Raw genomic sequence first — 45125 nt, 5'->3', positions numbered from 1 at the left:
GCTAGGTCTTCTACTTCTAACTTATAATGACCTTCATCACTTACAGTGGTCCCTGAGATACACTCTTTGAATTCACCATCATCTTTTGAAATTCGTCCTGTTCCTTCATTAAACGTCGGAGTAAATTGGCTATTTCGGATTTCTCCATCTATTACACCACTAATCTCCGGCGCTTGATTATCGACAGTAAACTGCACGCTCGTTTTGTTGCCTGCTGCATCAGTTACTTCTAGCGTATATTGACCGTTTTCTGTTATCTCGGTACCTGATATAAAATCAGTACCTGTTCCACCATCTTTCGTTAAGATAGCTGTTCCTTCATTAAATTCCGGGGCAACGCTTTGATAATGTTTACCTTCTTCTACATTTGTGATGATTGGCTCAGTTTTGTCGATTGTAAATTGGACTATTGTGACATTTCCTGCTTCGTCTGTCACTTCTAATGTATATTGACCTTCTTCATCAACAACTGCTCCTGATGCAAATGAAACGAATTCACCGCCGTTTTTAGAAATCCGACCTGTTCCTTCATTAAACGTCGGAGTAAATTGAGAATTTCGGACTTCACCATCTCCTACCCCACTAATCACAGGCGCAACTTGGTCAATAGTAAATTCGACAACTGTAGCATTCCCTGCTTTATCAACTACTTTTAACTCATAATGGCCATCCTCACGAATTTCTGTACCTGAGGTAAACGAATCAAATGGTCCACCATCTTTTGATAATGTTGCCTCTCCTTCATTGAACTCAGGACTTACTGGTTGTTTGTAGAACTCACCTTCAGAAACACCAGAAATAATAGGCGCTATTTTGTCTATGACAAATCGTATGATCGTTTTGTTACCTAAATAGTTATTTGTAAAAACATACTCCCCATCTTCTGTGATGGTATTTCCATTTGAAATTCGAATTTCAGGATCATTATCTTTCTTTAAGTAAGAGACTCCTACATTAACTAAAATTTTTATATCATGATTATAGTACTCACCATCTTTAATTCCTGAGATAACCAACGCGATTGGTGGTTCATAAGGCGTATCCTTACTACCTTCTGTATTAGGTTCCTTTATATTGGAGGCTTTCTCTGCTAGAATAATAAATTTAGCAAATTGACCTCTTGTCACAAATTGACTACCCCCAAAAGTCGTTTCGGAAGTTCCAGATGTGATGTGATTCTCGTATAATACTGCTACAACCTGTTGAAATTTTGGATCAATATCTTTAAATGGGAGGGTTTCGGTATTTTTGGAAGTTAATTGAAAAACGTTTGAAAGAAGAATTGCCATTTCATATCTCGTTATAGGTTTTTCTGGTAGAAATGTGCCATCACCATATCCAGATATGAGCTTGGCCTCAGCAAGTGCGGTAATTTCTTTATAAAAAATGTGGTTTTCAGAAACATCTTTAAAAATTGAGTGATGAACCGTAGACGTATCTAAGTCTAATAGTTTCGTAATAATTCTTACTGCCTCACCACGTGTAATTGGTTGATGCGGACGGAATGTACCATCAGGAAACCCGTGAATAATGTCCCGCGCAACTAACTCCGTTACATATTCACTAAAATAATCTGTGCTTTTCACATCACTAAAACCACTCGCAGCTACGATTGTTGGTAACAGTAATGCCGATGATACGAGTACGGTTGTCGCAAAGGTTCGATTAAAATGGATCTTTTTACGTTTTTTCTTCAAATGCATACCCCCTAATATAAATTAACAAAACAAGAATATAAAACTAGTACTTATTATTTATATAATCATTATTATTTTTTTATGCCTGTAAACATATTATTCTAGTCTTTTCTTAATTAATAAATATTATATTATGATAATCTACTTTAATAAAAAATAGATCCTGGAGAGCTTAACCGCTATCACAGGATCTTTTTCTAAATTGACGTCTACAGGCAATGGTAAGTCGTCAGAAATGTATAAATTTCTATTATTATTTCTTAATTTTGCTTTCCTTCCAAGGTCGTGTATCTGGAAAAGTAAGCAAACCACGCTTTTTCATTTCCCTTTCCATCTTCCCCGCAATACCACATTGAGTATGATTAGTCCATACTTTGGCTAATCGAGTTGATTCACTCTGGACATCATTCTCGTAATTCAATATTTGAAAAAAATTAGTGGGACGATTTTGTCCCCTTGTCCACAAACCTATAAAAAACAAATATAAACCATATGAAATCGGACCTTTCAGGAATAATATGGTACAATGTGGAATAAATGTGTGGTATCGAGATATTTGCGCCGAATCAAAACTCATTGAAAATTTGAATATAGCTTTTAAAAAGGCTGAAGTATCGTTTTATTTGTGGGTGTCATATGTATTAGTATTTCTAGCTGCTGTTGTAGTCTCCATTATCCATTGAGTAGAGAGTGCCTACCTCTTTTATATCGAGGTTTTCTTTTATACACTTGCTCAATTAAGTTAATTATCGAGGTAGAAGATTTAAAAGGATTAGTAGTTGCGGTACTGAAGATAAATATAGAGTTCTAAGAGGTATGATGGAAGTGTTAAACTAGGGGCTGATAATATTGAAGTTAACAATTGAAATAGAAGATAGTGTGATAGAATTTATGAAGAAAAAAGGTCATACTATTACGTTAGCAAGCTTAATTTTAAGGGGATGTGCTGTTTTAGAAGAAATTGAAGTTACATACAAAGAACCAAAAGATAAGACTCAATATCATTTAGTCGAACAGGATGGATTATTCATCTATGTTCAAAAGATTTTGCAATTTAAAAACGATCATGTCAGCTTAGCCATAGCGGGCATTGGACCTTTTAAAACACTGATTGCAGAAGGTTTAAAGAGATAAAAGGTTTACAATAACTATGAAAATAGAAAACAACATATTTGAATTTAGAATTTTTCAAAATGAGCCGCAAAAGGGTGGTTCAACTTTAGATGCATAGGGACACAGGGACAGGGACACTGTCCTATGATCTTTAAGATGTGAGACGGGGTGTGGATGTGACCCCCTGTCTATTTATTGACGCTTTCGTAATAAAAGTTTAATTTATAATAAAATAATAGAAAATTTGTATTGATTGTATTGCATAGGATGAGGGGGAATATCTTGTTTGGATATGGAATTTACAAAAAAAGTGAAATAAATTTGATAAATGAATTATATAATGCTAATGAATCTACTATCTATAAGTTACAAAAAGAATTATTAAATTTGGAGGATTCGGTTGAACTATTATCTTTTTTATACACAATTAAAGATGAAGTTATTATAAATATAGTTTCTAATAAACAACAGGAAAAATTTCTAGTATTAAAAAAATTTTATGGAAATTCAATGCTAATAAGTCTTAAAAACCAATTTACCTCTTTTAATAATTTTCCGAATGTTTATGTCACATTGCATAGAGAAACAAAGTTGGAAGATCAGGGAATCATTTGGTATTACAATAAAAGTATATTTATTGAGGATATACATGCAATTCATAAAAGAGCTGGCAACGGAAGAATATTAATAAATGAAATTATTTCCTTTGCTAAAGAACATGGTTTCAAAATGATTGATGGAGAATTAACAGAAAATGATAAATTAAAAACGCCAGGATTGCCGGATTTTTACAAAAAAATGGGCTTTAATGTAAATAAAGAAGAAACATATTTTTATATGGAACTGTAATTTATTGACCTGTTCAAAAAAACTACTCATTAGTATTATCCTCTAAAAATTGTTGGGTTATTTTAACTTTACCCTCATTAAAAAACCCTCTCCCTCGTTGGGTGAAATGGTGGAGTCGTTTCAACATTTAATACATACTTGATGATCTATTTGATTCGCACTTCATGTTTTTATATTAGATTCACCACTTGCTTTGTAGTCATCAATTAATTCAATTGTTGCCATTCGTTTTTCTGGGACGTTAAAAATAAAACCTATAAACATCTGATGTTATTGAGATTGTCGCAGAGCATCTGTGATGTTAGATGGTGTGAGTTATTTGATGCTTACAAACTGCATAAAAACAACAACAGACACTTTGCTCCGAAATCCACTAAACATTCGGACAAAGTGCCTGTTTCTATACTTCTACTATGTAATCTCAAAGTTGCATGGATACTCCCTTCTGTTTAACCTATCTCAGCCACGATTGTAAGATTTTATTTCACTTTTTTTCTATGTATTAGAGATTGAATAACCTATCCCCTGTTCATGAACGATCTGGTTCTGAGGTGTTTGTATCTGCATCTGTCTCCATCCTCCAAGAAAACCAATTCGCCTCTCTGCATAGTTCACATTACTTGTCACTTCATACAAAAGATGAATAGCACGGTTACGATAGGTATTGATGGATTCGCGAGAAAGTGGGATCTCGATTTCGAAACCGTTGTCAAAAATCAATTTACAATTCTTTTTTTCTCTATTTTCTTCAATTTTGTAATTTAAGTCAAAGATCCAAACATACTCATTTTTCAGCATACTTGGAAGCTGAAATGCGACCATATATAATGCATCTGAAATGATAATAGGTGGGTTCTTTCGCAATTTATATTGCAACCTCGAAGCTTTCTTACGCCCCTCTAAATCTGACCCAAAATATAAACAAATCTGATTCATGGCTTCACTAACCGTCTTCACTAAATTTAGGCTTCCCTGGTGTGTATTGACAATGGATGAATGAACACCGTTATAGTGAGGCGCTACACATGAGATGCCATATTCATGTAACAACTTCAATAAACAAATATCCATAACTAAACCTCCAAAGTAATATTTTCATATGGTTAACAAAAACGATTTAGCACATAAAACCACATTATCTACAGCTGTTCATAGACTCCATTTCCACCTCCCCAAAACTTTATAAATATAATGCAAATATGTGTTTTTATGTAACTATATTATAATATGAAATTATCACTATTTCCCAACTAATTGTTAAAAAATTATGAATATTCACCTAACATTATAGATGTATTTCTAACAATTTCTTAGAACATACAACTATGTTCATACTCCTTCCCCAAAAATACTTACTATTTACCAAATTCCCCATACAAATCACCCAAATTGCTCTAAAGAATTTGTCAAATTTCCTAGAGAAATCTAACGAATACCCCATTAGATTCTATCCAAAATGTCCCTTACGATAAAAGCACCTAGGAATACAGATCAAGCGCTTCGATCGTTAGGAAAAGAAACGTGGAAGAATTTGAAGAAGTAGTAGAACAATATGACCCAATGATTACCAGCCTTTTAAAACGAGCAAACATCTACAAAAATCATGATCAGTTCAGACAAAGTGCGAGAATCGCCCTTTGGAATGCATGGCAAAAATACGATCCTGCTCGTGGCCCTTTTGCTCCTTTTGCATACCGGAGCATAAAAACAAGCATTTTTTCAGAAATGACAAATGATAACCGCTTTTCTGAACGCCAGATTGCCTATGAAAAAGAAACGTTAACAGCCATTGCACAAATCATCGAACAAAAAAACAACCATCACGAACATTCAGACATTCTATTCATTCTACAAGATTTGCTCACTGAAAAAGAATACCAGCTCATCATCGACATCTACTTTAACGGCTACAACTGTAAAGAATTAACCAAAAAATACGGTACCTCAGCTGCTGCTTTGAGAAAACGAAAAGATAGGGCCTTAAAAAAAGTTCGCGAAAAACTCATGAATTCAGTCGAGACAGATTCACTGTCCACACCAAAAAAATAAAACTATCAAAATTAGTGGGACGAGGGTTCTCCCCCTTGTCCCCAACCTAAAAAGGAGACAAACCAATGACCGCACTACTAATACCAGAATCGCCACTTCAACTACTACCGACACTTGCAACAAAAATCGGATTAAACGAAGCGATAGTTCTTCAACAAATCCATTACTGGCTAACAAAATCAAAAAACGTTCGAGATGGACGAGTATGGGTATACAAATCCGTTAACGATTGGCAAAAAGAATTCCCCTTCTGGTCCAAAAACACCATCGACCGAACACTAAAAAAACTGGAAAAACAACAACTCATCTTCGTCGGGAATTACAATAAACGAAAATACGACCGGACGAAATGGTACAGCATTCAATATAAAACAATTGCTGAAATTGTATGAAATCCACATGCATTTTGGCATGGTGGTAGGTACAAAACGTCGGCAAAATGTCGTGCATCTACTGTACTACTGTCGTGAACTATTTCATCAACCTACTGAAATTCAATTCACCAGATTGCGGTAACCATTACCAGAGACTTCTCAGAAATTACTTAAAAAAAGAAATATAAAAATATATATATTGTCAACTTCCGTTGACGTTGCAGCTTATTTTCAAAAAGATTTATAAAAAATGTCTCATTTAACTGCAAAACTCACTATCTAATAGACAGGAAGGTCTGATTCATCACTAAACAAGAACAATAGGAGGATACCTAATGAACACTGCTACAACAAACCCTGAATTACTAGATGGCCACGAAGTTAATGATACTAATGATCTATTATACCAGCACACATTCTTACAACTCTCTATTGAATTAGCTTTTAAACTAGGATTGAATGAATCCATCGTCATTCTTAAACTACTCACACTCATTGAAGAAAGTTCAATTCTTCTAGATGGCCACTACTGGGTTCACAAAACATACGATGAATGGCAAGAACAATATTTTCCTTTCTGGTCCAAAAAGACTGTTTCAAGGATCTTTTTAAAATTAGAACAAGAAGAAATCGTCATAGCAGAACTTCGAAGACTTCATCCTTACGACAAAACGAAGTACTATCGCATCAACTATGAAATGCTAAACCGTTACCTGAAGCACAAGGAGTAACTACTAACTGAAAATAAAAAGGAGTGCCGAGACTAAAATCCCGCCACTCCTAAAAAAAGTGTCCATTCCTTTTCAGATCATTTAACAAATATTTCAAAAATCAAAATCCAAATTCTCCTCCAAATCTATTACAATATAGGCAATACAATATTTCTCATATTTTATTTAATGGAGGAAATAGTAGATGGGAAACTTAAGCGAATTAGCAAATGTAAGTTTAATAAATCTATTATCAAACTATCTCAATGAACGCCTTGGCCTAACAATTAAAATAGAATGGAATGAAAAGCTCCAAGGCAGAGTTCATGAACTCTATTATGTAGAATTTAACAAATACATAACAACACCTGAACAACTGCAACAATTGATCCAAGTCTGGAAACCAATTTACGAGCAGCTATCTTTGTTTAATGATTATCTTGCACTACGATTACAAATGACAACAAACAATTCGTATAACGTAGTGGAGCAATTAGAGGAACTGATGAAAGATGTGCACACCCCACGATTAGAACTTTGGATGGACGCCAAATCTCGGGCGGAACTCATTAACCAACTAGACGACTCCGCCTTCGTAAAAAATATTATTTCAAAAAAACAGTTGCACTACCTTGCCGTCAACACAAGCTCAGTACAAGAACTCTATGAACTCATCCAACATAAAATCACTCCCTTTAAATTTGTGAAAAACACCACCTCAGAAAAACTACAATTACAACTAAAAGAAAGTTTTCAAACATTACATAGGGCACTTCAACATATGAAGAAAAACAGGAAGTTGAGGTTTTGTATTGTTTAGTGGATAAGCTGGAGGATTTTTATGCGTGGTTGAAGGGGTTAATAACGGCGATAAAAAAACAATTACAAGTTAGATAGAGTTTAATCAAAAAAATTTATTCAAACATACATTTATATTTCAAGTTAAACACAAAATAGCAGATATACTCTAATACTAAATGTAGAAATATGAAATTACAAAGAGTTCTTATATGTTGATTTTTGAATTATGGAGATTTTCAATTATTGAAAGTTTTTTAAAAATCAATATTTAACTTTACTGAATTTTAAATACATAGAGTTCAAAGTTAATTATCAAAATTGATCAAATTTAAAAGCCCGCTTAAAAACAAAAATAGCGGGCAATTCTATCAAAAATTAATATAAACGTTATAATTAACTATATTCTATATAATTCTTTTCAAACCTCCATGCATCACGGCACATAGTGATTAAATCACGTTTCGCTTTCCAGCCCAGTTCACGTTCCGCTTTTAAAGCATCAGCATAGAACGAAGCTATATCACCAGATCGTCTAGCAACTATTTCATATGGTACTTGAATATCATTAGCTTCTTCAAAAGCCTTCACTAACTCTAATACACTTGTACCTCTACCGGTTCCTAAATTATAAATATGTACACCCTCAGTTAATTTTTCCAATGCGGCAACATGGCCCTCAGCAAGATCAACGACATGAATATAATCACGTACTCCTGTACCATCTACTGTTGGATAGTCATTACCAAATACATGTAGTTTCTCACGTTTTCCTTTAGCAACTTGTGTCACAAATGGCATGAGGTTATTTGGTACCCCAGTCGGTGCTTCACCAATTAAGCCGCTTTCATGTGCTCCAACGGGATTAAAATAACGTAAAATAGAAACTGAAAAAGTAGGATTTGCATTCGTGATATCCATTAAAATCCGTTCACTCATGGTTTTTGTTTCTCCATATGGACTAGTTGTTGGCAAGAGATCCATTGTTTCAACAAAAGGTACCTGGTTGTCTCCGTATACAGTTGCTGAGGAACTAAAAACAAATCGATTGACACCATATTGTAAACAAGCTTTAGCTAGTACCATCGTGCTAACCAGATTATTGTAATAATACTTTAGAGGCTTTTCAACGGACTCACCTACTGCTTTAAGACCTGCGAAATGAATCACACCATAAATATCATGATTAGAAAATATATTATCTATTGCTTTTTCATCTGTAACATCAATCTGGTAGAATATTAAATCTTTATTTGTTATTAGCTTTACATTATCTAGGGATTCTACTTTACTATTACTTAGATTATCCGCAACGATTACCTCATGACCTGCTTCTAATAAAGCAACACATGTATGCGAGCCAATAAAGCCTGCCCCTCCTGTTACTAAAATATTCATTTATTATCCCTCCAATGCTAATATAATTGGATTTTTTATTAATTATAAATAACCGTCATCACTTCTTCTGCTTCACGTCTTGGTGAGGCAGCTACCTTAAGTCTTTCCGGTAAATTTCCTACAGCAATCATCATCAATAACACTTCAGATTCACCAATCCTTGCAACCCTTTTAAGAGCTTGTTCAGTTTCATTTGTGACTGATAAATTTAATGCACATGTTCCTACTCCTAATGAATGCAATGCGTAGATTAATGACATGGAATACATACCACCATCAATATAACTCTGATTTCTTTCAATAACTCCTCTGAAATCCTTTAATTCGCATGTAACAATTAATATTTTACTAGCTCTATCTCCAAAACCAGCATTACCATTTTGATACTTCAAAACTTCCTTTTTTATCACTTCGTCACTATATACATAAACCTTTGATGATTGTCTATTGCATACGGATGGTGTTTTTTGCGCAATTTGAACTGATTCTTTTATTAACTCTAAATTTACATCACCTGGAGCAAAATCACGAATACTATATCTGGAGTAAGCAAAATCTTTAAAGTTTATACCACTTTTATCGATCTGTTCTTTTTTTAGTTCAATAATTCCACCAGTACTCAAGGTGTTTTCTTTAGGTAATGTCCTACTTAATTTTTCAATACGATTAAATAAGTCATCTAAAATCAAATTATTATCTTTATTAAAATCATAATATGCATATAATGTATTCAAAGTTATGATTGAAGTATCATCCCAATGATATTTATCTACATAATTCTCTAATTTAGACAATAAGTATTCTACATTTTCCTCACCAAATCCAACTCTTGGATTTGGTAGTGATAAACCCTTCTCAATTTTATGATAGAAAAATATCAAATCCGCTTCATGATGTCTTTTCTCTTTTGTAAAACCAAATTCAAAAGAGTATTTTTTAAATTTTTCCATATCAAGTTTATAATTTTTTTCTAAATTTATAATTTGTAATTGTTTAAGTAGTTTCTTTTTTATTGGTTTTGGGATAATTTTTTTTATAAAATTTATCATTATTTCACCCTTCAATTTCATATTCATTTGGCAATGCATACGTCTAGATTTAATATTATGTTTTTTTCTTGTTCTTTAATAAGCTCTTTCTAATCTTATTAAATCTATTATACAGTTTAAACTTTGCCAAAAAATACGTAACTTTGTCCAAATTACTAATAGCATATTTATGTGATAAAATTTTATATTCTGTTTTAATTATTAATTGATCTTCTAATTGAATTGCTAAATAAAATCTATTTCTTGTATATTTTTCTGCGATTATATTTTTATATTTTTGTTTCTCAATTTTATCCATTTGAATTGTATTAATTGTATTAATTAAAATATCTTCATGATCATTACAACGTTTCAATTGGTCTCTTAACTTCTTTATGCTGTGCGAATGACTATCATCTCTGATAACATAGGTATAAAGTGGTTCATCAATAAATCCACATTTATACTTGAACATTATCGGTAATAAAATCTGCCAATTTTGTCCAGCCCTAGTCGGGTATATTGTTCTCTTTGGATTCACTTCCAAGAATGCACTTTTTCTTATCATAAAACAACCAGGAGCAAACCAAACTTTATCTTCAATTAAATAATCATAAAACAATTCTTCTTTATATTTATTCGGATTATCTTTTGCAAAATAACCCACAACCTTTGATAAGTCATGTTCACTCACCTTAAAGGCATCACTTCTTACAATACCGTATTTTTTGTTATTTTCTAGATATGTCACTTTTTTTTCAATACTATCAATAGATAAAAAGTCATCTGAATCTGGCCAAGTTATATATTCACCAGTGAACCTTTTCAACCCTTGATTCAAAGCAGCTGCTTGCCCTGCATTTTCCTGATAGATATAAATAAAATCTATTCCCTTTTCTTCAAACTTTGGTTTATAGGACAGAACAATATCTTCTGTTTTATCAATTGATCCATCATTTACAAAAATAAATTCTAAATTTGTATAGGTTTGATTAATGACTGAATCAAGATATCTACTTACATATTTTTCACCATTATAACATGGTGTGATGATGCTAACTTTTGTCTCCATTATTTTTACTACCTCCCTTCATAAAAATTGATTGTAAAATACCAATTAATCCTCTAAACTCTTCAGTTCTATAAAAAAATAACATTATTAGTGCATTTGGAATAATTGCACAAACAACTAATCTAATAATATAGTTCTCTATTGTAAAATCTGCAAAATACGACTCTAATAACCAAAATGTTAAATTTCCGATGATTGTTAATATTACTAAGTATTTCAGATAGGATTTAAAATATAGTATTGAACTAGTTTTAAATACATATTTGTATACGAGATATGGTTTTTGCCAAGTAGGCAATACTAGACTTGAAATGATTGTTCCAATAAAAACACCTATAAGACCCACTTCTTGAACTAAAATGATTGAAAAGACTAAATTGACAGCTGATTGGATTAAGGGTGAAAACTTATCTACATCATATAGACCAGCCGCTGATTTTACAGTTTCAATAGACATTCTCATTCCTGTTAAATAGAAATTGATTAGAACTAACAAAATAATTTCTATCGATAACAAATACTCTTTCCCTAACCATAATTCTATTGTAGGATTTAATAAATTTAAAAATGATATTGATGCAAAGCTATAAATCCAAAAAGCTATAAAATTTGTAACTTTAAAAACTTCTAATTTCCTATGGTTAGATTCGGTAGCTATTAAATTACCCATACTTGCAGCAATACTATTAAAAAAAAGTGTGATAAATGAATTAATTGCATTTATGATCATAGTATAATTTGAATAAAACCCAACAACTTTTACACTAATAAAAGCCGAAATAAGAATATTATCCGTACTATGAATACTAAAGCTACCTATTTTATGTAAAACCATTGCTTTTATATTTTTATTTATTTTCTTTAGCTCATCTATTGGTAGCTTTTCAGTTACTCTGACGTTCAAGATCGGGTACATACGAGTTACTATGAAATTTATATAAACTGTTTGAATAAATAAAATGATGATATTAGAGATTAAATATAAAATAAAATTATGAGTTATTATTAATACCAATATTTGAGACACTGATGTTAAAATTGTGAAAAATAAATTGATTACTCCGAGTTGATACTCTTTTTGATCGGCTTTTAATAAGGTGACTTTATAATTTATAAAATAGGGAAAGCTAGTTTGAATAACATATAAAAACATAATAAACCATAAATCCCCAATATCTCCAGGATCTTTTACGATAATATCAATAAATATTAAAAGAATCATACCTGCTAGAAAAATTGCAATACCTATAATTGTATAAGCCTTTTTATAGAAATTCATTAATAATGAAATTTTATAAGTATCTTTTGTTGCCAATGGTTTATATAAACTAAAAGTTATGGCAGTTCCAATCCCTAGCTCTGCAATAGAGAGCATTGACATTACATTAATCATTAAACCATTAACACCTAAATAAGAGACTCCTAAGGTATTAATAAATATTGTTCTTGATACAAAACTTAATATTAACGTAATTAATTGAATTGCAATTCCAGTTGAGTAATTCAATAATGAATTCTTAATTCTCATTTAAATAATCTCCCAAAAAAAGCTATGATAGATTTAAGATTGACAATCTATTAGAAAGTAAATTTAGTATTATTAAAAATTAATATCCACATATCCCCAACTATACTATGTAATCTAAATTTCAAAAAAATTCCATTTTTTTATGAACCAAAGAATATATTGTTAATTTATATCTGAACTATATTATACATTGTTTAAACACCCCAAAAGATGAATAGAACAAGTATTTTCTATTGTCAAATTTAGAACATAGCTTTTAGCTTATATTAATCATTCCATAAAAAATTAAATCCTTATTTAATAGATTCTTCAATTTTACTTGAGTATAAATGGAAAAAATATATAATGATAAAAAATTCTTTCACTTATTTTTCATCTTAAATCTATTTATTTCATTTATAAGTGTGCCAATATTTCTATATTTACTATTGATTAACTGGAGTAATTAATATTATCTATTTAATAAAAGAAAGAATTCTTGAATATTGACAAAGATTTTTCTCTTTCTTCTAATAAAACTTCTCTAGTTTCACTAAAATCCAAATACATCCATTCTGTTGGTTTTTTTATCAAATAATTAATTTGTCTATTTTCCAATTTAAAGGTTTGCAGAAGTGTTTCTATTCTCGAATACATTGAAGGTCCATTTTCGTGTCTTTTAAAAACAATAAAAGGTGTTTCTAAAAGGATTGAAAATACAACACCATGAAATGAATCTGTAAGGAATATAGATGCAGAGTTAATAAAATCTACAAAATGACTAGGACTCGCATTATAAAGCTCTGTATATTTATAATTTTCTAGTTGAATAATCTCTAAATTATTTTCAATAGAAATCTTTTCTATAAAATTGACCGTTTCAGGTGACATTTCTCCTAAAAAATATGTCAGTAAAAACTTCTTTTTGGGCTTATTTTTATTTTCTTCAGCTATTGAAAGCCATTTTTCTTTTGTTAATAGCATTGTTGGGTCTAAAACCAATTGTGCATCTTTTCCAGTTAATTTTTTTACAATCTCTACACCAGCCTGTTCTCTAACTAAAATACTTTTCATTCCACTTAATCCATTCTTCACTCTATCTATATAGTTTTCAGGAATCTCATTAATTCCAAAACTAGCTGCATATGATAGACGTTTTTCTTTTGGCGCAAATGTTAAATATTCAATCGCAGGTACTATTTTTTCATGCTGATGATAAAAAGGATTCCAAATTTGATCACTACCAACTACAAAAAAATCATACTGACTATCTAAAAAATCAAGGCTAGTATCACTAGTTATGGAATATGAAGTTTCATTTATATACTTTTCTGTGAATTGCTTGAACGCCATGATACGATTATTATTGGCATTCTTTCTTTTTGATGCTGTTAATTTAATCGAAATCATCTTTTTAAAATTTGTTGGATTAATATTTCTAACAATTCGTTTTACAATTCTAGTCATTTTATTTTCGTTAGAGCTTAAATGTAATTCATGATGAAGTATTGTTTCTACATCATAATCAAGTTTCTTTATAACTTCTTGCAAAGCGTAATTTTGTAATCTATTTCCATAATTAAAATAGCCATTTAGAGTTATTATTGCAACGTTTTTCAATTTTAAATTCCCCTAACTATATAATCATTATTTATTAAATCAAATTTCATCTGAAAAAAATAATAGGAAAAAATATATTTAACCTACTTAATCAACAGTCATAAGTCAATCCAAACTTTCATATTCTTAAGGCAAGGTTAGGGCTAAAATGTTAAATATATCTATTAATAATTACATATAAAATAATTAGAGATTGATAAAATGTTACTGTGTTACAGTTTTTATACATTTTAGGTACCATTTAAAAAGAACTTTGATAAACCCAGAAAATGGAACAGATACCACTTTACTACTAATTCTTTTGAAAATGCAGTTCAGTGTACTTATCCTAAACTTCTGAGTAAGAAAAAGAGCACCTAAAATAAGAATTTCTAATTGATAAATAACTATCAATGGTATTTATTTAGTAATAAATAGGAACACTTCAAAATTCTATTCATGTATAATTTCTTTTATGAGATTTAATTATTTTAACTAGAGTCTTCATTTGCAAATAGATAAAACCATAAATAAAAAGTAGTCTCTTACATTTTTTTGTTATTAGAAATATAAAAAATTTATGATTTAGTCGGAATTGATTTTTATCGATATTTTTTAATGCTTCCAGTAGAAACGGGTGATTTATATAACGTACTATATTTCCCATTTTTTCTGAATTTGACAATTTGTTTTCTGTTGAAAACTCCATTATTATGCAATTAATAGTCTGTAAGCACAATCTTTCAGATGAACCCTCTAGTGAAACTCCCCACTTTTCAGCATATTTTTTCGACATTTCATACATCCATAATGCAATCATATCGAAAGAATTAGCTCTAAATTTTTTTGTTAGACTATCATTATCTCTATGATTATAATGATATAAGTTTTTATCAATATAAAGCATTGAATCTATAGTATCAAATAGATCTAACATATATTTCCAATCTTCTCCATAGTCTAACTTTTCGTCCATTAACCCTACTTTTTCAACCACATGACGTTTAAGCAATTTATTACATGGACTACTATAAAGACCATTTTTCAATAAATTGGGATAAACAACATTCTTTATATAGCTATTATCTAATAAGACACCCGAAGGTAAGTTATAAGATGTCAGAATGGTTATTCCTGTATCAATGTAATCATTAGATATTCCACAGAAAACAAGATCCGGATTCTTTTCCATCATCACTTTGTACATTTCATCTAACATATAAGATTCAATCCAATCATCACTGTCTATAAAAAGTAAAAAATCACCAGTAGCAGAATTCACACCTAAATTTCTCGCAGCACTTGGTCCCTTATTTTCTTGATGTAAAACTCTTACTCTATTATCAATTTGTTTATACTTATCTAAAATACAAGATGTTGAATCAATTGATCCATCATTAATAAAAATGGCTTCAAAATCCTTAAAAGTTTGACTTAATATTGAGTCAACACATTTTCTTATATACAACTCTGAATTATAAACGGGAATGATTATACTAATTTTCGGCAATTTCCATCATCTCCCAATTTTTTATATTTTATAATAACCAAAATAAAAAATTAATCATTCATATTGCTTTAATTCTTTCTAGAATTTAAAAATTTAAATCTACAAATTTGCAAAAATGTAGCTAATCCTAATAGATTAAGATTATATAAAATAGCAAATAATAATGAAAAGTATTTCCAATCTTTTCGTGGAATTTCTGTAAAATATTTTCCTACTGCTAATTTTTTTAAGCCTGTATTTATTATTTTAGACTTTTTAAATAAAGATATTTCTCTTTTCATTTCGCTAAATTTTTTATTCGAATGGTGAAAACAATTAAGACAACAATTATCAATTGCAGTGAAAGAATTAAAAGAAATTAAATCATAATTTTCCTCAAGCTTGTTTATAGATTTTGCATATTTATATAAACTGGTTACTAGTTTAATATAATTAATTACTAAATCTTTTTTGGGGTTACTAGTTACAGAATTAAGATTTTGAAAATAATAATAAGTGGTTTCATTTATTAACTCTACCGTAGGATAATTTAAATATAACTTAATATTAAATAGTAAATCTTCCCCATAGTAAATTTCACTTTCAAACTTTATTCCTTTCGATTTTACAAAATCTAGTCTATAAAATTTATTACCTGCACTTGCACCAAAACTTTTTCCAAAAAACACTCTAAACTTCTGCTTAGTTTTCATCAATTCTTCTGGTTCAATCTTTAAGTTATCAAATGAAATTATCGAAGAAATAAAACCATTCTCATCAACATAATTTAATTTACCAATAATAATATCTGCTTGTGTTTCTTTTGCTCGTTGGTGAAATATTTGAATTGAATCAATAGGGATATAATCATCCGAGTCTAACAAATAAAAGTAATCACCAGTCGCTAAATCTATACCTGTATTTCTTGCTTCGGAGACGCCTTCATTTCTTTTTTTGTTAATTAACTTAATTCTATTGTCTTTTAATGCATATTGATTACAAATATCTCCACTTTTATCAATTGAACCATCATTAATTAGAATAATTTCCAAATTTTTATAGGATTGATTAATAACACTATCCAGGCATTTTTTTAGAAACCTTTCAGAGTTATAAATTGGAATTATTATACTTATTTTCATATTAACCTCACTAGCAAATTTAGTTTAATTTAATGATTTTTGTTATCGGTTAGCTCAGCATTTGTAAGCTGTGGCTTTGATGTAATTTGCCTAATAATCCAAAACAGAAACCATATTAATGTAATTATAAATATTGCACCTTTAATGAGTTGATTTGGGGAGTATAAATACCATCTAGGTACTGTAAATACTACAGAAAGTATCAATATTTTTTGATAATCACTACCATTAAATTTAAGTTTATTAAGTAACATCACTACAATAAAGGATATTAATATTACACCTAACCAACCAAACCAAAAATAAAAATGAGTAGGTAATAAACCACCTCCCATATTATAAAAGAATTCTGTAGCAACAAACGTTGTTACATCTGATTCTATTGAGTCTGAAAGAAAAAAAATAGATTTAAAAAACTCTAAGAACGAATTAATTCTTTGACTAATATTAGCCACATCTGTGGCTGCAACATGTGTGGCTGAGGCATAGTAAGCAAATGTTGCGGTATCAAATACAAAATAACTTTCTTTTAAATTATTATATAATCCTATTAGGTTAACGTTTGCAAAAGAATAATTTATTCTATATGCTGCTACAAAACTATTTAAAAAAACTCCAATTATTGTTATTGTAATAATATTCTTTATTGTTAATTTTCTTATCAACATTGTGATAAAAAATAATATTATTAATTGTACTGATGTTATCCTTCCACCATAATAAACATCTTGGAAAATAAATAGTCCTATTAATAAAGTAAAAATGATTTTTCTCGTACGAGAATTTCCTGAAAAGTAATATGCGAAAAGAAAAAGTATTTTTGAGTATTCAAATATGGGTGAAATCCTAACCTCGTAGTAATTATAATCACCTCTATCTACACCTATTACAAGAGAAACTAATAACATAAAAATAGTGACATAGAATGCAATGAAATTATCTTTGGGTTTTAATTTTATAGTTTCTAGCTCATTATTTTTACCATCATAAAACAAGTTTACAATAAACATAAAAAGTAAGATGACCCTAATCGTAATACCATAGATTTCTTGTGTTTTTACTTCAAAAAACGGCACACTTAAATCTCCAATAATTAAATATTCACCTATAACAATACTATAATTTACATAGCAAATAAAAATGAACATTAAAAAAAATGCAAGATTATTTCTGCTTCTATAGACTAGTAACAAAGATAATATTAATACAACTAAAGCATCTATAATATTTGTGTAAGAGCTTATTGGGATCAAACTTACATATGTAAATATTATCGATATAATAGATAACTTAATTATGGTGAAGGTTTGTATTTTCATTTTTAACTTAACTCCTATGATGAAAACCAGTTAGTAGTATAATTTATTATAAATATCAATATATTCATTATATCTATCTTTATCATAATAAAGCTTTTCAGCTCGTAAAATAGAATTTTTTGAATAATCTAAGATTCTATTACCTATACTTAATTTTCTAATACTAGATAATACATCATCAATATCACCTTTCTTCACTACAAAACCACAGCTATCATCCACGCTTTCTATGCTTCCACCAGTTTCAAAAGTTACTACTGGTGTTCCACAAGCTAGTGCTTCTAAATTTGTAGTTGGGAAATTATCTTCTAAAGTTGGGTTTATGAAAATATTTGCTGTAGAGTAAATTTCTACCAACTCATTGACGTTATTAGTTTTAGTAATACCTACTATATTCTTAGGTAGTAGACTTTTTTGTTTTTCAGTTAAGCCTACTAAAACGATAATTTCATTTGTATTAATTCTTTCGGAAAGATCTATAAAGTATTTTAATCCTTTTCTTCTATCCCAAATATTCGCAACTCCTAATATAACAAATTTATTCTCCAGTCCGTACCTCTCTCTAAAATTGCTTTCAGTTGGTTTAAAAATACGTAAATCAATTCCATTATTAATTACTTTTACGGGATATTCGTTTAAGTAGGATTTTTTAACTAAATTCGCCAACCATCTTGATGGTGTTACAATCGTTAAATCCTTTACACCCGTAAAAATATCATTTTTTCTCATGAAGTTATTTTTAGAATTATCTATCAATAAGCTTCCTGGGTATGTACTCTTTTCCGGACAATTACTGCATAGAGTTTGCCATTTTTCACACCCTATATAATCAAAATATGCACAATGACCAGTAAACGCCCAACAGTCATGTAAGGTCCATACTACTGGCTTTTCTACTTTTTTTAGATAGTTAAATAACAATTCAACATTTAAATAATATCCATGAATATTATGAAGATGAATTATATCAGGATTAATATCTTCAATTTTATTAATAAATTCCCTAGTTGCTTTATTTGATCCAAATCCATGTTTATCAAATATCCTAGTTAAAGCAAGGTGAGAATAATTATCCAAATTTGTACCAATTCGGATAGCCCCATTAGAATTTTTAGGTAAACCCCTTCCGTAAGCAATAATACTATCGTGTCCTTGTTCAAGTAGTAAATTGTGAATATCCGTTACAATTCTCCCAGTACTACCAACTCCACAAACTGAGTTTATTTGTAATACTTTCATTAATTTTTACCCCAATTAACTCTATTAACATAATCAATGTAAGCTAATATTATTCTAAGAACTTTGTCAGAAACATTGGGCATTGTATAATCTTCAACAGTTCTTAATGTACTCTTATTTTGTGTTTCCAATATTTCCAACCCTTGCAGTATTCTTTCTAATTTTAATCCTACCAACATTACAGTGGCTTCTTCCATTGCTTCTGGTCTTTCATGAGCCTGTCTTAAATTAAGTGCTCTAAATCCAAGTATTGAAGATTCTTCACTGATTGTTCCACTATCACTAAGCACCGCTTTTGCTTTGATTTGGAGCTTATTATAATCGCTAAATCCAAGTGGTTTCATTGTTTTTACAAGAGAGTTAAATACTATACCCTTTGCTTCAATCATATTTTTAGTTCTTGGATGTGTACTTATAATTACAGGCATATTATATTTTTCAGCAATAGCATTTAAACTATTTACCAAACTAAAAAAATTAGTTTCTGAATTGATATTTTCTTCTCGATGGGCAGAGACAACGAAGTATTTACCTTCCTCCAAGTTAAGTTGTTCTAAAATATTTGATTTATCGATATCTGCTTTTTTAGAGTGTAACACCTCGAACATTGGGCTACCTGTCTTAATAACACGATCAGCTGGTAATCCTTCTCTTAGTAGATAATCTCTAGCAATATCGCTATACGTTAAATTAATATCAGAAATATGGTCAACAATTTTTCTATTTGTTTCTTCTGGTACTCTTTGATCAAAACATCTATTACCAGCCTCCATATGAAAAATTGGAATGTGTCTTTTTTTTGCTGCAATTGCACATAAACAACTATTTGTATCGCCTAAAACTAAAAATGCATCAGGTTTTACTTCTTCTAAAATTGGATCTATTTTAATCAGAATATTACCTATAGTCTCAATTGCAGTTCCTGTAGCTGCATTTAAAAAATAATCTGGTTTCTTCAACTTAAAATCTTTAAAGAATACCTCATTTAATTCATAATCATAGTTTTGACCAGTATGAACTAATGTATGGTCAATTGCTTCTGATTCTTCTAATTTATTTATTACTGCTGATAATCGAATAATTTCAGGTCTTGTCCCTACTACGGTCATTACTTTTAATTTTTTCACTTATTAAACCTCCACAAAGTAAGTATCTGGTTTTTCTGGATCAAAACATTCGTTTGCCCACATTACTGTTACTAAATCATTTTTTCCTATGTTGACAATTGAATGCGTATAACCTGTCGGAATATCTACTACCTCTAGTATTTCTCCACTTACTTTATATTCAATTATCTCATCAGTATCTATTTTTCTAAATCGAATTAGACCTTCTCCACTAACAACTAAAAACTTTTCATTCTTTGTATGATGCCAATGGTTCCCCTTTGTTATTCCTGGTTTTGAGACATTTATTGAGACTTGTCCACGCTCAGGAGTTCGAATAAATTCTGTGAATGATCCTCTATAATCTACATTCATTTTGAGATTATAGGAAAATTCGTCCTTAGGCAAAAAGCTTAAATATGTGCTATACAGCTTTTTAGTAAGAGAATCATCCATGTCTGGTATACTTAAGTTAAGTCTACTATCCTTAAAACTTCTGATAAGATTTGCCAATACACCAAGTTTAATATTATGTGTAATTGGAATTACACAATGTTCACCCTGTATTGTAGGCTTTCCTTCTAATGCTCTTAAGAATTCAATAAGAACATCATCGATATAAGCTAAATTGAGATCCACTTCGGGATCATTTATTTGTATACCTAAACCTCTAGATATGTTATGGCAAAAAGTTGCCACTACTGTATTGTAATTTGGTTTACTCCATTTTCCGAATAAGTTAGGTAATCTGTATACATATACAGGGATATTATTTTCTTTTCCATAGTTGAATAATAAATCTTCTCCTGCTTTCTTACTTTTACCATAAGGATTATCATTTTCTGCTTGAATAGAAGATGTAATCAGTACAGGTGCATTATTTCCATGTTTTTTCAATAAGCTTAGTAACTGAGAAGTAAATTCATAATTACCTTCCATAAATTCGTTTTTATGTTGGGGTCTGTTTACCCCAGCCAAGTTGAAAACGAAATCACATTCCAGTGTATATTTATCAAGTAATGATTCATCAGTTTCTCTTGTAAATTCAAATATATTTTCATAGCCTTTATTATGAAGTTCTGCTACAAGGTTTTTTCCAACAAATCCTTTAGCACCAGTTACAAGAATATTCATAATTCAACTCTCCCTTAATTAAATACGTAAGCTTTTTTATGCCATTCCTCAAGTTCATTTCTTACATAATCTAATTCAAGTAATTTTTCTTTAATTTCTTCTACTGATAAAATGTGTGTATTGTCAGAGTTGTATTCTGCAATTGAAGTTAGTTTTTCATTACCTTCATCAAAATACTTATCATAATTAAGATCCCTATTATCTGCTGGTACTCTGAAGAACCCACCTAAATCTTCCGCAACAACATATTCCTCTTTTGTTAGTAATGTTTCATAGCGTTTTTCACCATGTCGAGTACCAATTATTTTAATTTCATTATCAACAGCAAATAATTCTTTTACGGCTTGAGCTAAGTCACCAATAGTACTTGCAGGGGATTTTTGAACCATGATATCCCCAGCTTCAGCATTTTGAAATGCAAATACAACTAACTCAACAGCCTCCTCTAAACTCATTAAGAACCTAGTCATATTTGGATCAGTAACAGTTAGAGGTTGTCCATTTTTAATTTGATCTATAAATAAAGGGATAACTGATCCACGAGAAGCCATTACATTACCATATCTAGTACCGCAAATAAGTGTTCTTTCTGGATCTACTGTTTTTGACTTAGCAACATACACTTTTTCCATCATTGCTTTAGAAATTCCCATTGCGTTTATTGGGTAAGCTGCTTTGTCTGTTGAAAGACAGATTACCTTTTTAACACCATATTCAATAGCGGCTGTTAATACATTGTCAGTACCTAAAATATTTGTTTTTACCGCTTCTAATGGGAAAAATTCACACGATGGTACTTGCTTTAAAGCTGCAGCGTGGAAAATATAATCTACTCCATGCATTGCATTTTTTACACTAGCAAGATCTCTAACATCACCTAAATAAAATTTTAATTTATCATTTTTATACTGTTTTCTCATATCATCTTGTTTTTTTTCATCTCGAGAAAAAATACGGACTTCTTTAATATCGCTATTTAGAAATCTTTCCATTACAGCATTTCCAAAAGAACCAGTTCCACCAGTTATCAGTAAGGTTTTTCCATTAAACATTTATTAATCCCCCAATATTCTCTGCATCATTCTAACATATTGATGAGTGCATTTTTCTTCAGTATATTTATTTAAGAAAATCTCCCTACAATTTTTACCCATATTTTTAAGTTTTTCGCTATCACTTCTTAGTTCTTCTATAGCACTTACCATTTTTAAACTCTCTCTTCCTTGCACAGAGTACCCTGCCTCATTTTCTATCAAGTCTTTAGCTATATCAGATTCCTCACCCATAATTGCGATAATGGGTTTACCTGCCATCATGTAACTATAAGTCTTACTAGGAACAGCTAGGCCAGTTAAACCTTCTGCCAAACTTACTATAAAACAGTCGCTAATACTAAGTGCATCTTGAAAATCTTGTCCGTGAAGGAAATCGAAAACAGTAACATTTTTGAGATTCTCTTGTTCTATGGTGGTTTTTAATATTCCCATTTTATTTCCATGTCCAGCAAATAGAAAATGAACGTTAGAATCATTTCTTAAAATTCTAATAGCTTCTATTATAGTTTCAATGTCTTGTGCAATACCCATGTTTCCAAAATAGGATACTACTAAATTAGAATTAGATTTAATTGAACGTAAGAGTGAATTATTTATCTCAGATTCATTATCAGCTATTCCTGTATCCTTATACCAATTTGGAATAACTTCAATTTGCTCAGGTGCCAAAGAAGCTCTATGTTCAAGTAGATATGATTTCATTTCATTTGATAAAGCAACAACAGTATTTATTCTTTTAAATACACTCTTGTTAATAAAATTCATAATTTTGCTCAATATACTATGCTTTGTAATAGTATTTGTCATATATGCAATTTCCGGATATATATCATAGCTAACAAATATTACTTTTGTTCCAAATATTTTATTTGCAACCGTTGCTATAAAAGGTAATACAGGTGGGTTTGAATAAACAATAATTGTTCTGTAATTTTTTAAATTAATAAATCGAAAAGCAACAGAAATTGTAAAAGAAAAGTAATTTATTAATCTTCCTATAAAATTACTTCGCTTTAACTGAATATACTTTAATCTTTTTATATTAATACCTTTATGTGTTTCTTTTAATGGTACTATTTCTTTTAGGTTGTATTCTCTCGGGTATCCGCAAATAGCATCAACGGAAAATCCCGCTTCTTTAAGTGAGAGAGCAGTATCAAATGGAAGAGTTGCAGATGATACATATTCCGGATAAAAATACTGACACAAGAATAGAACATCTTTCTTTTTTTTCATCAGATATCTTCTTTCTTTATTTAATTTCAGTGAACTTAATAGAATCTTCAAAAGAAACTTGTTCAATTTTTCTAGAATCCGATAGATTCTTTTCGTAAACTAAGTCACCAAAGACTTTATTTATAGTATCGTTTTTCTTGAAAAATAAAATTAAAGGGTTAAACAATTTAGTAAGCCTAACCTTATTTCCATTAACTTTTGCAATTAATACTACCATTTCTGAGGTTTTTACATACTCAACATTTTGTGGGTAAAATAAGCCACTCTTTAGATTATCAATAATATCTTTTACAAAAAAAGATAAATTTTCAATATATATCATACTTCGTTTATTTTCAATATCTGGGAAGAAAGGTACCTTTAGAGCAAGGTTAGCCAATCTTAGGTAGTTTCCTTTACAACCTTTACCGTAAATCATGGGTGGGCGTAATATTACAACTTTAAAAGACTCATTCTCTAGAGTTGATATTAAATTTTCAGCTTGAAGTTTCGACTTTCCATAGCTATTTTTTGGCTTAAGAGGGGAGTAATTATCAATAACTCCGTTATCAATACCATAAACACTCATTGAACTAATAAATATAAATTGCTTAACACCATTAGATTTTGCTTTCTTAGCTACCTCATAAGCTAGATCACGATTTACTTTATAATATAAATCTTGATTTTCCTTAGTTTCCTTAATATGTGCAATTCCTACTGCATGATAGACAACATCATATTTAGAAAAGTCCTTCTCTTTCCACAATTCATCTCTCAAACCTAATGTCTCTATTGAATATTGATCAGGATAATTACTTAAAAGGTTTTTTAAACTAGTACCTACAAAACTAGTACTACCTGTTATCAGTACTTTCTTCATTTTGGGATTTTCTCCTTAGAAGTTTTTATACCAGTGGCACCTTCGACTACCCCATCACGTTTAGTAACGCTAACAATCGTTCCGAAAAAACACTTAAAATCTATCCAAAAACCAATTTTTTCAATATATTCCCCATCTAATTTAGCTTTAACCTCTATAGGTAGCTCGTCTCGACCGTTAATTTGAGCCCATCCTGTTAATCCGGGTCTAATATCATTTGCTCCATATTTATCACGTTCACTTAGTAAATCATACTGATTCCATAGGGCAGGGCGTGGTCCAATAATACTCATTTGACCAACAAAGATATTCCAGATTTGAGGTAACTCGTCGAGAGATGTTTTTCTTAGAAATTTACCCATTCTAGTTATATATTGTTCTGGATTTTGAAGTAGGTGGGTAGGTGTATCTTTAGGTGTGTCAATTTTCATCGTTCGGAACTTTAATATATAAAAATGTTCTTTATTAATCCCAACTCGTTTTTGTTTAAATAAAACTGGACCTTTTGAGTCTAACTTTATAGAAATTATAAGTATTAAAAATATTGGTGATAATACAATTAATCCAATTACAGATAAAATTATGTCTAGTAATCTTTTGATTTTTAAATATAACACCTATGCCACACTCCATGTTTCAATTATTCCTACATTGGTCTTAACGCTAATTTTTTCGATTCATTCAACAACTGTCCAATATGACATTTATAAGCTTCCACCCCAGGCTGATCAAACGGATTCACTTTCATTAAATAAGCACTCATAGCACAAGATATCATAAAAAATTGAATCAAATAACCAATATGATATGCATTAAGTTTTTTTAATTCTAATTGAATTACCTGAATTCCACCCTCAGCATGCGCAATTGCCGTACCCTGTTTCGAAATTGCATTAATCTCATTAAAACTACGATTATCTAAGTAGTTTAATTGATCTTCATCTCGCAAATGATAAGGCACATTGTAATCGTCAGTTACTTCTCTAAAATGTAGTAAGGTTTCAAAAAGCATCGGACTTCCCTCTTGTATAAACTGCCCAATCGAATGCAAATCTGTCGAAAAATTTGAAGTTACAGGTAAGATACCTTTTTTATCTTTCCCCTCACTTTCACCAAACAACTGCTTCCACCACTCATGGAATTTCGCAAGTCCTGGTTCAAATGATGCAAGCATTTCCACTTTGTAACCTTGGTTATATAACTCATGACGAATTGTTGCATAACGATACGCTTCATTCATTTCAAGCGATTCTTCATTAAGTTCAATAGCAGCCTGTTTAGCCCCAGTAAGTAATTCTTCAATATCAACACCTGCAACGGCTATAGGTAGCAATCCTACAGGAGTTAAAACAGAATAACGCCCTCCTATATTTTGCGGAATATTAAACGTACGATAATTATGTTTCTCTGCCATGTCATTTAATAGTCCCTTTTCAGGATCAGTAGTCACGATAATCCGTTGAACAGCTTCATCTCCATATCGTTCTTCCAAATATTGACGAAACACGCGAAAAGCAAGAGCTGGTTCCATCGTAGAACCAGACTTTGAGATTACATTCACATATATTTCTTTGTTAGCTAAACTTTTAATCAATTGGTTTATATATGCCCCACTTAAGTTTTGACCAGCATAAACGACTTCTATACCATTTTCATGTGATCCGAAGTATGGTGTTAAAGCATCTTGAATAGCTTTGGCACCAAGATAGGAACCACCAATACCAACTACTACCAACACGTCAGCCTTTAACTTAATTTCACTCGCAACTTCTAAGATGGATTGAACTATTTGGGTGTTGTCTTCTAAAGGTGCATGGACCCAACCAGTTGGCTCATCTTTTGTCGTGTGTAGATGTTGGTGGATTTCTGCCACTTTTGAAGAGTATTTTGATATATCAACGTTTAGTAATTCTTCATTTAATATTTTTGTATGAAGATATTGCTTTGACACCTATCTCCCTCTTTTCAATTTATCGTTATCGGAATGGTAGGTATTCTTAAACCACAGAAACTTTTAACTGTTCCTTGTCCATAATTACTTCCCATTTCCCATTCGCCACCGCAACCACTTCATCCTTAATCTCGTCTATTTCTAGAGTCTGCAATTTAATAAGTAGTTCATTAAGCGCATTATAATTTAATGGGTTTGCTTTACCCACGTGGATTTTTGGATAAATATGTTCTTCCTGAATTTCTTCCGCATTTAACAGTTCTTCATACATTTTTTCACCAGGACGAATGCCTGAGAATTCGATTTTGATATCATTTTCAGAGAATCCTGATAGACGTATTAAGTTACGCGCTAAATCTACAATCTTCACTGGCTCACCCATATCAAGTACAAATACTTCTCCACCTTTAGCAAGCGATCCTGCTTGTAGTACAAGTCGTGATGCTTCTGGAATTGTCATGAAGTATCGAGTCATATCAGGATGTGTAACAGTAACTGGACCACCAGCCGAGATTTGTTGTTTAAAACGCGGAACAACACTTCCCCGCGATCCAAGTACATTTCCAAATCGAACTGCTGCATAGTTTGTCTTGCTTCTTGTCGCTAAATTTTGAACAATCATTTCTGCAATACGCTTAGTTGATCCCATTACGTTCGGTGGGTTAACTGCTTTATCCGTAGATATAAGTACAAAGTTTGATACACCAAATTCATTTGCAGCGTCTGCAACATTTTTCGTTCCAAAAACGTTATTTTTTACAGCTTCTTTTGGATTGTACTCCATTAGCGGTACGTGTTTATGTGCTGCTGCATGGTAAATTACATCTGGACGATACTGAGCAACGACATCAAATATACGTTCACGGTCTTGTACATCCGCTATAATTGGAACTATTTCTATTTTTTCATTTCTGTATTTTTCATTTAACTCCATTAGTATAGTGTAAATAGAGTTTTCACCATGTCCTAATAGTAGAAGCATTCTTGGTTTAAATTTCATTACTTGACGGCAAATTTCCGATCCAATGGATCCACCAGCACCAGTTACAAGAATAACTTTTCCAGAAAGCTTTTTAGAAATGGCGTTCATATCAAGTTTCACTTCATCGCGTCCAAGTAAATCTTCAATTTTTACATCCTGCATATCTTTGACAGATACTTTTCCAGTCATGACGTCTTCAATCTTTGGCATGATTTTTACTGGAACATTTGACTGTTTACATACTTCATAGATTTCTTTCATACCCATTTTCCCAAGAGATGGGATGGCAATAATCATTTCTTCAATGTTCTTTTCACTTACGATTTTCGGTATATCTTTCACTTTTCCCAAAACTCTCACGTCATTAATACTTAGTTTATGTTTTGATGGGTCATCATCTATAAATCCAACAGGATTGTATTCTGGGTTTTGGTTACGTTTAATGTTACGTACTAACATCGTCCCAGCTCGTCCAGCCCCAACGATTAATACTCGCTTTAAATTCCCCTTAGGTGAGATTAAGCTACGATCGTGATAGATTCGTAGTAAAAATCTAGAACCGCCTATAAGGATTATGTGCAGGAACCATGCGACCATCATCACTCTGAAGTAAACATCACCAATCATTATTAACTGGAATAAGCTTGCTACCCCAATGGAAATTGTTACCGCGTAAATAATGATGACAAGCTCCTTTACAGAGGCTACACTCCACAATCGATTATATAAATGGTAAAAATATGCGACGATATGATGACTAATTAATATCGTTGCAGAGCTCAGTGCAATCAGTGGGTTTGAGAATAAGGTAAGATCTGGGTGGATTATCCAATAGCCGAAATAAATCGAATAGATCACAATCAATGAGTCTAATAAGAAAAACACAAGATAACGAAACTTATAATTCATGAATTATACCTCTTTCAATAATTGGCTTTTTATGGAACCGTTGGGATATCCATCCGTTTTTATATGTATTTTTTACCCCAATACAATAGTTCTATTGTCCATTAGTAAGTTTATACCAATAAAAGGGAAATATCAATATGTTGCTAAAAGAATAGACTTTTTATTTAGTACTATAGTAGTCATCTTAGAGAAAAATAAACTTAATGTCTATAACCTTGTCATTTTCATAGTAAATTTATGAGCAAAAGAGTACTATTTAAAAGGATTCCACCATCTTTTATTAATAACCGTAGTAGGTTCTAATATATCCAAAGGCTTATTTTCAAGTAGGTATATATTATTATTTAAAAATATATCTACATAATCTGACAATTTCTGCTTTGCTAAATAGGATAATCCTTTATCAAACAGGAACGGTCTAGTGCTAATGTTATGTGCATCTGACCCGTACAAATGAACTAGATTTGCTCGCACTAAATCCAATGAAAGTTTTTGGATGGATCGGCCAAAGTGCCCTGAAAGACTTCCAGAAGTAATTTGCGCCACAGCACCATCTCGAATGAGTCGTTCTAAACGTTCAGGTTTTTCTGCAATCCCTTTATTTCTTTCTGGATGTGCGATTACTGGTGTGATCCCTTCTGCTACAAGTGCACGAACTATATTTTTTGTGTAATGTGGAACACTATTAGATGGTAATTCTAATAGTAAATAGTTGGAGTTTGCTAATGTATGAACATATTTATTGAGATATAAATCGACTAATTTATCGTTTAATCGCACTTCATGTCCAGTATGAAGTTTTAGTGGAATTTGACGACGTTCAAGTTCGTCTTGTAATTGTTTCACTTGTTCAATGACAACATGATAAGGAACATCGTATTGCGGATGATAAGAATGGGATGTTGAAATTATTTCTGTAATACCTTCATCGGCTGCTTTTTGTAACATCTCGATTGACTGCTCTAGTGAGCTGGGTCCATCGTCAACGTTATATAAAATATGGCTATGTATATCTATCATTCTTCTCTTTCTCCCTTCTTCGGAAAAAAAAGTAATAGGCACAATGCACCTATTACCCCTCATTTCCATAATATTGATAATAGTAATGATCCTTTTGTAGCGCAAAATTATTCATCACTACTCCAATAACATTTGCTTTTGATTTATCAAGAATATCTTTAGCTTTTGCTACTTCTTCTTTTCCTGTTGCCCCAGAGTTAACAACTAAGATTGTAGCATCACTTTTGTGAGAGATAATTTGAGCATCCGTCACTGATAGTATAGGTGGTGCATCGAGGATGATTAAATCAAAGTCTTGTTTCAACTGTTCTAAAACGAACTCCATCTGATTTGATGCCAATAGTTCTGCAGGATTTGGTGGAATCACACCACTTGGCAATACCCACAATCCTTCAACGTTTGTTTGTTGTATCGCTTCATGAATTTCACATTGCTTCGTAAGTAAGTTTGATAGTCCGTGTGAATTTCTAAGTTTAAAAGTATAATGCGCCGTTGGTTTACGCATATCCGCGTCTATCAATAGTACACGTTTGCCTTCTTGTGAGAAAACTCCTGCAATGTTAGCTGAAGTTGTTGATTTCCCTTCACTTGGGCCAGATGATGTAACTAGTAATGTTTTTAAATCTTGATCTGGCATGGAAAACTTAATATTTGTTCGGATGGAACGATATTGTTCTGATATATATGATTTTGGAGCTGCTTGAACAATTAGCTTTCTAGCCATAGCATTTCCAATTTTATTTTTCTTTTTAAACATGTATACCCTTACCTTCCTCTTGCCCCTCTGTCACCTTACTTTTTCGGTTTTTACTTGAGGGATCGGTAGTTGTATAATCCTCAGGAATCGGACTGACTAATCCTAAGATTGGTAAACCTAAAATGTCTTCAACGTCTTGCTCTGTTTTCATTGTAGTGTCTAAGTATTCAAGTAAGAATGCTAGTCCTACACCAATCATTAAACCAATTACCATAGCAATGGCAATGTTCATCATTTTGTTTGGTTTTACTGGGCTAGGATTTTCGCTTAAGACTGCTGGAGATAATATATTTACATTATCAGCATTCATTAGTACCGGAATTTCTTCTTTAAATACTGTCGCTACAGTGTTTGCAATGTCAACAGCGAATGCTGGGTTTTCATCTTGTACAGTAATGTTGACAACTTGTGAATTATTTGCATTTGTAACTGAAATTTTATTAGTTAATGCTGTTGGTGTTGTATCTAAATCAAGGTTTTCAATAACTTTCGCCAAAATGGCTGGACTTTTAATAATAACGTTATAAGTATTAATCAGCTGTAAGTTTGTTTGAATATCTGACTGTTGAATCGTTTGCTGATCTTGTTTTTGTTGGTTTACAAGAATTTGTGTCGAACCTTGGTAAATCGGTGTTAAGAAAAAGAAACTAATAATTCCTGCAATTAGCATAGCACCTACTATAATGCTTAAAATTAGTAAAATTCTTTTCTTAAGGACTTTAAATATATCTTGTAAGCTAATTGTTTCTTCGTGCACAGGTGTTCATCTCCCCCTATATAGCTGTAACAATTATAACTGATAGTAATAGGTTTGTCTTCGCTTTATATGAATTTCATAAATTTTACATACAATTTTAATAGAGTTTATGATAATTATCGACAAGTTAACAGAGATGTATCATGATGTCGATTTTATAGCATTTCAAGGGCTTTGTTATATAAATTACTTCTACGAGCTTCTTTTGTAGCTTCGTATTCAGTTCTTAAACTATTTACGTGGTCTTTACTAAAACCATTATTCACTAGTTCGTTTTCAACAACACTAATAATACTATTAAATGCAGCATCAGTACTTTGTTCTAATGCATCTGCTGCTCCTAAGTATTTATTGTAAAAATAACCGAAACTGATGCTTTCACCGTTCGATTTCTTTGCTACGTATTCGTTTTTCGCCTGTTGAACTAGCCCATTAATTTTTGTATTTGCTTGTGATTCTAATGCTTGGATTGCAGGCATGTACTTTTGTTTAATGGATGCAACAGTTGGTTTTTCTGGTTTTGGTTTGCTTGTTGCTGGGGTACCAGAGTTGTTATTGTTGTTTGTTGCTTGGTCACGGCCAGTTGAAGATTCAGTATCTGTTTCTGTTTGAGTACTTGTTTCTGTATCAGATTCTTCTGCTACTGTTTCAGTAGTACCTTTTTCTTCAACAATATTACCTTCCTTGTCAATGATCATTTTGTTCCCATCAGGAAGATCAATTACATAGTTTTCTTCAATGATTTCGTCTACTACTGGGTCGGCAACATCATATTGTTTAATTTTAAATTCGTACAAGACGTAACCAGCAAACCCTAAAATAATTACCAATAACCCGCTTAGTATGTATAGCCATATTCTCTTTTTCTTCTTTTTTGGTTTCGTTTGTTGGTCCATATATGAAGCTCCTTTTCCTGCATTACTAGAACTTACCAAATTCCCCTTAACACTCAAATTCCCCAGAACACCCGTGTTCTGGGGAAAGGATTGAGCTAACTATTAATATACATCAATTATTTTTCATTAACAATTTTGAATTTGTAAGTAAGTGATGAATATGATTTGAAGTTAAATGTAATTTGTGTTTCTTTACCAACTAACTGAAGGATAGTAGTAGCACCATCTCTATTATCAGCTACGAAATCTTCTAATGCTTCTACCATAACAGCTTTTTTAGTTGGATCTGATTCAGCTTCTATGATTTCAGCAACAGTATACTCTACGCCGTCAAAAGAAATAGATTTTAAATTATCATATACTGCACCAATACCAGTAAGTTTGTCATTTGTAAGAATAGTAGTTAATTTATTTGATTGATCATCAATTGCTTCTAATTTAGTTCTTACATCACTAATAGCAATATCAGTAATTACTTCAAATTTAATAGTGTCATCTCCAGGAGTGTATGTTGTTTCAACAACTCCTTCAAGATGTGTTTTATATTCATCTAAACCAACTGAAATAAGTTGATCAACAGTTGATTTAATTGAAGCTGGTGGTGGTGTAGATGGTCCAGGAGTTGGTGTTGGATTTTCTGGTTTTACTTCTTCACCTTTATCATTTTCTACAGGAATGTTTTTAATAGCTTCTTTTACTTCTTCATAGTTAGAAATAACGTCTTCTACTTTTTGACCTGCAGGAATTACGATTTTGTCAATTTTAGTAGTTGCGTCTAATTTTAAATTAGTTTTGCCAACTAAAGCGATTTCTTTCGCAGTTACGCCTGTTAATTCAACAGTTAAACCTGCAGCAACTGAAATTTTGTCAGCTACTACGTTTTTCACTACTACGTTTGAACCGTTAACTTTTACGTTTGGAATTGCATAGCCTTTGGCATCAAATGCAGCACCACTAGCAACGATTGTTAAAGCAGCAACTTTTACTTTTTCAGTAGCAGCAACTGTGTTTGCAGAAGCAAATGCAGTTCCAACAGCTTCTAATTTAACTTTCGCACCTTTTAATGCTGCAGCGTTGTCAGCGTTAAATACTTTTGCTAAGTCTGCATCGATATCGTAAGTGCCTTTAGTTGTTACTAATTTACCGTCTTTAATGTCAACTACGATTTCACCAGTTACAGCTCCACCTTTAACAGTGAATGTAGCAAGTTGACCACGTTTAACTGGATCATTTACACCGTATTTCGTAGCAGAAACACCAACAGTTACTCCGTTTTTATAAAGTGTTGAGATGAATTTCTCATAGAAATTACCTTTTGTATCTGTAAATGGTAAGTTTTCAGCTTGTCCTTCTAATTCGAAAGCTTTTTGAAGGATTACGGCCATTTCACCTCTTTTTAAAGTGTCTTTTACGCCGTATGTACCATTGCCATAACCAGAGATAATTTTGTTGTTAGCTAGAGCAGCTACAGCACCATAGTAGTAGTCACTTTTTTCAACGTCTTTGAATCCAGGATCAGTTACATTTTTAGTATCTAAACCTAAAACGTTAGCGATGAAGATCGCAGCATCAGCACGAGTTACAGAGTTTTCTGCTTTAAATGTGCCATCTGGGAATCCATTAAGTACACCACGGTCTACTAAACTCATAATATCGTTATAGTGAACGTAGTCAGTTTTTAAATCTTTGAAAGCTGGAGTTGCTGCTTGTGCTTCAGCTGGAGCTAAAGCTACAACAGAACTTGCTACTACTGCGCCTGCAATAGCAACGTTGAATAAATTCTTCTTTGTTTGCTTTTTCATAATTTACAATTCCTCCTAGTATCATAATTGCATAATTGTAAAATTATCCCTAACGTACTTTATCTTAGCATAATAGCTCTTGGAAAACTATCTTTTTATTAATTTCAAAGAATTTTGCTAAAAATGCTAAAAAAACAACATCTGCAATGTTTTACTTCATCGATTATCTCATTTTTTATCATTTTGTGAAACTACTAGTTTGTTAAGATTTACTTCGATTTGTGTCTAATCTTCTACAAAAGGAAAACCCTTTCCAGTTTTTACACTGAAAAGGGTGTTAGGATTTATTTTCTATTTTGCATATTCAACTGCACGTGTTTCACGAATGACTGTCACTTTGATGTGACCTGGGTAATCCAGTTCTTCTTCAATACGTTTACGAATGTCACGTGCTAGGCGATGTGATGCGAGATCGTCAATTTTTTCTGGTTGTACGATAATTCGTATTTCGCGGCCCGCTTGAATCGCGTAAGATTTTTCCACGCCTTCATAGGACTCTGAAATTTCTTCAAGTTTTTGCAGTCGGCGAATGTAGTTTTCAAGTGTTTCACTACGTGCACCTGGTCTTGCGGCTGATAATGCGTCAGCTGCTGCAACGATGACAGAGATAACAGATGTTGGTTCTGTGTCACCATGGTGAGATGCGATACTGTTAATGACAACTGGGTGCTCTTTGTACTTCGTAGCAAGTTCGACACCAATTTCTACGTGGCTTCCTTCTACTTCGTGGTCAATCGCTTTCCCAATATCGTGTAGTAATCCTGCGCGTTTTGCTAAGGTTACATCTTCACCTAATTCTGCTGCAAGAAGTCCTGCCAAGTGTGCCACTTCAATCGAGTGTTTTAACACGTTTTGGCCATAGCTTGTACGATATTTCATACGACCTAAGATCTTCATTAAATCTGGATGTAAGTTGTGAATGCCTACTTCGAATGTTGTTTGTTCACCTGTTTCACGGATTTGTTCATCCATTTCACGACGAGATTTTTCCACCATTTCCTCGATACGAGCTGGGTGGATACGACCATCTTGTACTAGTTTTTCAAGAGCAAGACGTGCTGTTTCACGGCGGATTGGGTCAAATCCTGAAAGTATTACTGCTTCTGGTGTGTCATCGATGATAAGGTCGATACCAGTCAGTGTTTCAAGTGTACGAATGTTACGACCTTCACGACCAATGATACGGCCTTTCATCTCGTCATTCGGTAGGTTTACAACAGATACCGTTGTTTCAGCAACGTGATCGGCTGCAAATCGTTGTAGGGCAAGTGATAAAATTTCTCGTGCTTTTTTGTCAGAATCTTCTTTGGCACGTGTTTCTGCTTCTTTTGTCATCACGGCGATATCTGTTGAAAGTTCTTTTTCAACTTCTTTAATGATGAGGTCTTTTGCTTCATCACGTGTTAAAGCTGCAATGCGCTCAAGCTCAGTCTTCTGCGCGCTCACGAGCTCCTCCACTTTACTTTCCATCTGTTCAATATGCTGTTGTCTTTCGGCTAGAGTTTCCTCTTTCCGCTCTAAGCTCGATTCTCTCTTATTCAGAGCATCATCCTTGCGATCAAGATTTTCTTCTCTTTGCAATAACCGGTTTTCTTGTTTCTGAAGCTCGTTCCGGCGTTCACGGATGTCCTTTTCTGCTTCAGTACGAAGTCTGTGAGTTTCATCTTTTGCTTCTAGTAGTGCTTCTTTTTTCAGCGTTTCCGCATCTCGCTTAGCTTCATCCACGATGAGGCTAGCTGTGTGTTTCGCACCATTCACTTTTGATTCATTCACTTTTTTCATATACAAATAGATAACAGCGGCACCGACGATGAATCCAAGCAAAGCGGAGATAATTTGTTCAACCATTTGAACACCTCCATTTGCTATTTTCATTTCATTTTCAGTCGGCTATATGTGATATTACGATACGTTGGGATCTTTCCGGTCATTGTGCTGTTTTGGCTTGCGGCTGGTTGAGCCGGGGTGGCCAAAACGGGCTGGGCCGGAGCGATTTAGTTTTGGATCGAATTTGATTTTTGTGAATCAGATCTCCTCTTGGTGTATCGCCAATCGGAGTGAGACAATCCTCTCGAATGCAAATCAACATACTGCCTATTTCATTTCAAAATTTAGAAATTATACAACTTTAATTGTAAAGCTCCACTTTTGGTCTGTCAAGGATTGCTACAGCTAGCGTTTCCTACTATTTTTGTAATTTGGGACGCTCGCAACACCCCTTGCAAAAAATTATTGACGAGGATACACTAAATTATTCCTATTCAGTAGTATTATTGTTGGATTTGGAGGGATTTGTGGGGTGGTGGGTGGTGTTCGTAGGTACGGGATACGGGTGAATTATTATCTCGTACTAGTACGCTACGGGATAGTACTCAAGAGATTTGAAGTCTTGAAGATGTGCGTGCTTAGGGTATTAGAAAAAAATGATAAGTTATTAGAAATAACACGAGGGTTATTAGAAAAATCAGGGAGTTATTAGAAAACATGCGTTTAGTTGTTCCCTGCGCTGTAGATATTAGAAAAAATTGACTAGTCATTAGAAAAAACACGGGGTTATTAGAAAAAATCGGGGAGTTATTAGAAAACATGCGTTTAGTTGTTCCCTGCGCTGTAGATATTAGAAAAAATTGACTAGTTATTAGAAAAAATTGACTAGTTATTAGAAAAAACATGGGGGTTATTAGAAAAAATCAGGGAGTTATTAGAAAACATGCGTTTAGTTGATCCCTGCGCTGTAGATATTAGAAAAAATTGACTAGTTATTAGAAAAAACATGGGGGTTATTAGAAAAAATCGGGGAGTTATTAGAAAACATGCGTTTAGTTGTTCCCTGCGCTGTAGATATTAGAAAAAATTGACTAGTTATTAGAAAAAATTGACTAGTTATTAGAAAAAACATGGGGGTTATTAGAAAAAATCAGGGAGTTATTAGAAAACATGCGTTTAGTTGATCCCTGCGCTGTAGATATTAGAAAAAATTGACTAGTTATTAGAAAAAACATGGGGGTTATTAGAAAAAATCGGGGAGTTATTAGAAAACATACCGTAATATAGATCCTTTTGCAGCTCTATGTGACTTTTTTCTATTAAAACCATCCCGTTTGGGCACATAGAAACCCTCTATGTTACTTTTCTCCATTAAAACCATCCCACTCGGGCATATAGGAGATCTCTATGTGCTCGAATCGAACTGCACGAACACTCACTTGTCACATAGCAATCCCCTAAACACACGATGACTCTCCACCATCTCCCAACAATCCTCGTTATCCCCTAACATAATCTCGTAAATATAATCTTTTTCAAGGATGAACGGAAGAATGCGGCGAAAATCGATCTCGCCCTGGCCGATCATCAATGAATCATGTGTTTTCCCCATACTATCAACCACATGATAGTAGCAGATTTGATTCTGCAATAATTCTATCGTTTTGAAAAGTGATTCATTATCTCCGTTCATGCTAATAAAGCCGTGACTCACATCAAAACAAAGTTTTAATGGAGTATCTACTATTAAATTTGCGAGAGCAAAATCATTTCGAAACGCCCCCACTCCCCTAATTCCGTTCTCCCAGAGAATACGACCTTTTCCATAACGCTCATCATAGGCAATCGTTCGTGCAATTGTTTGAATCAGACTTTTTTTATCTGGAACTTCTTGTTCAACAACCAATTGATTATTTTGCAACATCCCATAATTCCAATGCACAACTACATAGCAATCAAATCGTTCGCATATATCTACTAGAATGCGGGTACTCAATTTGAAAAAATCCGCAGCAATCGAATTTTCATCATTGATGTGTAGCCACTTTCCCTGGATCGCCATGGGATGATGCAGATATACGCGCACCCCATGTTCCTTTAATTTAGCAATAGAGGATTCGAGATGTTTTAATCGCGCCCCAAACAAATCATCTTCTACCAAATGAAATTCATAGATTTCAATACCCTCTTGAGATAAACGATTCTCAATTTGCTTCGGATCGGATGAACCCTTCAAACCTAATTTGAATGATTTCATTTTCCCACTCCTTTTAGTTTTCTTGAAATCTTCTATTCTATTTATTTCAAGATTGATGGCTTTAGTTATCTGTATATTGATCTTATCGTTCTCATTGTACGTTTAGGACGACTTCTACATATGTTAATTTTCTGTAAAATTGTGTTTTTGAGCAAAAGAAAACCCATCCTCTACGCGAGAATGGGTTTGATAGTATTATTCTTCCTCTAACAATAATGCTAATTCTTCTGGCATTGCTTCATCTTCTTCGTCATGTGCAGCAATTGTGTAAGAGCCTGCTGCCATACCAAGAGATTCACGAATTTTGCCTTCGACTTCTTTTTGGATTACTGGGTTTTCTTTTAGGAATTGTTTTGCGTTTTCACGACCTTGGCCGATACGTTCGTCCCCGTAAGAATACCAAGAACCGCTTTTTTGAATGATATCAAATTCAGCACCAATATCAACGATTTCCCCAACTTTAGAAATCCCTTCACCGTACATGATGTCAACTTCTGCTGTACGGAATGGAGGAGCTACTTTGTTTTTTACAACTTTAATTTTTGTTTTGTTCCCTACCATGTCACTACCTTGTTTAATTGTTTCAGCACGACGAACTTCTAAACGAACAGAAGAATAGAATTTTAACGCGCGTCCACCAGGAGTTGTTTCAGGGTTACCGAACATTACACCAATTTTTTCACGAACTTGGTTGATAAAGATCGCTAGTGTGTTTGACTTATTAATAACACCGCCAAGTTTACGTAAAGCTTGAGACATTAAACGAGCTTGTAGACCCATGTGAGAGTCTCCCATTTCGCCTTCGATTTCAGCTTTTGGAACTAATGCAGCAACAGAGTCAACAACGATTACGTCAATCGCACCACTACGTACTAATGCTTCTGCGATTTCTAATGCTTGCTCACCAGTATCTGGTTGAGATAGGATTAATTCATCAATATTTACGCCTAATTTTTGTGCATATAACGGATCTAGCGCGTGCTCAGCATCGATGAAAGCTGCTTGTCCACCAGCTTTTTGTGCTTCAGCAATTGCGTGAAGAGCTACTGTTGTTTTACCAGAAGATTCTGGTCCGTAAACTTCAATAATTCTTCCTTTTGGATATCCGCCAACACCAAGTGCAGCATCAAGTGCTAATGAACCACTAGAGATTGTTTCGATTTGAAGGTCTGTTTTTTCTCCCAGTTTCATGACAGAACCTTTACCGAATTGCTTTTCAATTTGTTTTAACGCCATATCTAAGGCCGCTTTACGATCGCTCAAAAAATTTCCTCCTTAATAGTAAATCAGTCTGTTTTTCTTATGTCTCTACTATACTTCTTTTTTGAGAAACTTTCAAGAAAAAACCGAACATATTTTCGATTTATGGGCAAAATAATTTTTTGAGTAGCAAAAACCTGAAGAAATTCAACAATTGAACCATTTAGAAAGTAGTAGTACTTGTTCGACTAGAAGTGCTAGAAATACCAATAAGCATCATTTATGTATAGTTCTTAAATTTACATCGGTAAGAATGTAAAGTCTATTTACCTAAGCGTTTTTTAATGTTGTATAGATACAATTTGGTAATTCATTACCGTTTTCATCATAAATTTTTGGAAGATATCGATGACCAAAACCTAAAACTTCTACTAATCTGTTTATCCTTAAAATCTATGAGCAAGTCTCATATCTTCCTCTTGAGGTTTAACTGTTTGGCCTGGGCTAGAAAAGTGATAAGATTTGTATTCTTTCAAACTGTATTCTAATTGTTCACCTAGCGAAGGATTATCTACTATTTTTTCCATCACATTAATGATTTCCTGAACTACCATATCAAATCTATCTCTGTAGACATAATAAAGAGCTAAGACGTCCAATTTTAAGTACATTGGTTCCATCCTAACTCCTTCAACTGCTGAAATTCTATCAATAGCATTTTCCAATTGTTTCACTGTCATTTGTCTTCCAATTCCTCCAGCCCAAATAACTTCATATATTCTTCCAGGTCTTTTTTAGCCTCATTTGCAAGTTCTTTTCCACCTAAAAGTCTACGATCTGAATCCAAAGCACGTTTAATAAAAACTTCTTCAATTTCCTTGTCAGTATGCTTCAAAAGTGTTTCTGTTGCCATATCTTTTTCCTCCCTGTTATTGCTACTTTCCACTCCTAACACCCCCATTTCACTATATATTGGTAGATTTGTATAATTGTTTATATGAAACAACATTTCCAAGTATGAAAAATCCTAAACAGCAAATAGATTAAAAAACAAAAACATTACACATTTATAGTATGTAATGTTTTGAAAATAAGTATTTCAATTATTATATATAGCTCCTAACCCTGGAAAGAGACAAATGTTATTAAACCCTCTTATACCCCTTCTCCGCAAGCAACCTCATCAAATAACTACACGCATACTTCACCGCGCGAAGACGATTTGTGTTGCGCATGCCGGAAAGTTCGAGTTTGCGAGTAACGGGTTCATCGTCACCTATAGCAAAGCCGATCCAGATTGTTCCTGCAGGTTGACCATCATGTGGATCCGGTCCTGCAGCTCCAGTTAGCCCGATGCCGATATCCGTGCCCATGATTTTGCGCGCATTGGCTGCCATTGCACCCGCGCATTCGCTACTAACGACTCCGTGTTGGTCAAGCAATTCTTGGGAGATGTCTAATTGATTCACCTTCGCTTGTTCAGTGTACGTTACAAATCCTCCAACTAGTGCAGCACTTACCCTAGGCACTTCCGCTAATTCCGATTGGAAAAGACCCGCCGTTAAACTTTCAGCAGCAGATATTGTTAGTTTGTTGTGCAGGAGCATTTCCACCGTTTTTGAAGTTAATGAATCATCATCCACGCCATATTGATATTTTCCTACGATAGCTTGTATTTCTGCCTTTTTCGCATAGATTAGTTTCCATGCCTCATGTTCTGTTTGTGCTTTTGCTGTAATTCTTAGCGTCACTTCACCGTCAGAAGCAAGCGGCGCGACAGTTGGATTGGTTTGATTATCTAAAATGTCTTGAATTTGCACTTCAAGCTCCGCCTCGCCAATGCCGTAAAAACGCAGGACATGTGAAACAATCATCTCACCACTCACTTTTTTCGCGAGAAGTGGCTTTGCTTCAAACTGGAACATTGGCTCAATTTCTTTTGGAGGGCCTGGTAGCAAAATGTAGGTGCGATCATTTTTCTCTAACAGCATTCCTGGTGCCATCCCGTTATGATTGGCAAGGACTTTACACCCTTCTAGTACGAGGGCTTGTTTTTTATTATTCTCTGTCATCGTACGCCCGCGCTTCGAGAAGAATTCTTCTATATATGTGAGGGCAATTTGGTCGAAAACTAACGGCACTTCTAGGTGAGCTGCAATCGTTTCTTTCGTTAAATCATCTTTTGTCGGGCCGAGTCCACCAGAGAAAATGATGAGGTCCGCTCGTTCTTCTGCGATTTTGATTGCCTCTTTTAGACGGCCGCCATTATCCCCCACCACTGTGTGAAAATAAACATTGATGCCTAATTCAGAAAGCTGACTCGAAATAAATTTCGCGTTCGTATTGGCAATTTGCCCTAACAATAACTCAGATCCCACCGCTATAATTTCTGCATTCATCTCTGGTCCCTCGATTCTATTGGAATTATTTATTTTTATTATAACTGATTGTTAGGTGTTATACAGTTTTGAATTGGGGTCGGAATCCCGAAGTTTTTGGTGGGATTCCCGACTTTTTGATTGATAATCCCGAAGTTTTTGGCGGATTCCCGACTTTTTGATCCAGAATCCCGAAGTTTACTGATAATCCCGACATTTCAGGCGAGATTTCCGACAGTTCAGCTGAGAAATCCGACTTTTTCTTTGAGAAATCCGACATCTATTAAAAAAACGGGATTTCCACTGAAATCCCGCGCAACATTATTTCGAATTCACAAATATTTTGCGGTTCGCCCAGAAGTAATCCCAACCAGACCAAACCGTAAAGATTAAGGCAATATAAAGCATAATCATATCAAATGGGATGCCGAACATCACGAAGATTGCGTTATGTAAAAGCAATAATGAAATCGCGACGATTTGCGCCCATGTTTTGATTTTCCCCAAATTACTTGCAGCGACAACTTCGCCACCTTCAGCTGCGAGAATTGCACGTAAACCAGTAACCGCAAACTCACGGCTGATAATCACAATAATGATCCAACTTGGTGCGTATCCAAGCTCAACTAAAACGATGAAAGCCGCAGACACTAGAAGTTTATCCGCTAAAGGATCTAGGAATTTCCCTAAGTTTGTCACAAGGTTGTATTTTCTTGCGAAGTGGCCGTCGATCCAGTCTGTACATGAAGCAATGATGAAAATTAATGCTCCAACAAAATGCTCCAGCGGCATCTCTGCACCAAATAGCGTCATATTGCCCCATCCAAAGTCGTTAATCATAACGATAACAAAGATCGGGATTAAAATAATCCGTGAGACCGTTATTTTATTTGGTAAATTCATTCATAAAAACACCTTTCATTTTGAAAGAAAAGCGGCTGTCCAGAAAGAATTTTCTGCACAGCCTTTCTTCTTTATCCTCGAATTGTTATGGTGACAGCTTGTGACAGCCGCCGCTCATCTCAATTCATTTTATTATTCTGTATGATATTAAATCAAATTTTTTAGCTTTTTATCGACAGTTCAGAACTATTTTCTACGCCATATCTACTCAGCCTGTTCTTCACCGAACTGGATAATAATATTTTGAGTGCTTTTTCCTCGGTCTTGAGGGTTTTGAGTATAGACAAGTTCTTCGTCATTTACAAAGACTTTCGCATTTCTTGCATCACCTAGGCGAATGCGGGCATAAGTGTTTGCCGTTGCATCAAATAGGACTTCTTCACCTGATTTGTAAACACGATCCGGTATTTGCTCACTGCCACCACGATCACGAATACCTACCCACGTATCACCTGAAATTACAATGCGTAAGTTCATTGTCTCGCTACCAGTAAGATCGTAAATTGTTGTAACTCCATCAGCCTGAACTGCACCTGGAGAAATCGTTTGTGTCACAACCGGTTCTTCTTCAACTGGCTCAACAGGTTCTTCATCTTCAGTTGCTTCTTCATCTGTCCCAGTTCCAGTTGTTCCGCCATTCGAATTTTCTTGCGGAGTCGGTTTTTGATCGTACTCAAATTGTGTTTCTTCGTCTGGCCCGCCTTCTGGTGTGTTTTGAACCTTTTGAGAATAAAGGAACCAGATCACCGCAACAATTACGATAATAAATAATGCCACTATAATTTTTGGTGCTGTTTCCATCATTCGTCCTGTGGATCTTGAAGTCCTACGGGATGGAGTATAGGGAACGGATTGCGTCACTTCATTCGGTTGCGTGGTCGGAACTTCATTCCTATATTGTTCTAATAATTCTTCTGATTTTAAACCTACTGCTTCTGCATACTGTTTAATAAATGCACGAACGTAAAAAGTACCTGGCATTATTGAATAGTTGCCTTCTTCAATTCCAACCAAATATCTTTTCTGAATTTTTGTTATCTCCTGTAAATCATCTAAGCTGTACCCTTTAGATAACCTCGCTTCTTTCAGTCGAGTACCGAGTTCAGTCACTGTTAACACCTACTTTTTCTAAAAATTAAATCCTCCAAAAAGGTCGTTTTGCGACATCATTTGATTTTTTTCAAGGATGTCATAAGAAATTACTTCGTTCGGGTCATGTCGTAACTCAATGATATAATCAAAATCCTCAATTTTATATTCTGATGATTGTACAAATACATCTGGATGTTCGATTACTTTGATGACTGGCAAATTCATAATTTCACGAACAAGTCGTAAGTGGCCTTCGTCATTTGTTCGTCTTGTGACTGCCCCATCAAGAATAAAAATATTATTGTCACTAAATTCGTCGCCAATCAACCGATTTCTTAGTGTTTGCTTAATCATCGTGGATGATAAGAAAATCCATTTTTTGTTAGCACAAACACTTGCTGCGACGACCGACTCTGTCTTACCAACCCTAGGCATTCCACGGATTCCAATCAGTTTGTGACCTTCCATTTTAAATAACTCTGCCATAAAGTCAACTAAAATCCCAAGTTCTGTACGCAAGAATCTGAACGTATTTTTTTCATCCACATCTCTTGGAATGTAGTGCCCATGCCTTACAGCTAGCCGATCACGGATTTTAGGTTGGCGGAATTTCGTCACAACAATGTTTTCCATCGTGGATACAATCGAAATAAATCGTTCTATGGAATCATCATTTTCAGCATTTAAAAGCATTCCACGACGACCTTCATCGACACCATTGATGGACACAATATTGACTCTGAGCATTCCCAGCAGTGATGCAATATCACCTAACAATCCTGGACGATTCACTTGAATCTCATATTCAAAATACCATTCACTCATAAAGAAATCGTCCCCTTACTATTGAAACGAATAATTATATTAATAGTTTCATCATAGCGGATTTTCTATGTATTGAAAAGTTACAAAACCAGATAATTCTTCCAAATTAAGAAATTCTAATTTTCAAAAAAAGAATGATATAGTTATAAATTAGAGATTTGAAAAAGAAAAGGAGGACGAGCCTCCTTTCGATTGATTAAAACATATGAGGCCTCACTAAAATAGTGAGTAAGGTTTGAATAAAACTTTTGTGGCAATTGCCGCTAATTTAAGGTGTTTCAACGATCAACTTCAACCCACACCTAGTTGTAAATACGAATTGAAGTCATGTTGAAATTATTGTACGCGTTTGCTATTTACAAGTTTAATGATACAGTTTGCCATGGCATGTTTTTCATCGTGAGAAGCAACACCCCATAGATCGGCAAGTACGCGTTCTTGTTCGTTTTTAGGATCAACGTTTTTTGCTAGGTAGTCTCCAATTTGAACTGCTGTTTCTTCAATTACTTTTTTAGACATACCTGTATTTTCTGCATTATCAACTTGGTTACCTAAAAACGATGTCCAACGGTCCCAGTTTTCTAATAAGCCCATTTTTCTCTCCTCCTTTGCACAATTAGTATGAACAAATTTGGATTTAATATGTACAGATCGATACGTGATTCGGGAGAGAAATTTGTTTTTTTGTTGATTGGATTTGGTGGTGCTTTCTTAGCTAGGCTTGCGTTCAAGGAGTTTGGTTTGTTGGCGATTATTCCATAGATTTTGGCTATTAACTCGGGTATTTTGGCGATTAATTCAGTCGTTCTGGCGATTATTTGCTTTTTGGATGCATGTGATCCGGCTTTTGGCG

41 protein-coding genes are annotated in these 45125 nt (G+C 33.2%); 6 read left to right on the top strand and 35 right to left on the bottom strand.

Annotation, left to right across the window (positions count from 1 at the left end; translation table 11 throughout):
* Positions 1-1697, bottom strand: a 1697-nt coding sequence (locus CD29_RS19785; RefSeq protein ID WP_169716198.1) for an S-layer homology domain-containing protein, incomplete at its 3' end; no start/stop codon positions are given.
* 849 nt (positions 1698-2546) lie between these two features.
* Here CD29_RS19785 and CD29_RS16355 point away from each other — a divergent pair.
* Both CD29_RS16355 and CD29_RS16350 read left to right on the top strand, forming a co-directional pair.
* Entirely contained in the window at positions 2547-2831 is a 285-nt protein-coding gene (locus CD29_RS16355) for a CC/Se motif family (seleno)protein (protein WP_036189246.1), read from the top strand.
* 261 nt (positions 2832-3092) lie between these two features.
* Positions 3093-3659, top strand: coding sequence for an N-acetyltransferase (locus CD29_RS16350; RefSeq protein ID WP_036189243.1), 567 nt, complete (start codon positions 3093-3095; stop codon positions 3657-3659).
* A gap of 495 nt (positions 3660-4154) precedes the next feature.
* Here the strand turns inward: CD29_RS16350 and CD29_RS16345 are convergent, their stop codons facing one another.
* Positions 4155-4730, bottom strand: coding sequence for a competence protein ComK (locus tag CD29_RS16345; RefSeq protein ID WP_036189240.1), 576 nt, complete (start codon positions 4728-4730; stop codon positions 4155-4157).
* 450 nt (positions 4731-5180) lie between these two features.
* On the opposite strand from CD29_RS16345, the gene CD29_RS19780 reads away from it, so the two are divergent.
* From CD29_RS19780 to CD29_RS16325, 4 genes are all read left to right on the top strand, one after another.
* Entirely contained in the window at positions 5181-5708 is a 528-nt protein-coding gene (locus CD29_RS19780; protein ID WP_052124217.1) for a sigma-70 family RNA polymerase sigma factor, read from the top strand.
* Between the two features lie 65 nt (positions 5709-5773).
* Complete coding sequence (locus CD29_RS16335; RefSeq protein WP_036189271.1) at positions 5774-6100, top strand: hypothetical protein; 327 nt, start codon at positions 5774-5776, stop codon at positions 6098-6100.
* A 317-nt stretch (positions 6101-6417) separates the two neighbouring features.
* The gene (locus CD29_RS16330; protein ID WP_036189237.1) at positions 6418-6813 is read left to right on the top strand and encodes a hypothetical protein; all 396 of its coding nucleotides are present in this window, start codon (positions 6418-6420) and stop codon (positions 6811-6813) included.
* Positions 6814-6997: 184 nt separating this feature from the next.
* Positions 6998-7612 (top strand): hypothetical protein, encoded by a 615-nt coding sequence (locus CD29_RS16325; RefSeq protein ID WP_036189236.1) that lies wholly within the window; start codon positions 6998-7000, stop codon positions 7610-7612.
* Positions 7613-7986: 374 nt separating this feature from the next.
* On the opposite strand, the gene galE is transcribed toward CD29_RS16325, so the two are convergent.
* The 33 genes from galE to CD29_RS20610 all read right to left on the bottom strand — a co-directional run.
* The gene (gene galE / locus CD29_RS16320) at positions 7987-8988 is read right to left on the bottom strand and encodes a UDP-glucose 4-epimerase GalE (protein ID WP_036189233.1); all 1002 of its coding nucleotides are present in this window, start codon (positions 8986-8988) and stop codon (positions 7987-7989) included.
* 38 nt (positions 8989-9026) lie between these two features.
* Positions 9027-10037 (bottom strand): nitroreductase family protein, encoded by a 1011-nt coding sequence (locus CD29_RS20055; RefSeq protein WP_197061776.1) that lies wholly within the window; start codon positions 10035-10037, stop codon positions 9027-9029.
* 55 nt (positions 10038-10092) lie between these two features.
* Positions 10093-11088 (bottom strand): glycosyltransferase family A protein, encoded by a 996-nt coding sequence (locus CD29_RS16310; RefSeq protein ID WP_052124216.1) that lies wholly within the window; start codon positions 11086-11088, stop codon positions 10093-10095.
* Complete coding sequence (locus tag CD29_RS16305; protein WP_036189230.1) at positions 11072-12616, bottom strand: lipopolysaccharide biosynthesis protein; 1545 nt, start codon at positions 12614-12616, stop codon at positions 11072-11074. The genes CD29_RS16310 and CD29_RS16305 overlap by 17 nt, the downstream gene beginning before the upstream one ends.
* Positions 12617-13075: 459 nt before the next feature.
* Complete coding sequence (locus tag CD29_RS16300; protein WP_036189228.1) at positions 13076-14215, bottom strand: polysaccharide pyruvyl transferase family protein; 1140 nt, start codon at positions 14213-14215, stop codon at positions 13076-13078.
* A gap of 436 nt (positions 14216-14651) precedes the next feature.
* On the bottom strand, positions 14652-15704 hold the full coding sequence (locus tag CD29_RS19770; RefSeq protein ID WP_052124215.1) for a glycosyltransferase family 2 protein: 1053 nt from the start codon (positions 15702-15704) through the stop codon (positions 14652-14654).
* A gap of 68 nt (positions 15705-15772) precedes the next feature.
* A complete protein-coding gene (locus CD29_RS19765; protein ID WP_052124214.1) occupies positions 15773-16825 on the bottom strand; it encodes a glycosyltransferase family 2 protein in 1053 nt (350 codons plus the stop codon).
* 29 nt (positions 16826-16854) lie between these two features.
* On the bottom strand, positions 16855-18144 hold the full coding sequence (locus CD29_RS19760; protein ID WP_052124213.1) for a hypothetical protein: 1290 nt from the start codon (positions 18142-18144) through the stop codon (positions 16855-16857).
* A gap of 30 nt (positions 18145-18174) precedes the next feature.
* On the bottom strand, positions 18175-19383 hold the full coding sequence (locus CD29_RS16280; protein ID WP_036189225.1) for a glycosyltransferase: 1209 nt from the start codon (positions 19381-19383) through the stop codon (positions 18175-18177).
* A complete protein-coding gene (gene wecB, locus CD29_RS16275; RefSeq protein ID WP_036189222.1) occupies positions 19383-20510 on the bottom strand; it encodes a non-hydrolyzing UDP-N-acetylglucosamine 2-epimerase in 1128 nt (375 codons plus the stop codon). Before wecB ends, CD29_RS16280 begins: the two co-directional genes overlap by 1 nt.
* Before the next feature lie 3 nt (positions 20511-20513).
* Positions 20514-21623: a capsular polysaccharide biosynthesis protein CapF gene (locus CD29_RS16270; RefSeq protein ID WP_036189219.1), complete on the bottom strand. Its 1110-nt coding sequence runs from the start codon at positions 21621-21623 to the stop codon at positions 20514-20516.
* A gap of 14 nt (positions 21624-21637) precedes the next feature.
* Positions 21638-22675: a nucleoside-diphosphate sugar epimerase/dehydratase gene (locus CD29_RS16265; RefSeq protein WP_036189217.1), complete on the bottom strand. Its 1038-nt coding sequence runs from the start codon at positions 22673-22675 to the stop codon at positions 21638-21640.
* A 3-nt stretch (positions 22676-22678) separates the two neighbouring features.
* Positions 22679-23914, bottom strand: coding sequence for a glycosyltransferase family 4 protein (locus CD29_RS16260; protein WP_036189215.1), 1236 nt, complete (start codon positions 23912-23914; stop codon positions 22679-22681).
* Between the two features lie 16 nt (positions 23915-23930).
* Positions 23931-24776, bottom strand: coding sequence for an NAD-dependent epimerase/dehydratase family protein (locus CD29_RS16255; RefSeq protein ID WP_036189213.1), 846 nt, complete (start codon positions 24774-24776; stop codon positions 23931-23933).
* On the bottom strand, positions 24773-25393 hold the full coding sequence (locus CD29_RS16250) for a sugar transferase (protein WP_036189211.1): 621 nt from the start codon (positions 25391-25393) through the stop codon (positions 24773-24775). Before CD29_RS16250 ends, CD29_RS16255 begins: the two co-directional genes overlap by 4 nt.
* Before the next feature lie 29 nt (positions 25394-25422).
* Positions 25423-26727 (bottom strand): glucose-6-phosphate isomerase, encoded by a 1305-nt coding sequence (locus tag CD29_RS16245; RefSeq protein ID WP_052124212.1) that lies wholly within the window; start codon positions 26725-26727, stop codon positions 25423-25425.
* Between the two features lie 46 nt (positions 26728-26773).
* A complete protein-coding gene (locus CD29_RS16240) occupies positions 26774-28618 on the bottom strand; it encodes a polysaccharide biosynthesis protein (RefSeq protein WP_036189208.1) in 1845 nt (614 codons plus the stop codon).
* Between the two features lie 252 nt (positions 28619-28870).
* A complete protein-coding gene (locus CD29_RS16235) occupies positions 28871-29638 on the bottom strand; it encodes a tyrosine-protein phosphatase (RefSeq protein WP_036189206.1) in 768 nt (255 codons plus the stop codon).
* Between the two features lie 52 nt (positions 29639-29690).
* Positions 29691-30395: a CpsD/CapB family tyrosine-protein kinase gene (locus tag CD29_RS16230; protein ID WP_036189203.1), complete on the bottom strand. Its 705-nt coding sequence runs from the start codon at positions 30393-30395 to the stop codon at positions 29691-29693.
* Positions 30388-31152 carry a YveK family protein gene (locus CD29_RS16225; RefSeq protein WP_036189201.1) on the bottom strand — a complete coding sequence of 255 codons (765 nt, stop codon included), beginning with the start codon at positions 31150-31152 and terminating at the stop codon, positions 30388-30390. Before CD29_RS16225 ends, CD29_RS16230 begins: the two co-directional genes overlap by 8 nt.
* Positions 31153-31307: 155 nt before the next feature.
* Positions 31308-32048 carry a hypothetical protein gene (locus CD29_RS16220; RefSeq protein ID WP_036189198.1) on the bottom strand — a complete coding sequence of 247 codons (741 nt, stop codon included), beginning with the start codon at positions 32046-32048 and terminating at the stop codon, positions 31308-31310.
* Between the two features lie 116 nt (positions 32049-32164).
* Positions 32165-33850, bottom strand: a complete 1686-nt coding sequence (locus CD29_RS19755; protein ID WP_052124211.1) for an S-layer homology domain-containing protein — start codon at positions 33848-33850, stop codon at positions 32165-32167.
* Positions 33851-34141: 291 nt separating this feature from the next.
* Positions 34142-35698: a ribonuclease Y gene (gene rny, locus CD29_RS16210; RefSeq protein WP_036189196.1), complete on the bottom strand. Its 1557-nt coding sequence runs from the start codon at positions 35696-35698 to the stop codon at positions 34142-34144.
* A gap of 1354 nt (positions 35699-37052) precedes the next feature.
* The gene (locus CD29_RS16200) at positions 37053-37874 is read right to left on the bottom strand and encodes a sugar phosphate isomerase/epimerase family protein (protein WP_036189194.1); all 822 of its coding nucleotides are present in this window, start codon (positions 37872-37874) and stop codon (positions 37053-37055) included.
* A 195-nt stretch (positions 37875-38069) separates the two neighbouring features.
* Complete coding sequence (gene recA / locus CD29_RS16195) at positions 38070-39137, bottom strand: recombinase RecA (protein ID WP_036189193.1); 1068 nt, start codon at positions 39135-39137, stop codon at positions 38070-38072.
* A 383-nt stretch (positions 39138-39520) separates the two neighbouring features.
* Positions 39521-39814 (bottom strand): hypothetical protein, encoded by a 294-nt coding sequence (locus tag CD29_RS16190; RefSeq protein ID WP_036189192.1) that lies wholly within the window; start codon positions 39812-39814, stop codon positions 39521-39523.
* Positions 39811-39987 (bottom strand): hypothetical protein, encoded by a 177-nt coding sequence (locus tag CD29_RS20345; RefSeq protein WP_156111899.1) that lies wholly within the window; start codon positions 39985-39987, stop codon positions 39811-39813. Before CD29_RS20345 ends, CD29_RS16190 begins: the two co-directional genes overlap by 4 nt.
* A gap of 232 nt (positions 39988-40219) precedes the next feature.
* Complete coding sequence (locus CD29_RS16185) at positions 40220-41473, bottom strand: competence/damage-inducible protein A (RefSeq protein ID WP_036189191.1); 1254 nt, start codon at positions 41471-41473, stop codon at positions 40220-40222.
* 300 nt (positions 41474-41773) lie between these two features.
* Positions 41774-42355 carry a CDP-diacylglycerol--glycerol-3-phosphate 3-phosphatidyltransferase gene (gene pgsA, locus CD29_RS16180; protein WP_036189188.1) on the bottom strand — a complete coding sequence of 194 codons (582 nt, stop codon included), beginning with the start codon at positions 42353-42355 and terminating at the stop codon, positions 41774-41776.
* A gap of 204 nt (positions 42356-42559) precedes the next feature.
* Positions 42560-43465, bottom strand: a complete 906-nt coding sequence (locus CD29_RS16175) for a helix-turn-helix domain-containing protein (RefSeq protein WP_036189249.1) — start codon at positions 43463-43465, stop codon at positions 42560-42562.
* Between the two features lie 18 nt (positions 43466-43483).
* Positions 43484-44272 (bottom strand): DUF3388 domain-containing protein, encoded by a 789-nt coding sequence (locus CD29_RS16170; RefSeq protein WP_036189185.1) that lies wholly within the window; start codon positions 44270-44272, stop codon positions 43484-43486.
* 336 nt (positions 44273-44608) lie between these two features.
* The gene (locus CD29_RS16165) at positions 44609-44866 is read right to left on the bottom strand and encodes a DUF3243 domain-containing protein (protein WP_036189183.1); all 258 of its coding nucleotides are present in this window, start codon (positions 44864-44866) and stop codon (positions 44609-44611) included.
* Positions 44854-45125, bottom strand: a 272-nt coding sequence (locus tag CD29_RS20610) for a hypothetical protein (protein ID WP_036189179.1), incomplete at its 5' end; no start/stop codon positions are given. The genes CD29_RS16165 and CD29_RS20610, both read right to left, overlap by 13 nt.

Origin of the sequence: Ureibacillus manganicus DSM 26584, assembly GCF_000772945.1 — a bacterium.
Taxonomy (GTDB): Bacteria; Bacillota; Bacilli; order Bacillales_A; family Planococcaceae; genus Ureibacillus; species Ureibacillus manganicus.
This window is presented reverse-complemented; position numbering and strand designations above follow the sequence as displayed.

Excerpts from the sequence above, each read along its gene's own strand:
- CD29_RS19765 (WP_052124214.1), bottom strand. The coding sequence starts at position 16,825 with ATGAAAATAAGTATAATAATTCCAATTTATAACTCTGAAAGGTTTCTA.
- CD29_RS16220 (WP_036189198.1), bottom strand. The coding sequence starts at position 32,048 with ATGGACCAACAAACGAAACCAAAAAAGAAGAAAAAGAGAATATGGCTA.
- CD29_RS16200 (WP_036189194.1), bottom strand. The coding sequence starts at position 37,874 with ATGAAATCATTCAAATTAGGTTTGAAGGGTTCATCCGATCCGAAGCAA.
- CD29_RS16345 (WP_036189240.1), bottom strand. The coding sequence starts at position 4,730 with ATGGATATTTGTTTATTGAAGTTGTTACATGAATATGGCATCTCATGT.
- CD29_RS19755 (WP_052124211.1), bottom strand. The coding sequence starts at position 33,850 with ATGAAAAAGCAAACAAAGAAGAATTTATTCAACGTTGCTATTGCAGGC.
- CD29_RS16270 (WP_036189219.1), bottom strand. The coding sequence starts at position 21,623 with ATGAATATTCTTGTAACTGGTGCTAAAGGATTTGTTGGAAAAAACCTT.
- CD29_RS16170 (WP_036189185.1), bottom strand. The coding sequence starts at position 44,272 with ATGAGTGAATGGTATTTTGAATATGAGATTCAAGTGAATCGTCCAGGA.
- CD29_RS16240 (WP_036189208.1), bottom strand. The coding sequence starts at position 28,618 with ATGAATTATAAGTTTCGTTATCTTGTGTTTTTCTTATTAGACTCATTG.
- CD29_RS16260 (WP_036189215.1), bottom strand. The coding sequence starts at position 23,914 with ATGAAAAAAAAGAAAGATGTTCTATTCTTGTGTCAGTATTTTTATCCG.
- CD29_RS19760 (WP_052124213.1), bottom strand. The coding sequence starts at position 18,144 with ATGAAAATACAAACCTTCACCATAATTAAGTTATCTATTATATCGATA.
- CD29_RS16165 (WP_036189183.1), bottom strand. The coding sequence starts at position 44,866 with ATGGGCTTATTAGAAAACTGGGACCGTTGGACATCGTTTTTAGGTAAC.
- CD29_RS16185 (WP_036189191.1), bottom strand. The coding sequence starts at position 41,473 with ATGAATGCAGAAATTATAGCGGTGGGATCTGAGTTATTGTTAGGGCAA.
- CD29_RS20055 (WP_197061776.1), bottom strand. The coding sequence starts at position 10,037 with ATGATAAATTTTATAAAAAAAATTATCCCAAAACCAATAAAAAAGAAA.
- CD29_RS16265 (WP_036189217.1), bottom strand. The coding sequence starts at position 22,675 with ATGTTTAATGGAAAAACCTTACTGATAACTGGTGGAACTGGTTCTTTT.
- CD29_RS16310 (WP_052124216.1), bottom strand. The coding sequence starts at position 11,088 with ATGGAGACAAAAGTTAGCATCATCACACCATGTTATAATGGTGAAAAA.
- CD29_RS16190 (WP_036189192.1), bottom strand. The coding sequence starts at position 39,814 with ATGACAGTGAAACAATTGGAAAATGCTATTGATAGAATTTCAGCAGTT.
- CD29_RS16325 (WP_036189236.1), top strand. The coding sequence starts at position 6,998 with ATGGGAAACTTAAGCGAATTAGCAAATGTAAGTTTAATAAATCTATTA.
- CD29_RS16305 (WP_036189230.1), bottom strand. The coding sequence starts at position 12,616 with ATGAGAATTAAGAATTCATTATTGAATTACTCAACTGGAATTGCAATT.
- CD29_RS16335 (WP_036189271.1), top strand. The coding sequence starts at position 5,774 with ATGACCGCACTACTAATACCAGAATCGCCACTTCAACTACTACCGACA.
- CD29_RS16230 (WP_036189203.1), bottom strand. The coding sequence starts at position 30,395 with ATGTTTAAAAAGAAAAATAAAATTGGAAATGCTATGGCTAGAAAGCTA.
- CD29_RS16235 (WP_036189206.1), bottom strand. The coding sequence starts at position 29,638 with ATGATAGATATACATAGCCATATTTTATATAACGTTGACGATGGACCC.
- rny (WP_036189196.1), bottom strand. The coding sequence starts at position 35,698 with ATGGTTGAACAAATTATCTCCGCTTTGCTTGGATTCATCGTCGGTGCC.
- CD29_RS20345 (WP_156111899.1), bottom strand. The coding sequence starts at position 39,987 with ATGGCAACAGAAACACTTTTGAAGCATACTGACAAGGAAATTGAAGAA.
- galE (WP_036189233.1), bottom strand. The coding sequence starts at position 8,988 with ATGAATATTTTAGTAACAGGAGGGGCAGGCTTTATTGGCTCGCATACA.
- CD29_RS16280 (WP_036189225.1), bottom strand. The coding sequence starts at position 19,383 with ATGAAAGTATTACAAATAAACTCAGTTTGTGGAGTTGGTAGTACTGGG.
- CD29_RS16330 (WP_036189237.1), top strand. The coding sequence starts at position 6,418 with ATGAACACTGCTACAACAAACCCTGAATTACTAGATGGCCACGAAGTT.
- pgsA (WP_036189188.1), bottom strand. The coding sequence starts at position 42,355 with ATGAATTTACCAAATAAAATAACGGTCTCACGGATTATTTTAATCCCG.
- CD29_RS16255 (WP_036189213.1), bottom strand. The coding sequence starts at position 24,776 with ATGAAGAAAGTACTGATAACAGGTAGTACTAGTTTTGTAGGTACTAGT.